The sequence below is a fragment of the Mycobacterium sp. 852002-10029_SCH5224772 genome, assembly GCF_001667315.1.
Classification (GTDB): Bacteria; Actinomycetota; Actinomycetes; order Mycobacteriales; family Mycobacteriaceae; genus Mycobacterium.
In genome coordinates, this window is sequence record NZ_LZHT01000034.1 from 1 (window position 1) to 56,720 (window position 56,720).

Below are 56,720 nucleotides of genomic sequence, written 5' to 3' on the forward strand. Positions count from 1 at the left end.
CAACGCAACCACGACGCCCTGCTGGCCGGGCTGCGCGCCCTGCTGGCCTCCGGCGAGTTGGGCTGCCACAACGGCCTCCCGGTGTCGGTCGTGGTCACCACCACCCTGCAGGATCTGGAAGCCGGCGCGGGCAAAGGCGTCACCGGTGGCGGGTCGTTGGTGCCGATGTCGGATCTGATCCGCATGGCCAGCCACGCCCATCACTACCTGGCGATCTTCGACCACGGCAAGGCCCTGGCGTTACACCACACCAAACGGCTGGCCTCACCCGCGCAACGAATCATGTTGTACGCCAAAGACCGCGGGTGTACGAAACCGGGCTGCGACGCACCGGCTTACCATAGCCAGGTCCACCACGTCACTGGCTGGACCAGCACCCACCGCACCGACATCGAAAACCTCACCTTGGCCTGCGGCCCCGACAACCGACTAGTCGAAAAGGGTTGGACCACCCGCAGAAACGCCCGAGGCGACACCGAATGGCTCCCACCACCCCACCTCGACCAGGGCCAACCCCGCACCAACGCCTACCACCACCCCGAACGAATCCTGAATTACGACGAAGACGACGACCCCGTTTGAGGCTAAGGCAGCACGTCTTCCAGTAGCTCCCCCACGCGATGGCGTTCCCACGCGCTTAGCAGGTTCGACAGCATCTGCAGCGGCGCGCGCACGCTTTCGTCGTCTCTGATGCGCGGATCCTTGCGGGTGCGCGGCACGGTAGCGAATCGCTTGCGGATCAATGCCGGCACGTCCAGCAGCCAGACGACCCCCATCGCGGCCGCATACAGCAGCATGTGCCGGCGCAACCGGGCCGGGTCGAGAAGCGCACCGCCGCAGCGCTCGTATTCCGTGACGAACAGGCGCAGTAGCTCGTCGAGATGTGCGTCCCACATGTCGGTTTCCGCGCCGGACAAGGCTCCCCACAGGGCCATGCCCAGGTTCATCTGGCCGACACATCCCCAGTCCATCAGGCCGCAGTGCAAGGTGCCGCCGGTGTCGCGCCAGAACCACGCGTTGTCGATGTTGGCGTTCCAGTGGCACAGCGCGACATAGTCGGAGTCGTCGGCCAGTTGGCCTGCGATCGCCAGCTCGTGCAGGGCCACGCGGGGCACGTCGTCACGCAGGCGGGCCAGGAATTCCGCTGAGCAGACATTCGCCGGCAGCAGCCCGGGATGGGTCTGCGCGAATTCGGCGAGCTCGCTCACCCGCCGGTGCAGCTTCTCCTCGGACAGTGGCGCCCGCTCCCCGACCGTCGCCGCCTGCACATCCAACGGAAAGTGAGCCGTCAGTTTTGTGGGCAGCCGGCCGGAGCGGTGCGTGCCGGCGAGGCGCGCGAGCGCGGTCAGCAACGCGCGGTAGTGCTCGAGGGGTGCTGGCATTTCGTAGTCGAGGCACTTGTGGTACTGGCGCTCGATCCCGTTGCTGCCGAAGCTGATTCGCTCGGTGATCAACAGGCCTGTGCCGGTGGGGCGGTGGTAGTCGCCGAACTGCGGACACGGTACGGCGATGGGGAATTCCGGGGCCAGCGACAGCGCGGCGAAGCGGACCTCGGGTTCCATCTGTGTCTTGCCCCGGTCGCGCACCGGATTGTCGAGATCTCGGGAGAACTTCACGAACAGGTCGGTGTGCAGATCGGCTGCGGGACGGTCGTATTCGACCGACAGCGCCACTTTGCGTCCGGTGCTGCCACCGCTGATCTCGCGGTAATCGCTGATGCGAGCGACGCTGTTGTCGCCGAGCATGCCCGAGGCCCGAAAAGCCCTCGTGAGGAACGAGGCTCCACCGTTGAGCAGGGTCGCGGGATCGGCCGGGATCGGCAATCCATGCTGGTCGCCGACCACCCAATGCGACGTCACACCGCTACCAGGTCTGCTCGGCGGCGCGCACCAGCATGTGGTTGACTGCAACCCTTCGGTCGCGGGTGACCATGAACAGGACCGCCTCGGCGATATCCTCGGGCCGCAGCATGACCATGCCGGATGTCTGTTTTTCGAAGGCTTCCCGCGATGATTCGGACAGGTGGCTGAAGATTTCGGTATCGACCGTTCCGGGGCCGACCACGCCGACCCGCACCCGCCTGCCCAGCACCTCTTGCCGGATGCCTTCGCTGAACGCGTTCACCCCGAACTTGGTGAGCGAATAGACGGCCGTGTTCGGCCGGGCCACCCACCCGGCGGTGGAGCTGATGGTGACCAGGTCCGCAACACCCCGTGGCGAGTCGGCGGCGGCATCGATCAGGTGCGGCAGGGCCGCACGGGTCGCGTAGAGGACGCCCTGCACGTTGACGGCCAACATGTTGTCCCAGTCCTGCAGCGGCGCTTCGGTCGCGGGCGCCGACTGCATCAGGCCGGCGTTGTTCACCAGAGTGTCGAGGCGTCCGAACTCCGCGACGGTGCGCCGCACGGCGGCCGCCACCTGCTCGGCGTCGGTGACGTCGGCGGTGACGACGAGTGCTGTGCCGCCGGCGGATTCGATCTCGGTTTTCAGCTCGGTCAGTCGCTCGGCCCGGCGTGCCAACACAGCGACTGCCGCGCCTTGGGCGGCAAGTGCTTTCGCTGTCGCCGCTCCGATGCCACTGCTGGCGCCCGTCACCAGTGCCGCGGTCTGTGTCAGAATCATTACTCGCCCAACGTCGGTGGTGCAGCCGGTATTTCGTGGAGGACGTAATCGGTGTCCTCTCCCAAGTCGGGAGCCCCCTTCTCGATCCGGGCGGACCCGCGCGCCATTCGCCACGACGGTCCCAACACCGGTCGCTGGCCTTCGCGATGATCCGAAACGAAACGATACAGCTCGCGGTCCCAGAGTCGTTGATCACCAATCACATCGATCGCGGTGGCGCTCTTGGTCGCCGGCACCCCCGCCGCCCGCAGCCGGTGAGCGAGTTCCTCGGCATCGAGATCGCGGGTCAGTCCGGCGAGGTCGGTGTCGAGCGCGTCGATATGCCGATGTCGCCCGTCGGATGCGGCATACCGGGGATCGTCGGCTAGTGACGTGGCGCCGAGCACGCCGCACAGCCGCCGCCATTCGGCGTCGCTCGCGACGGCCACGCTGACCCAGGAGCCATCCGAGCACGGATAGCAACCATGTGGGCACATGTCGGGATGGTGGTTGCCAGCGGGCCCGAGGCGCCGCCCGGTGAGACTGTGTTCGAGCAGGCAGTCCCCGATCATCGAGGAGAGGGTTTCGACGGCCGACACGTCGACGAATTGCCCCGCGCCGCTGAGCTCGCGGTGCAGCAGCGCCGCCACGGCGGCGAATGCGGCGGCGGCGCCGACCGTGGAATCCCCGTAACGCATGCTGGTTCCGAGCGGGGGCCCGCCGGGGTAGCCGACCAGCGGCGCCAGGCCGGCCAGTGCGGCGAAACAGGGTGCGTAGCCGGTTTGATGGCCCAGCGGCCCGTCGTTACCCCACATCTTGATCGACACCGAGATGATGTCGGATTTGATTTCGGTGAGCCGCTCGTACCCGAGGCCTTGGCGCTCCATCGCGCCCGGGCGCAGGTTGTTGATGACGATATCGCTGCGGGCGATCAGCTCACGCAGTTGCGCCATGCCCTCAGCCGACTTGATATCGATGTCCACGCTCAAGATCTCGGGGTTGATGCTCAGGAAGAACGGTGCGTGATTGATGTCGGTGCCGCCGTAGGCGCGCATCTCCTCGGGCAGCGCCGCGGTTTCGACCTTGATCACCTCGGCGCCCAACAGCGCCAGCAGTTTACCGGCGTACGGGCCGGCCCACACCTTGGTGAGCTCGACGACGCGAACCCCCTCCAGAGGGCCGCCGCGCGGTGCCTTGGGCGGCTTCAGCTGCGCCGAGCGCACCGTCGGTGGCGCGTGGGGAGTGCCGAGACCGCCCAGGACCGACGCGCTGTGTTGACCGAGAGCAGGTGCCGCGGAGTTGATTTCGGCCGGGGACGCGCTGAGCAGGTAGGGCACCGTGGGATACGCCGCGTCACCCAACACGGGATGGCTGACGTCGGAAAAGAAGCCGCGGTGGCGGTACTGGGGCGAGCGGTGCAGGTCTGCGGCGTCGTTGACCGGCACCAGCGGCACGCCCAGGCGCTGAGCCTCGTCGGCCGCCGTCTCCTTGGACAGCTCGCGGACCCACGCCGCGAACCCCCGCTGGAACGCGGCGACCTTGTCCGGGGTGACGGAGAATTCCAGCCAGTCGTCTTCGAACTCGTCGAGCCAACCCGGGCGACCCATGAGCTCCTTGACGCCGAGCCAGTGGGCGCGGCTGGTCACATACAGATAGACGAAGCCGTCGGCGCAGGCGAAAAACGACGCCGGTCCCTGCTGGTCGTAGTCGTCGCGGGTGCCGACGGCGGGGACTTCGCCGGTGACTAAACGCCCCAGAATGCAATCGGCGCGCGAGACCAGGACCGCCTGCTGCGAGACGTCGATATCTTCGCCATGGCCGGTGTGCAGACGCCCGAACAACGCCGCCGCGATGCACAGCGCCGCCTCCAGCCCCGCCTCGTAGTCGGCCAGGAATCGGCCGGGCCCCTGCAGCGGCGGCTTGCCGGGGTCCGGATGGCTGGGTGTGTGATATCCCCAGCCGCTGGCGTGGAACACGTTGATGCTCTTCGCATTCGCGTACTCGGCCGGGGCGTCACGGCCGAACGGCGTGATCGAACAGAACACCACGCCGGGGTGCCGCTGCGCCCCATCGGTGGCGCCGTCATCGATGACCGCGTCGGCGCCGGCGATGAGCTTGTCCAGGACATCGCAATCCGAGGCGGCGTCGAGAACGACGGACCGCTTGTTCGTATTGAGGTAGGCGAACAACGCACTGCCCTCGCAGCCGTCGGCAAGACGGGGCGCCATGGCCCGGGTCGGGCTACCGCGCCCCGCCGCCTCGATCTTGATCACCTCGGCGCCGAAGTCGGCCAGCAGCTTTCCGCAGTACTCGCCCGCGACCGACCCCGCCAGCTCAACGACCCTGAAGGCCGTCAGCGCCGACATGCGCGCCCTCGCAATGCGGTCAGGGCTTCGCGCGGCCGGAGCGACTCAGGCGCCACTCCGGTGGGAAGTTCATGTCGTTGTCCTTGACCACGTTGTTGAGGCCCTTCTCGAAGGTGCCCGCGGTCAGGTCGACCTCCTGCGCGTCGTTGGCGATCATCGGCAGCATGCCCTCGACCATGCCGGTCAGCAAACTGCCGAAGTACTCACCCTTGTGCTGCTTGTAGAGCTCGAGGAACGTCTTCTGCACGGCGACGGTGTCGGTCGGGCGGGCCTTCGAGCACGCCAGCGCGTACTTCAAGGTCTCGTCTTCCAGCTTGTCGCGGGGCACCACGCTGTTGACGAACCCGCACTCGTACATCTCCTTGGCGCTGAACGGCCGTCCGGTGAACAGCATTTCGGAGAACTTGCGCAGGCCCATCGTCTCGGCCCACCACCACAGGCGGGGTCCCCAGCCCACGTAGCGGAATGCCGGGTGGCCGAACAGAGCGTCGTCGGAGGAGATCACCAGGTCGGCGTCGCCCGCCTGGTAGAAGTGCCAGCCGTAGCAGTAGCCCTTGGCCTCGATGATGCTGATCTTCCGAAGTTCTTGCAGCGGCCGGTTTCCCGCCTTGGCCTTGGCGTAGAAGTCGGTGACCGTGGACAGATAGCGGTAGGAGCCGCCGGGCGGGTACTTGACGTCGTCGTCGTTTATCGCGAGCTCGTGCAACAGTGGCATGCCCGGGTTCTCCAGCATCCCGCGCTGTTCGGGCAGGTCCCCGCCGCTACCGAAGTCCTCACCCTCACCACGGATCACGACGACCTTGACGTCGTCGTCCACGTTGCACTTGTGGATCAGATCGGCATAGTTCTGCCGCATCCCCAGCGTGGTGGAGTTCTGCGCGTCGGGACGGTCGAAGGTGATGTAAGCGATCCGGTTCTTCTTGTCCTTCTCGAACTTGATGTACTGCTCGGCTTCTTTCTTCATTTCTTCGTAGTCGTATTCAGGCATAGTCTTCTTCCTTCGGTCGAATTTGATTAGCGCCTACTTGAGCAGAGCGCCCGCGTCGACGGGCAGTGAAACGCCGGTGACATAACGAGATTCGTCAGAGGCGAGGAACAGGACGGCGTTGCTGATGTCGACCGCTTCCACCCAGGGCACCGGCATGGTATGCGTCATCTGTGAGAACGGCGCGAAATCCTCCGGCCCGGGGTTTTCCAGGTCCGGACGAAACAGTCGGAACGTCACCTCGTTGATGGTCATCGGCGTGTTGACCTGGCTGGGGTGTACCGAGTTGACCCGAATATGGTGCTCGCCCAGCTCGACGGCGAATGCTCGCATCAAGCCCAAAACGCCGTGTTTAGCCGCGATGTAGTGGCCGGTGTGGGCCATGGCCTTGTGTGATCCGACAGAGCCGGTCAGCACGATGGAGCCACCGCGGGCACCGGCGATGATATGTGGCACACCGGCTTTCACCGTGTGCCACACGCCGGAGAGGTTCACGTCGATCATGTCCTGCCAGATGTTCTCGCGGATCTTGTGCAGCTTGTTACCGAAGGTGCCGATGCCCGCGTTGGCGACGATGATGTCGAGGCGGCCGAGTTGTTCCACCCCGCTGTCCACTGCGGCCTTCAGCGCGTCGTAGTCGCGGACGTCGACCTGCGCGGTCACGATGCGACGGCCGACGCCCTTGACCAGATCGACGGTCTCGTCGAGGTCTTCCGGCGTTGAGTGCGGATACGCCAGGTTCTCGATCGGCCCGCAGACGTCGATCGCGATGATGTCGGCGCCCTCTTGCGCCAGGCGCACCGCGTGGCTGCGGCCCTGCCCGCGCGCGGCGCCGCTGATGAAAGCTACCTTCCCTGCTACCCGCCCATTCACCCGACTTGTCATCGTGACACCAGCGCCGGCATGCATTCCCAGCCCCGCACCGTGGAGGTCGGGCTGAGGGTGGCGCTGCTCAGGTCGACCTCCCACTCGGGGAATCGCTTGAGGATCTCCTCCAGCGCGACGCGGCCCTCCAGGCGCGCCAGCGCCGAGCCCAGGCAGAAGTGCGTGCCCATGCTGAAGGTGAGGTGCGGGCGGACCGTGCGATGGATGTTGAATTCGCCTGCGTCGGGCCCGAACTGGGCCTCGTCGCGGCACGCCGATCCGATGAGCATCATCATCACGCTGCCTTCGGGCACCGTTTGGTCGTGCACGGTGACATCGCGGGTCACATACCGGGACACGTGCGGGGCCGGGGGCTCGTAGCGCAACAGCTCCTCGATGGCCTGCGGGACGAGCGCGGGGTTCTCGACGAGGTCGCGGCGCTGGTCGGGGTGCTCGGCGAGAACCTTTCCGGACCAACCGATCAGCCGTGTCGTCGTCTCGTTGCCCGCCCCGGCGACGACGTTGAGGTAGACGAGAATCTCCTCGCGGGACAGCCGCCGGGTTGTGCCGGTTTCGTCGACGAACTCGACGTTGAGAAGTTCGGTCATGATGTCGTCGGACGGGTGCTCCGCGCGCCAGTCGATGTAGGCCTCGAACTGCTCGCCGACGGACAGGCCGTGCTGGGCCGCGTCCATGGGCTTGCCGGCCTCGGTGCGCAGCTGGGCGTTGCCGCGGTCGCGGATGTACTCCTGGTCGTCTTCGGGGATGCCGAGCAACATGCTGATGACCTTCATCGGCATCTGCGCGCCCAGGTCGGTGACGAAGTCGAAGTGGCCTGACCCCACCAGCGGATCCAGGAGTTGAGCGCAGAAGTCGCGGATCATCGGCTCGAGCGCGGCGATCCTGCGCGGGGTGAACATCCGCGACAGCAGTTTGCGGTGCACGTCGTGAATAGGCGGGTCTTCGAAGATCAACATGCCCGACGGGATTTCGAGGTTGGCTTTGATCAGCTCCAGGATCGCGCCGCGCGCGGAGCTGTACGTCTCGTGGTCCACGAGCGCCTTGCTGACGTCGGCGTAGCGACTCACCGCATAGAAGTCGAATTCGGCGTTGTAGTACAACGGCGCCTCGTCGCGCAACCGCGCGAACATCGGATACGGATCGGCGATCAGCCCGACATCGTATGGATCGAAACGAACATGGCTGTCGGTGCTCGTCGTCACGAAACCCCTCCTACCGCTGCAGTTTTAGCTACCCGCATCACCGGCACCAGGGCTCGCGCTGCCAGCGTTGCAGCGCTGGATTCGGTCCGGGGCAATTTACACACTCCGCTTAATTGCGTCGCTCTGACACGTGCGCGAGTTCGGCTGAAAACGACGCATGAACGTGAGCTCACTCTATTCTTGTAGAGAACCATACCGGGGGTGCTCTGGCAAGGGCCAGAGGCGCGCGGGCCGCATCCGGACGGGGCTCTCATCGGGACCCGGCCGCCCCCGGGCGCAGCACCCGCAGGCCGCCCGCCTGGGTGAGCCGCCCCTTGCCCGAGCTCTTCAATATCCCGGCCGCGATCGCCGACAAGACCCCGTCGAGCTGTTCGGCGCTGTCGACGATTCGGTCGCCGTGGGCGAACCGCTGCAGCAGCCCGTTGATGAACGTCAGCGTGACGTTGCTCAGGTCCTCGACGACCGCCGGGTCCAGGTCCGCACCGTGCGGCATGAGCTGCACGAGGATTTCCCGGTGCAACTTGGTGAACTCGTCGGTGGCCTGCTGCAGGATCGCGGCCAGCGCGGGGTCGCGCGTGGCCTGCATGGTCAGCTCGTATCGAGCCCTGGTGCGGTACAGCTGCGGGTCGCTGCCGGCTTGGATGACGACCTGCGACAACCGTGAGGGCGCGGGCGCCTCACCGCCGGCATCGGAGCTGTCCGCGATCGCCTGCAGTTCGGCGAGGTCGAGCTCGGCCGACCGCTCCGCGACGGCCCGCAGCAGCGCCGACCGAGTGCGGAAATAGAACGATGTCGTGCCGTCCGGGACGCCCGCCTTGCGATCCACCTTCAAATGGCTCAGCCCCTTGGCCCCGTCATCGGCCAACAATCGAATCGCCGCATCGCATAGATCGCGGCGGCGCTCGGCGGGATTAGGCTTTCGTCGTTTATCCATTGCTGTTCAGGTTCGAGACACTACTCTATATTCGTAGTGTCAGTAAAGGATGGCGTCCTTCGAGCGCGTCGGCGCACCGCACGCGGACCGGCCATCCGGCGCGACGGACACCCGGGGATCGCCCCGGCACGGCACCAAAGAAACTGCGGTGCAAGAGTTCCGAGGACTCAACGGATACGTGAGTAGAGTGTGTTTCGATGAGTCCCCGTCGAGTCCGCGTAAGCAATGCCGTTGCCTGGCTTGGGTCCATCGGTCTGCTTGCCGCGCTGATGTGTGGCTGCCATGCGGCGCACAAGCCCGCGCCGTCCAGCCCGCCGACCACCAAGGCGCCCAGCACTTCCGCCGCGCCGGCCGCGCCGCCGCCGATCATCAAGATTGCGCCGCTGCCCGTCCGGCCCGTGACAAAGTCGCATCCCACGACGCCCGCCACCACGTGCCCGGAGATGGGTCCGAACGTCCCGGTGGCCCCGACCGACGTCCTCGACACCTGTGACCTCGGCCGGGCCAACGTGTACACACTGGGTCCCGAAACCCTGCAGCTCGGGCTGATACACGTGGAGCCACCCAAGGCCCTGACGGCAGACTTTTACGAGGTGACCCTGGTGCTCGACTCGCCGTCGGCGGATGCGTGGGCGACGTTCACCGCCGCGCACATGAAAGACCATGTGGCCTTTACCCGGGACAACCTGGTGCTGGAAGCGCCGATCATCGAGCAACAGGTCACCTCGGGACGGATCGTGCTGACCACCCAAACAGCCGAGCGGGCCGCGCAATTGGCCCAACTGGCGGGTCACCCCGCATGACGCTGACGGGGCGTCCCGACCGCCTCGCGATCGGTATGCTCAGCGTATTCGGCCTTCCTTCAATCGAATTCGTGGATCTGGTCGCGGACTCGGATGTCGTCACATTTCAGCAGCTCGCCTTCTCTCCAGCTTCGGCCCGGCCGCACCGGTCTCCGTGGCGGCGCTACCTGTTGCACCCTTATGGATGACCCCTGCCGCCGGAGCGTCGTGCGGTTTAGAGTCAGGGTATGGGGCAGGTAACGGAGCGCTGGCGCGCCGCTCGGGTGGCATCCGCGCTGTATAACACGGCTGTAATGCATGACGGCGTCGCTGCGGTGGGTGCAAAAGCGCTGTGGGGATTGGCGTTACACGACCTCCTGGACTTGGTTCAACGTGTCGGTGATGCTCCCGCCGGCGCCAACATCCTTGACATCCCGTGCGGTGGAGGTTTTGCCTTTCGCGGCTTGCGCCCCAGGCAGGATTGCCGCTATGTGGCCGCCGACATTTCGTCGGACATGCTGAGGCGGGCACGCAGCCGCGCAACCCAGTTCGGTGTGGCCGACTTGATGGAGTTCACCGAGGCAGATATCACGGATTTGCCCTTCCCAGACAACACCTTTGACCTAGCTTTGACATTCAACGGTCTGCATTGCCTTCCTGACCCGCACGCCGCGGTAGTCGAGCTTGCCCGAGTGCTCAAGCCGGGTGGGATTCTTCGCGGGAGCACGTGTGTACGTGGTCGCGGCTGGCGCCAGGATCGTTTTGTGACGGCGTTGCAGGCGGCCGGCTTTTTTGGGAACACGCCCCGGGCCGGTGACGTGCAGCGCTGGCTCAGGGATGCGGGACTCGAAGTCTTGGTCGCACGGCACAGTGGTTCGGTCGAGCTATTTGAGGCGCTTCGACCCAGCACGTGATCGAGAAGCGGTGGCGGCGGCAGTCCTGGCGCGGTCGCGGCGATTTTCCAGCAGGGTGACTCCCACGGGTGGCTAGAGTTCGGTGTCGAACACGGAAACGGGTTCGAGGAGCACGCCGGTCTCCTCCACGTAGCGATCCCACAGCGCCACCAGCTCGGCCAGCTTGTCGGGATGCGACGCGGCCAGGTCGTCGATTTCACCCGGGTCGGAAGCCAAATCGTAGAGCTGCCACTCGCCCGGACCGTACGGTGCCGGCAGGTGCAGCGCCTTCCAGTCGCCCTGCCGGATGGCGCGGCGGCCGAACAGCTCCCAGCCAGTGCCGGTGTCCGCGTCGTGCACGGTCTCCGCGGCGCCGGTCAGATACTCCACCAGCGAGCGGCCGCGCATCGCGGCCACCTCCCGTCCGCGGTAGGACGTGCCCGGGTGCGCGGCGCCGGCCAGCTCCAGCAGGGTGGGGGCGATGTCCATGACGGTGCTGAACGCGGTGCCGATCTGCTGTTGCCTCGCGAAGCCCGGCCAGCTGACGAAACCCGTCACGCGGATCCCGCCCTGGGTGGTGAAGGCCTTGTGCAGGCGCGACGGCGCGGTGGCGGCTTGTGCCCAGCGCGGGCCGTACCAGATGAAGGACGTGGGCCGGCCGAGGTTGTCGAGGCTGTTGTCGCAATGCTTTTCGATCTGCGCGGCGATTTCCGGGCCGCGCAGCGGCATCGCCTCCACGATCGCGCCCTCGGCGCCGTTGTCGGACAGAAAGATGACGACGGTGTCGTCGAGTTCGCCGCTGGCCGACAGGTAGTCGATCACCCGGCCGACGTTGTGGTCCATCCGGTCCACCATCCCGGCGTAGACCTCCATGCTGCGGGCCGAGTGCGCGCGCTGCTCGTCGGTCATGTCGGCCCACTCCGGTGCCCCGTCGGCCACCACCGGGTGCGCGTTGACGTCGGGCGGGCACAGGCCGAGCCGCTTGAGCGCCGCCAGTCGCTCCGCACGCAGCGCGTCGGGTCCGTCGTCGTAGCGGCCGCGGTACTTTGCCACGGATTCGTCGGGGGCCTGTAACGGCCAGTGGGGCGCCTGGAACGGCAGATAGGCGAAGAACGGGCGGTCGTCGCCGGGCGCGCGTTCTTCCAGGTACCGCAGCAAGGTGTCGGTGTAGGAGTCCGACGAGTAGAAGTCGTCGCCGACGGTGACGAATCGGTCATCTTCGGTGTAAAGCGTTGGCACGGGCGAGAACCCGCGCGCCCCCGCGCCCCCGTAGTGGCTGGCACCGGCGGGCAGCAGCGCGAACGAGCGCTCGAAGCCGCGCGCCCACGGTGACGTCTCGATCGTGGCCCCCAGATGCCATTTGCCCGACATGAGCGTCAAATATCCGGCGTCGCGCAGGAGTTCGGGCAACGCGACGACCCGATCGTTCAGATAGCCCTCGTAGCCGGGCGCGCCGCGGAATCCCGGGGACGCGACCTCGAGCATCGTGCCGATGCCGGCGATGTGGTGGTCGGTACCGGTCAACAGCATCGCCCGGGTCGGTGAGCAGGCCGGCGCCGAATGGAAATCGGTGAGCCGGATCCCGGCGTAGGCCAGCCGATCGAGGTTGGGCGTCTCGATCTCGCCGCCGAACGCGCCGATGTCGGAAAACCCGAGGTCGTCTGCAACGATCACGAGGAAGTTGGGGCGCTTCACGCTCAAGCATCCTGCCAGGTCCCTCGGCACGGTGGAATGCTGCCGCACCGGCCGAGCGCCGATATTGTCAGGGCATGGAGATGTTGGCGCAGTTCGGGATGTCCATTCCGCTGGTTGCGGCGCCCATGTCGGGCGGCCCGACCACACCGGCCATGGTGTCGGCCGCCGCCCGCGCGGGCGCTCTGGGCATGCTGGCCGCCGGCTACAAGACCGTGGAGGCCATCGAGGCCGAGATCAAAACCGTTCGCGCCGAAGGGATCCCATTCGGCATCAATGTGTTCGCACCGAACCCGGTGCCGGTCGACCCGCAGCGCTACCGGGCCTACGCCGCGATCATTCAGGCCGACGCCGACCGGTTCGGCCTGACGCTGCCGTCCGAGCCCATAGAGGACAACGACAGATTCGACGAGAAGATCGAACTGCTGCTCGACGATCCGGTTCCGATGGTGTCGTTCACGTTCGGGATTCCGCCGCGCGACGTGATCGCGGCGCTGCAACGAGCCAAGAGCGTGGTGGTCCAGACGGTCACGACGGCCGAGGAGGCGGCGCAGGCACACGACGCCGGGGTCGACATGCTCGCCGTGCAGGCGGCGGCCGCTGGCGGGCACTCCGGCACCCTGTCACCGTTGCGGCCGTTGACGCCGGTCGGAATCGTCGACCTCGTCAAGCAGGTCGTCGCGACGGTTCCCCTGCCGGTGCTGGCCACCGGCGGGCTCGCCACGACGGCCGCGGTGGCCGAGGTGATCCGGGCGGGCGCGGCCGCGGCCGCCGTCGGCACCGTGCTGCTGCGCGCCACCGAAAGCGGCGCGTCGGCCACTCATCAGGCCGCCCTGGCCGATCCCGCGTACACCGAGACGGTGCTGACCCGGGCCTTCACCGGCCGCCCGGCCCGCGGCCTGCGCAACGCGTTCATCGACGCCCACGAAGCCGAGGCACCAACGGGGTATCCCGCCATCCACTACCTGACCAGCCCGTTACGCAAGGCGGCAGCGGCGGCGGGAAAGCCGGACTACGTACACCTGTGGGCGGGCACCGGATATCGGCACGCCACCGCCGAGCCCGCGACCGACATTCTGCGTCGACTGGCATCCGACCTGTGACAGTTCAGTATTCGAAGCGGTTGAGCACGTCGTAGCCGCGCCCGCCCGTCATCCACGTCAGCGTGTAGATCATCCGCACCACAGTCGACGGGATGTGCTCGTAGCCGGCCAGCGCGGGCGTCTGCTCGAGGAACCGCAGCCGGGGATGCCAGTCCGCAAGCGTGCGTGCGTCCCGGATTCCCCAGGCGATGATGCCTCTGGTGAAGACCTTGGACAGCAGCGGCGCCAGGGCGGACAGCGTATCGAAATGCATTTCGCCGCCGGGGAATCGGTCGATCAAACGCGCCAGCAGCTGCCGGACTTGCTCCTCGCGCAAGTACATCAGCAGGCCCTCGGCGACCACCAGGGTGGGGCGCCCGGTGGGGACGTCGTCCAGCCACCGCAGTTCGGTCACCGACGAGCCGATCATCCGGTAGCGCTCGGTGTCGTCGTAGAGCTGCCGCCGCAGCCCGATGACACTGGGCTGATCGACGTCGACCCACGAAACCGAGGGCGGCACGGCAAGTCTGAAGGCCCTGCCATCGAGGCCGCAACCCAGGTGCAGGACGACGGCGTCGGGATGACGGGCGAGGAAATCGGCGCACCAGTCGTCGAACTTCTTGGCGCGCAAGGCGACCAGGTATTGGTTGGTGGCGGGCAGCGTGCTCCGACGCATGCGCGAGAAGTCGTAGTTGATCCGGTCCACGGCATCCGCGGCCACCTTGTCCCCCAGAATCGGCCGCTGCGAACGGCTTTCGCATGCGCGCAGATACAATGTGACGAGGTTCGTCCATTCCACGGAGCCCCAGGCAACCGAGGTGAAGTCGATTTTGTCCGCTGCGGTCATGGCTGTCTCCTTTTCGCCCGGTATTCGGTCCACATTTCCAGGAGCTGATCGCGGTAGGCCCGCGTGCAGAATTCGCAGAAATCGCGGAAGTCCTCGACGCGCCGGCGTTGTTCGGCACGGTCCTCACCCAGCACGGACAGCGCGAACTCGGCGGGCTCGATCCCCCGCCGCATCAGCGACAGCTGGGTTTCCAGCACGCTGGTGAACCCGCCCGGCGTGACCCGGTAGAGGTGTTGACGGTTCGGGCTCGGCAACCGCTCCACCATGCCGCCTTCCAGCAGCTGGCGGGCAACGGTGCTGACCGACGCCTTGCTCACCGACAGCGCAGCGGCCAGCTCGGTCAGCGACTGCTGTGGCGGATCGCAGATCAGCAGCCACCCATAGAGCCGGCCCATCGTGCGGGTGGCGCCCAGGAGCTCGAAGAACAGCCCGAGGCGGTCGACGAACTCGGCCTCTTCCGGCGACATGAGCCTCCATCAGATCGTTCAGTACATACTAAACGTAACGTACACCAAGTGAGCCACTCACGGAACCCGCGGAGATCAACGATGCCGGCGCAACCTGGCAGGGTCAGAACGCGTCGGGGTCCTGCTGCACCGCGTCCGGCACCGGGTGCCGATACAAGCGGGATGCGTTCTCCCAGCTGAATTTACGGATGACGTCGGGCGGCAGATCACCGATCTGTTCGTGGATGGTTTGTTGGGTGTGCGGCCACGTCGAATCGCAATGGGGGTAGTCGGCTTCCAGCATGATGTTCTCGACGCCTATCCGGTCGCGCTGCACGAACGACGACTTGTCTTCGACCGCGCAGAACCAGAAGTTGCGGATCAGCACCTCCGCGGGGGTCAGTCGCTCACCGAGCGCTTCCCAGGTGCCATACATCGCGTGGTAGCTGAGCATGTGGTCGAGCCGGTCGAGCAACCCCGCCACCCAACCGATTCCGCCTTCGGACAGGCAGATCTTCAGCTCGGGAAACCTGCTGGGCAGCCCGGAATACAACCAGTCGACCGCCGCGGAAATGGCATAGGCGAAAAACAGCACCCCCTGCACGTCCGGTGGCGCGTCCGCGGTGGTGGACGGCGACGACCCCGACGATCCGATGTGCAGGTTCACCACGGTGCCGGTCTCGGCGCACGCGGCCATCATCGGATCCCAGTGGTCGGTGTGAATGCTCGGCAGCCCCAGCATCGCCGGGTTCTCGCTGAACGTCATGGCGTGAAAGCCACGTTCGGCGTTCTCGTAGATCATCTTCGCGCCGAGCTCGGGATCGAGCAGCCACGGCAACTGGCATCCGATGATGCGGTCGGGATACGTGCCCGCCCAGACGTCGAAATGCCAGTCGTTCCAAGCCCGGACGGACGCCAGCGCCAGGTCGCGATCGTTGGTCACTTGCTGCAGCCGCTGTCCGGCGAAGCCCGGCAGAAACGAGGGGAAGTTAAGCGAGGCGTAGATTCCGTTGAGGTCCATATCCTTGACGCGCTCATGGATGTCCCAAGCGCCCCTGCGCATCTCGTCGAATCGGACCGGCTCGAAACCGTACTCCGCCACCGGCCGGCCGACCACCGCGTTGAACCCGACGTTGGGTAGCTCTTGGCCGTCGTACACCCAGGTCTGTCCCCCGGTGTCGGTGTCCACGACTTTGGGCGCCCGGTCTCCGAACCTGCGGGGCAGGCGGCCGGTGAAGGTGTCCGGGGGTTCGACGATGTGATCGTCGACCGAGATCACGGTGTAGCGGCGCGGCGCCCGGGGCGGATCGGGCAGCAAGGTGACCGAACGCTGCGCGCCGGTCTTCGCGGTGGTGAATCTCAGGTCGGTGGCCAGCTCGTCGATCGATTTCACGCGTCAATCTCCTTGTGGCTCAAGTCAGCACATCGGGATCGGCCTTGATCGTCATGCGCGCCGCCCCGGCCCAGTACACGTCGGCGGCCCGTTCGATCAGCGAGCGTTGCATGCCGGCCATGTCCGACCACTGCATGGCCACCGGCTCCTTGCCGGTGAGCATCACGTCGTAGGCCAGCTTGCAGACTCGTTCGATCGAGGCCGCGCGGTAGACGGCTTCGGGGAGGTTACGCCCCGTCGCGATGACGCCGTGGTTGGCCAGAATCGTCAGGTTGGCGCCACCGATGCGGGCCGCGAGGTCCGCGGCGCGGGCGGGGCTGTCGACCTCGCCGTCGTAGGCGTCGAGAAGGCACAGGTCGTCGAGGAACAGCGAACCGGTTTGGTGCACCAACTCCGGCAGCCTGCCCAGCGCGGCGAGCACGCAGACGTAGTACGGGTGGTTGTGGATGACCACCCGGGCGTCTTCACGGGCGCGGTGCAGTTCGGTGTGGATGTGGATGGCCGGCGTGACGTCCCAGCGGCCGCTGACCACGCGCGCGTCGGGATCCACCACACAGATATCGGAGGCGGTGAGCTCCTGCCACCACAGACCCCATGGATTGACAAGCATGTCCGTCTGGCCGTCGCGCTGCCAGGTGATGTGTCCGGCCATGTTCTCGGCGAACCCGATGCCGGCGAGGTGACGGAACGCGATCGCCAGCGCCTGCTCGTGGGAGAGCTCGACGCCGATCGGCGGAACCACCGACGGTGCCCAGACTTCCAGCCCGCCTCGGCGTGCGTTAGGAGCGTTCATGACCAGCCTCCATCCTGGCACCAATATCCTCGCGAAGTCGGCCTTTGGCTATCTTTCCGCCCGACGAGCGGGGCAGTTCGTCGAGGACGATGAGTCGCTCGGGCAGCAGTTCCTTGGAAACTCCCAGTGCCAGCAGGTGTTCGACGAGCGCGGCAAGGTCGATGGTGGCGGAGTCGGTGAGTTCGGCGTAGAGGCAGACCCTTTCGCCGAACACCGGGTCGGGCATCGCGACCGCCGCCGCCACCCCGATGGCCGGATGGGTGGTGACGGCGTCTTCGACCTGGCTCGCGCTGATGTTCTTGCCGCCGCGCACGATGAAATCGGAGGTGCGCCCGGTGACCCGCAGATAGCCGTCCTGGTCGATTTCACAGATGTCGCCCATGCGCATCCACCCGTCGCGGGTGAACAACGTGTCGTGGTCGGTGCCGCCGAGATAACCGAGGCTGGTCGCCGGGCCCCGGCACGCGGGCTGGCCCCGCCCCGTTGCGGTGACCTCGCGGTCCCCGTCGAACAGCCGGACCGACATCTCGGGGATGATGCGACCGCCGGTGCGCAGCCGGCGTTCGCGCGAGTCGTCGACGGTGGTGGCGCTGAGCATCCCGGTTTCGTTCGAGCCGAAGAACTGCAGGATCTTGGCGCCGGTGAGCTCCTCGAACTCCGCCGCGGGCCGATACGGCAACGCCTCCCCGCCGGTATAGACGACGCGCAGCGAACTTAGGTCGTGTTCGCGGCTGGACGGGTCCGCCATCAGCATGGTCAATTGCGTGCTGACGCAGCACAATACGCTGACCTTGTGCTGGGAAATCGCCTCACACGTGGCTCGGGTGGTGAACCGGTCCAGGATCACCGCGGTGGTGCCAAGGTAGATCGGCGTGGTGTGGCTGGTCCAGAGCCCGAACCCGAACGGCGTGGGTATCACCGGCAGGAAGACGTCGTCCGGCGTCAGCTGCCCATTGGCGACGGCCTTCTGGTGGAAGTAATACCAACGGTTCTGGGAGTGCACGACGCACTTGGGCAGCCCGGTGGTCCCGGACGTGGAATTGATCAGGAAGACCTCGTCGGGGCCCAGCTGGGAGTCGCTCGGGAGCGCCTTGGGTTTGGTGTCGACATCCAGGCGAAGCGTCCGGCTCAGGAGCAGCGCAGGCAGCCCGAGTTCGTCGGCCACATCCGCCGCGGCCACACGGTGGGATTCATCGCTGATCAGTACCTTCGGCCGGGCGCTGCGCAGTATCGCCGTGGCCTCGCGGGTCCCGGCCCGCGCGCCGACACCGACGACCACCGCCCCGCAGCGTTCGATCGCCACGAACAGGACGTGGATGGCCGCCGAATCACGGTGCCATACCGCCACCCTATCCCCGCGCACGACGCCGAAGCCCGCGAGCGCTTCGGCTAAACGAGTTGCCGCGTGGTCGAATTCATGCCAGGTCAGCGATGGGCCGGCATGGTCGATATAGGCGGGACGGTCTGGTGCTTGCTCGGCGTTACGACCCACCGCGTCCGACAGCGTCGTATCGCACCACCAGCCCGCGGCGCGAAACCGAGCCGGGTCCTCATCGGAGAATGCCGGCGACGACGCGATATCCAGCCCACCGGCGCTCATTCGGTAAATGATAAGAAAGCGTCCGCGAACACCGGCGTTAGGGATTCGGCGCGGCGCGCACCGCCCGTTCATCGGCGCCCGGACGGCACACTCCAAGAATCCGTCAAGACGATCCAAAGAGGGTTATGTCGGCCGCGGCATTGGGATCGGCAGCGGCGCGGGTGGTTTGAGTCGGCTGCTGGCCCCCGTGGCCCACCTCCGACAGCGAATATCGTGCGCAGCGCCTAGACATCGCCTCCGGCGGGGACCGCCGCCCCGGCGCTTGTGTTCTCCAACGCGGCGACGAGGTGGGCGAGATCGCGGCGCCGCGATCCGGCGGGCCACACAACCCAGGTACGACGTACCAGCGGTCGTCCGGCAAGGGGCAGCCAGCGAACCGAGTCCGGAAGCGGTTCCAATCGCCCGGCCGGCGCCAGCGCGAATTTCCCACCCGCACTCACCGTGGCCAGCTTTACTTCCGGCAACAAATCCTGGTCGTACGACGCGGGCGGGCCGGGCTCAATTCCGTGGCTGCGCAGCACGGCCGTCAATTCGTCGTACCAGGCCGGGCTGCCAGCGCGAGGAAACCCAAGCCACTGCGGACCCGACAGTCGGTCCAGCCGCACCGCCCCGTCGACGAGGTCCATCGCGTCGGCCTGCTCGACCGCGAGCAGCACACCGAGCGGTTCTTCGATCACCATCGAGACGTCGAGCCGTCCACCGAGCGGACGTTCCCGCACCAAGCCCACGTCCAACTCCCCGGCGTACAGCGCTTCGGTCTGCTGGGCCGTCGACAGATGGCGAACCTTTACCACGGTCAACGGGAAGGCCGTCGACAGCGACGCGAGTGCCCCCGAGAGCGGCTGTGCCGGCAACTCGAGAGGAACGCCGACCCGTAGTGACCGGCCGACCTGCGCCGAGTGCTTCGCCATCGCGGTGATCGCTTGGTCGTAGCGAGCGATCACCGCGCGCGCCTCGCCCAGCAGCGTCATACCCGCCGGTGTGGCCGCCACGCCGGCGCTACTGCGAGTCAACAGCTGCACGTCAAGCTCCTTCTCGAGGGCCTGGATCGTCTGTGACAGCGACGGCTGGCTGATGTGCAGACGACGCGCCGCCGCAGAGAGCGCCCCGTCCTCCACCACCGCGACGAAGGCTCGCAAGTCCCAGATCTCCATGCAGTACTCCAACACGCCGTCGACCCACGGGTGTTCCATCGCAGTATCCGATGATGTCCATCGCGCATCGGAATGGGCGATGTTTGACGCCGGCGCCCCGTCGTCCGGTTGTATTGAGGGATGCCTGACAAGGAGCCGGCCACATGAACGCCGCGGAAGTCACCCGGTTGCTCGAAGGTTATCGATCCTCGGGGCGCACCTTCAGCGCCGACGGCATCTCATCGTTCGTGATCGAGGCGGGCCCGCACGACGCCCCGCCGGTCGTGTGCGTGCACGGCGTTCCGGCATCGGCATACCTCTATCGCAAGGTGGTGCCGGAACTGGGGATCCGAGGCTTGCGCGGCATCGCCGTCGACCTGCCCGGGTTGGGATTCGCCGACCGGCCCGCCGCCGCCGACTACACCTGGACCGGGCTCGGCCGGTGGCTGCTCTCGGCGATCGACGCCTTGCAACTCGATCGCTTCCACCTTGTGGTGCATGACATCGGCGGCCCCGTCGGATTCGAGGTGGCCAACGCCGTGCCCGAGCGGGTGCTGTCGTTGACGCTCCTGAACACCATCATCGAAGTGGAATCATTCCATCGGCCCTGGCCCATGGAACCTTTCGCGCATCGCGGCATCGGGGAAGCCTGGTTGGCCTCGATGCGGGTACCGGGCGCCTTCCTGGCGATCATGCGACTAGTCGGGGTGAGTCGGCGCGTCCCGGCCGCCGAACTCGCGTGTTGGCTGCCGCTGCTGTTCGGTGACGACGGCGGGCGAGCGTTCCTGAAAATCATGCGCGGCTTCGAACTGACCGCCGCCAAGCAGCAGCACTACCTCGCGGCGCTGCGCCAAACGCGGTACCCCGTACAAATCATCTGGGGTGAGCGCGATGCGATGCTCCCCTGGCGGCGTTACGGCGTCCAGGCCCAGCGCGCCGCCGGCGTGGGGGATCCGATTCTGTTGCCGGCCAAGCATTTTCTTCAGGAGGACCACCCCGAGGAGATCGCCGCGGCGGTTCATCGCCTGACGACGCGGACCGCGTAGATCGCGGCGCTGATCCCAAACATCGCCGCGGTCAACAGCAGCCAGCGAATCAGGAACGGGTCCTGGGTCTGACCGGTCGCGGCCCAGTATGTGGTGGCGCCCTGCTTGATGATGCCCGGAAGGAACACCACCAGCGTCAGGCCCGCCCCCAGCGCGGGCACCCGGATGTGATTGACCACAGGCACGCGCGGCGGCGCCAGCCGAAGGGTCCCCGACAGTATCCGGTCAAGAAACGCGTAGACCGGGAACAACACCAGGTCGTGGGCGACGATGGCCGCGGCGAACCACACGATGATCGACTGCCACCACACGTGCGGGCTCCACAGCGCGACCGGTTTGAAGGTGGCCACCACGTAGCCCAACAACGCGAACCCGGCGATCAGGGTTAGCAGATGCAATGGGCCCGACCCATAAAGCCGTACGAAAGCCGCTCGCGCGCTACGCATTTGCGGCCTGTCGGAAGTCGATGGACTCCACCCACTTGGTGTTGTGCACCCCGGGCAGTGCCGGCACGATGATGCGCGCGGGGTAGCCGTGGTCCGGGGACAGGTCGGTGCCGTTGACCCGCAACGCCAACAGCGCATCGGGGTGCAGCACCTGGTTCCCCTGCAGTGTCGCGCGGCCGAACGGACCCGAACGTTCCAACGACGAGACGTGCGCCGACTCCGGTGCGGGAACGCCGGCCAATCGAGCTAGGTCCGCCAGCCGCACACCGGTCCAGGTTTGGGTGGTCGACCAGCCTTCCACGCAGGCGATCGGCAGCACCGCGGTGTGCTGTGGCATCGCCATGAGCGCGGCGCGCTCCAGTGCCACGGGGCGGGGACCGCCGCTCAGGGTAAGCCGCCAGCGCTCGCCGGTGTTGTCGGCGGAAATCCCGGCCACCTCCGCGGTCCTATTGATCTCGAAGTCGTTGGGTCCGGCCCCGCGCGTGCGCCCCCGCGGCAACAGCAGGGCTGTGGGTCGCGTGTAGCCGCCCAGGGTCTGGCCCGCGGTGATGACGGCCATGAACAGGGCACCGCCGCCCACCAGCGCCAGGGCGCCGCGGCGGCTCAACGTCGCCGGGCGCGGGTCCGCGGCGACCAGCCCGTCCGGCTCCCACCGCTCCGCTGTGGTGTCGGCGCGCCCGGTGCGCAGGACCTCGCGCGGCGCGATCGAGCGCAGGCCAGACCACATGGTCGGGAGCTTGATCGCGATATGCACGACGAACCCGGCGATGAACACCCAGGTGCCGAAGTAGTGCGCGGTGTAGAAGCTGAAACCGAAGATGTAGTCGTACTGGATGTTCAGCACGCCCGTGACGATTTCGAACAGAATGCCCCCGACCAGCATCAGCAGCGAAACCCGTTCCAGCAATTGGGCAATGGACCGGGCAGGCGGCCACACAAACAGCCTCGGTATCACCGACCACAGTTTGGCGAGTACCACCGGGATCAGGACCAGGCCGAGCCCGACGTGCAATCCCTGGGTCAGTCGATACAGCCAGGACGGGTTGGTGGGCCAATCGAACGTCGGGAGCTTCAGCCACCCCACGCCGCCGGGGATGGCCTGGCCTAACCGCGGCCCGTAAGCGATGTAGGACAGCAGGCCGGTGATGATGACGATCGGCAGCGTCACCAGGAGCACCGATCCGAACACGGATGTCAGCCACGGCCCCCGCAGGGGGCTGCGCCACCGTTGCGCTCGCCCGACACCCGGGGGTGGGTGCTCGTCCAGCAGGCGCCACAGCCGCGCGGGGAACCCGTAACCGAGGGAATCAGTCGTCGGTTCGCTGTCTTCGGCATCGGATCTGCGGATGCGGTGCATCATCGATGATCATCCATGACCGGCCGGGAAAAATGGTTCGATCCGGCGCCTGTTCTTCAGACAGCGGCGCCACCTCCGTCGACGTACAACGTCGATCCCGTCACATAGCTGGCCCGCGGCGACGCCAGGAACAGCACCGCCTGCGCGATCTCGGCCGGGCGCGCGGTGCGGCGCAGCGGAAGATTGGTCGCGATGTCCTCGATGGACTCTCCCCACTCCGCCAGCACGCCCGCGGTGCGCGTCGGGCCCGGTGAAACGCTGTTCACCCGGACACCGTGCGGTCCGAATTCGGCGGACCACGTTCGCGTCAGTGACGTCAACGCGGCCTTTGTCGCGCCGTACACCGATGCCCCCGGAATCCCTTTTCCCGCTGCCAACGATGTGACGTTGACGATGCTGCCGCGGCCGCGGGCGATCATGCCCCGGACGAGTTGGGCGACCAAGAAGTAAGCGCCCCGAACGTTGGTGTCGAACATGGTCTCGAACGACGTCAGATTTTGCTCCACGGTGGGAGCGACCGGAAAGGCGCCGGCGTTGTTGACCAGAATGTCGACCGCGCCGGCTTGGCTCACCAGCTCGGCGATCGAGTCCATGTCACCGAGATCGGCCCGGACAAACCTGATGTTGCCTTTGATTTCGGCAGCCGCCCGGGCACCGCGCTCGGGGTCGCGGCCCGAGATCACGACCTCGGCGCCCTCGCTTGCCAGCAGGCGTGCCGATTCCAGGCCAATGCCGGCCGTACCGCCGGTCACCAGCGCGATCTGGGATTCGAGTTCCATGACGCCAGTCAAGCCGACCGTCGGTCACCGCGAGGCGCCCAGCCCATTGCGATCGCCGATGCCCTCGATAGAAAATCCCGATGAGATCACCGGTCGAGGTGAGTACCGTCAGTCTTTGCCCCGCGGCGGCGGCTGCACCGAGACACCGGTGGACTCGTGTTCGGGACCCGCGGCCGGGTGTTCGGCGGGGACACGTTCGCGGAACCGGGCACCCTCGCTGGGTCGCTGCGCTTGCGGCCGGCCGTCCGGGCTCCGGTATGGTCCCGGTTTCCGGCGGGGCTTTCCGCCGGGAAATGCCAGCCGAACGATGGTGCGCTGCACCATCAGCCACTGCTTGGAGAACCGGCCGGAGTTGTACGGCAGCTCGTAGCGCTCGCAGATGTCTTTGACCTGGGGCGCGATCTCCGAGTACCGGCTACTCGGCATGTCTGGATAGAGATGATGTTCCACCTGATAACCAAGGTTGCCGCTGATGATGTGGAACAGCGGGCCGCCGTCGATGTTCGCGGCCCCGACCAACTGGCGCAGATACCAACCCCCGCGGGTCTCGTCCTCAACGTCTTCCTCGCTGAAGGTGTAGGTCTGGTCGGGAAAATGACCGCAGAAGATGATCGCGTTCGACCACACGTTGCGGATGACGTTGGCCACCGCGTCGGCGCCCATGGTTCGTAGATAGGTGCTTTCCACTCCCGGCATCACCTTGTCGAGGAAGGCGGCCGTGGCACCCACGCGGCCCTTGCCCGACACCCTGCGAAGCGCCCTGCCCAGACGCGACCGCGCCGGCTGGTCGATTCTGCCGTGCGCGGCCAACTGGACGAGCGCGAAGGCGCCGGCGCTGATCAGTGGCCAGCCGAGATAGTCCTTGAAGATCTGCGCGCGCACTTTGCCCCCGATGCCTCGCAGATCCTTGCGCACCTCCGACCATGGCTTCTGGCGGGTGCGGATGGCGTCGATGTCCATGTCGTGAATGGCCACGCCCCACTCGAACAGCAGCATGAGCAAGACGTTGTACAGCGGCTGAAAGAGAAAGCGCGGTTGCCATTTCTGATTCGGGTCGATCCGCAGGAGCTCGTAGCCGAGATCTTTGTCCTTGCCCAAGATATTCGTGTAGGTGTGGTGAATGTAGTTGTGTGAATGCTTCCAGGCTTCGGCGGTCGACGCGGTATCCCAGTCCCACACCGAGGAATGGATATCGGGATCGTTCATCCAATCCCACTGCCCGTGCATCACATTGTGGCCGATCTCCATGTTCTCCAGGATCTTGGCCATTCCCAGACAGGCCGTGCCCAGGACCCAGGCGGTTTTCGAGCGCGATGCGAGCAACAGCACGCGGCCGACCACGACGATCTGGCGCTGGACCGAGATCACCGTCTTGATGTAATGCCGGTCCCGTTCACCGAGATCGGCGAATACCTCGTCATGAATCGCGTCCAGTTCTTTCGCGAGCTTTTCCAGCTCTTGCTCGCTCAGGCGGGCAAGAAGCTCGCCCCCAGTGGTTTTCGCGGCGGTCGTCATAAGCCGCTCCTTTCGATCACAGTTCGAGCTCAACATCGCCTTCGGCGGTGTTGATGCAGATCCGTATGTCTTGTTCGGTGGGTTCGATCACTTCACCTGAGCGCAGGTCACGCAGCTTGCCCGACTTCAGCGTCCCGACGCAGGTATGACAAATTCCGATTCGACAGCCGTAGGCGAGGTTGAGACCGGCCTTCTCCCCCGCCTCCAAAATCGATGTGCCCCCGTCACATTCGACGTCCTTCTCGCTGTCCAGGAAACACACTGTGCCGCCCTCACCGGCGTTGGCGTCGCCGCCGATCTTGGGCTGGAAGCGCTCAAAGTGCAGGCGGTCGCGGTCCCCGTTGCTTTCCCAGTGCTCGATCAGCGCGTCGAGCATGTCGCCGGGACCCGAGCAAAAAGCCTCGCGCTCGCGCCAGTCCGGGCACACCTCGTCCAGGTCGCCTGGCTCCAGCCGGCCGCGTTCGGCGGTGAGACGCAAGTCCAGCCGCATCCCTTGGTGGCGGCGCTCGAACTCTTCGAGGACCGACAAGAACATGACCTGCTCACGGGTGCGCGCACAGTGGATGACCACGACATCGCCGAAATCATCCCCGTGATCGATCCTGCGCAACATGCTGATGATCGGCGTGATGCCGCTGCCCGCGCTGATGAACAGCATCTTGGCCGGCAGCGGTTCGGGCAAGGTGAATACGCCTTCGATCTCGCCGAGCCGCACCAGATCGCCGGGTTGGATCTTCTGCACCAGATATGGCGACACCACCCCGCCGTCCACCTTCTTGGGCGTCACGCTGATCAACCCGTCCTCGGGCGCAGGATCCGACGTCAGCGAATACGCGCGCCAGTGGTAGACGCCGTCGACGACCACGCCGAGCCGAACGTATTGACCGGGCTTGTGGCCCGGCCATTCGTAGCCGGGCCGGATCAGAACGCTCGCGGCTTCCGAGCCCTGGGGCTCGATGCGTTCGACCTTTCCGCGCAGTTCCCTGGTGGTCCAGAGCGGATTGATCATCTCCAGGTAGTCGTCGGGCTGTAGTGGACTGAACAGCCGCCGCACCGCGCGCAGGAACAACCGACGCCCGCGGGGGACGTTGGGCTGTGCGCCGCGTTCAGCCATGCCGTCAGAGTACACAGTTGTACACCGCTGCTAAACATCGATTTGAATTATGTTGCAACACAGGCGATACCATGCATCGAGGTCCGTGCTCAAATAGAAGTAACCGTTTACTGACGGATGTCTATTAATTGTGGGCGGTTGCGACGGATACCTGTGCCGTGTTCCCCGGTAGCCCGCACCCAAACCTTTGTTCAGAGGCTTCGCGTCGACCACCCACCGGGCGCCGCGCCGCTGCCGCGCCTAGTGTCGGTGGGTGTGCTGATCGGGTTCCTCCTCGCGCTGGGCTGCTCGGTCTGCTACGGCACGGCGACGGTGCTGCAGGCGGCCGGGACACGATCGGTGGAAGCGGGCAGCGGCTCGGGTGTCGACACCGTGTTGCTGCTGCGAGCCATCCGGCAATGGCGCTACCTGATCGGTGTCGGCCTCGACATCGTGGGGTTTGCGCTTCAAGTGGCCGCGCTGCGTCTGGTTCCGATTTACGTCGTCGCAGCAGCGCTGGCGGCCTCGATCGCGGTCACCGGCGTCGTGGCCGCATGGGTTTTGTCGGCGCGGCTGTCAGCGGCCGAATGGACGGCCGTCGGCGTGGTCTGCGTCAGCCTCGTCGCGCTCGCCGTGGCCGCCGGACCCGGCCACTTTCGACATGCTCCGACCGGCCTCGGCTGGGCGCTGCTGGGCGTGGTGGCTGCGATATTCATCGCCGGCGCCGCAGCCGGCCGCCTGCCCGACCGCGCGCGTGCGCTCGCACTGGGTCTTGGCGCCGGGAGCGGCTTCGGCGTCGTGGAGGTCGGTGTGCGCCTGATCGACGCGATCGATCCCACCCGGCGCTCCTTCTATATCAATCCCGCCTTGTACGCGGCCGCGGCCGGCGGCGCCGCGGGGTTTCTCCTGCTCACTTCCGCCCTACATCGTGGCTCGGTGACCACCGCCGTCGCGGGGATGGTGGTCGGCGAAACCCTCGCGCCGGCGTTCGTCGGTGTGGTGTGGCTAGGTGACGCCGCGCGCGACGGGCTTGGCTGGCTGGTGGTCGCGGGGTTCGCCGTCGCGGTGTCCGCGACGCTGGTACTGGCCCGGTTCGGCGAAGCGCCCGCACCGACCGAAGCGGCCTGAAACGGGCACTTAGTTCATGACCCGGCGGCGGTGGATGCCCCACGGCCATCGGCATTTTCGTTCGCCGGAGCGTAGGTCGTGCCGCGGGTGGGGCGCGCCCACAGCACCCCGTCCTGTGCGCTCACCCCCGCGGCGATGAGCGCGCGCTTGAGGATCTTGTTGGTGGCGGTCGCGGGCAGTTGGTCGTTGATGCGCACGTAGCGCGGCCACGCCTTCGGCGACAGATCCGGCTGCGACGCGAGGAATTTCTCGAAGTCGTCCGGCGTCAGGTCCGCCCCGGCGCGCAGCACCACGGCGGCCATCACCTGGTCGCCGACCTGGTCGTCGGGCACGGCGTAGACGGCGACCTGGCTGACTGCGGGCAGCCGCGCCAGGATCCGCTCGATCGGCGCGGCGGCCAGGTTCTCCCCGTCCACCCGCATCCAATCGGAGGTTCGCCCGGCCAGGTAGATCCACCCGTCGGCATCGCGGTAGGCCAGATCTCCCGACCAGTACATCCCGTGCCGCATGCGCTCGGCCGTGGCGTCGGGGTCGTTGTAGTAGCCGGCGAAGGGCCCAGCTCCCTGGGTGTTGACGAGCTCTCCGACGGCCTCATCGAAGTTGGTCAGCGCCCCGTGTGCGTCGAACGTGGCGACGTCACATTCGGTCAGCGTCGCCGAGTTGTAGATGCTCACCCCGGGGTACGGCTTGCCGATGGAACCGGGCGGGGTGCCGTCTTCACGGACGACGATGACCGCGAACTCGCTGGATCCGAAGCTGTCCACCACGCGGCAACCGAAACGCCGTGCGAATTCGGCGATATCGCGATCGGTCGCCTCGTTGCCGAAGGCCACGCGCAACGTGTTCTCGGCGTCGTCGGGACGCTCGGGGGTGGACAGGATCAACGCCAGGGGCTTGCCGACGTAGTTCAGGTAGGTCACGTTGTGGCGGCGGACGTCGTCCAGGAAGCGGGACGGCGAAAATTTCGCGGGGACCATGGTGGCCCCGCTGCCGACGGCGACCGCCCACCCTGCGGCGACGCCGTTGGAGTGAAACAGCGGCATCGCCAGATAGCAGACATCGGCGGCGGTGACGTCGTACTGGAAGATCAGGCTGGCGCCGCACATGATCGCCATGCCGTGCGCAAACCGGGCCACCTTCGGGTCACCGCTTGTCCCCGAGGTGAAGATCATCATGAACGTATCTCCGGCGGCGACCTCGCGGTGCGGTGCCAGCGGTGGCGCCGCGGCCACCGCATCAGCGTAGCGCGCGCCGCCCACGTCAAGAACGCGAAGGCCCTGGAGATCCAGGCCCTCCAGCAAGGGCATGTGTTCGTCGTCGACGAGCAGAATTTGGCAGTCGGAGCGGTGGATGTCGGCAAGCAGAGCGGGTCCTCGTCGGGTCGTGTTCAGGCCGCACAGCACGTAGCCGCCGAGCGCGGCCGCGGCCATCGCACGCAGCATGGCCGGTGAATTGCCCAGGGCGGCACCGACATGCAGCGGCCGGGTGCGATCGGCGCACGCGATCAGCGCCGCCGCCTCGGCCTCGGCTTCGGCGAGGTGCTCACGCCAGGTCCACGTCTTTTCGCCGTGCGCGATCGCTGGGGTGTCCTCGTGCATGCGCTGCCGCAAGAGCTGCTGAACCGTCTCCAGCACTGTCTCACTTCCTCTTGCTGTCATCGGGTGTGCACCTCCGACGCCGCCGACGCTGACGCCGCTGCCGGGATCATGCCGGCCGGTACTTCAGTAACGTGATTCCACGGTGCAGATCGTCGAACACGGGCTCCACCCGCATCCCGATCCGGATGTCGCCGGGATCGACGTCGACCAGCTCGGTGCTGAACTTCGGGCCGGCATCCCACTGCACCACCGCGAGCAGCTGCGGCAACGCGTCGGCCCAGGGCGGACCGGTGGGCCGGCGCGCGATGGTGAAGGTGTACAACGTTGCGGCGCCGTCGATTTCACGCCATTGCAAGTCGTCGGCCAGCGTGCCCGGGGCGAGGGTCCGCGGGTAGAACACGTAGCGCTGCAGTGACGGCGAGTACTGCACCAGGATCCGGTGCTGCGCCAGGCCGTCCCAGAAGGGTTGCGAGACGGGTGTGGGCTCGGGGACAGGATGGGTCATCGCTAATCCCCCCGCATGAGCAGGGCGACTTGCTCGCTCATGATGCCCCCGTTGCCGGTGACGAACGCGGTGTGGCAATCGGGCACCTGCGCGTCGCCGGCGCGTCCCATGATCTGCCGCGCGCCGTCGACGACGTGATGCATGCCGCCGGCCATGCCGGCCTGGCCGAAGGACAGTTGGCCGCCCGCGGTGTTGAGCGGGAAATCACCGCGATGGGTCAGGTCGTGTTCGCTAATCCACGACACGCCTTTGCCTTTCGCGCAGAATCCGGCGTCCTCCAGGCTCATCAGCACGGTGATCGTGTAGCAGTCGTAGATCGAGGCGACGTCGACATCGGACCGGCTCAGCCCGGCCATCGCGAAGGCCCGCTCCGCGGCGCGTGCGATCGGGGTGGACAGCAGGTCGTCGGCGTAGGTCGGGGTCTTGAAGGCGATGTGTTCGCCGAACCCCTTGATCCAGGCCGGGCGGTGGCGGCCGCTTCGCGCGATGTCGGCGTTGGCGATCAACACCGCGGCTCCCCCGTGCACGCGCATCACCGTTTCCAGCATGTGGATGGGGTCGGCGATCATCGGGCTGTCCAGCACGTCGTTCACGGTGATGGGGGTTCCGTGAAAGACCGCTCCGGGGTGGGCGCACGCGTTGGCGCGCTGGTCGACGGCGATCTTGGCGACCGCGGCGGGGTCGTAGCCGAATTCGGCCGCGTACCGCTGGGCGATCTGCGCGTAGGGCGCGTTCTGGCCCACGTTGCCGTAGGGGATTTCGAATTCCGCCTGCGGCGAGCCGTAGTTGTTGGAGGACGCCCCATACCAATTCGGCTCGGGCGCGGGTCGCCGCTCGGACTGCGGTACCGATGTAGATCCGGGTACCACGGCCAGCGCCGCCTCGCAGATGCCGAGTTCGACCGCCGCCGCGGCCCGCCACACCATGCCGGCGGCCGTGGCTCCGCCCAAATCGACCCGTTCACCGAAATCCAGCGCCAAGCCCAGGTATTCGCACAGGGTGGCCGGTGCGAACATGGCCGACTCGGCGACGCCGTGGGTCAGCAGGCCGTTGACGCAGCCAGGATCGACGCCGGCGTCCTCGATCACCAGCTTCGCCAACAGCGCGTACTGGTCGAGGGTGAACAGCGGCGGCCGGGTGGGACGCCGTTCGGCCGGCAACTCGGCGATGCCGACGATCGCGGCCTCGCCGCGCAGCCCGCTCATGCCCGGGTCCCCCGCCGCGGCAGCTCCACCGTGGCGGTGCCGGGCATCAGCACCGTGTCGTCGCGACGCCCGGCGATGTCCAGATCCACTTGCCCGTATCCCCCAACACCATCGTCGCCCAGGCGCTTTCCGGTGATCACGGCACCGAAACTGAGCGGCTCACCCGGATAGGCGATCGCCCGGTTTTGCACCGAGAACGTCACGAGCCGGCCCCGCCCGCCGATCCAGTCCCCGAGGGCTCGGGCCAGCAGCGCCGCCTGCAGCGGGCCGTGCACCAGCACGTTGTCGTAACCCTCGGTGTCGCGAGCCCACTGTTTGTCGTAGTGGATGCGGTGGCCGTTGTACGTGGCGGCGCTGAAGAAGAACATCTGGGTCTCGTCGACGGTGACCGTCAGCGTGGGGATGTGGTCGCCCACGGCGACGTCGTCATAGAACACCTGCGCCGCGGTCATCGGCACCACTGCTCCTCATCGCTTCGCTCTGCATCGTCGTCGGCGCGGGTCATAAGCACCACTCCTCCTCATCGCTTCGCTCTGCATCGTCGTCGGCGCGGGTCATGGGCGGGCGATCATCGACGTTGACGCTTCGGCCAGCAGGTCGCGGTCCTGGTTGCGGTACACCGTGTGCCAGGTGACGAGCACGAATCTGCCGGAACGGCCCTGCTTTTCGACGATCGACTCGATGGTGCGGACCATCTGGATTTTGTCACGGTGGTAGGCCGGCAGGTGAAACGTGAAGCTCTCCCCGCCGGCCATCCGCTTGGGGGCGCGGGGAAACGCGAGGCTGCCGGAGACCGCTCCGGAGGATCCGTCGGGGCGCAGCGAGTCGAGCCGCGATACCCCGAGGATCGCGTACTGCAGAAACAGCGGAGGGCAGATGATGTCACGAAAGCCGTTGGCGCGGGCGTACTCCGGGTCGAAATACAGCGGGTTGTCCTCGCCCACCGCGACCGCCCATCGTTGCCAATCGCGCCGGTTCACCTCGCCGGTCGCCGACGCGGCGACCGTGCCCACCCGCGACGCCGACTCGGCGTCGATCAAGCTGTCCTCACTCACCGGCGCTCCCTTCGTCCATGCTCTCCTGAAGCCACGATGCGGCGACGTCGGCGCCGCCGCCGAGCGTCGAACCGAACCGGGCCCGTTCGGTCCACAAATGCAGGTCGGTCTCGGTGACATAACCCATGCCGCCGTGCAGTTGGTGGGCGTCCAGCGTGATCAGCCTCGCCGCGGTGGCGGCGTGCATGCGCGCGATGGCGGTTTCCCTGTTCGCGGCGCGGCCGCGCCCCAGCCAAAACACCGCCGCGTGCCCGGCCAATCTGGCGGCCGACAGCGCGATGTGCATGTTGGCGATCAGATGCTGGGCGGCCTGAAACGACGCGATGGGCCGGCCGAATTGATGACGCAGCGTGGTGTAGTCGACGGTGCGGTCCAGCACGGCCTGCCCGACGCCGACCAGGTCGAGTGATCCGAGCGCCACCGCGGTGTTGGCCAGCCGGCGCAATCCCGCCGCGGTGACACCGTCGAGCACGGCTTCGTCGGCCACGACGACGTCGTCGAAGCGCACGGCGAACGCCCGGTGCCCGCCGGCGATGTCGAGTGGCTCGACGGTCACACCGTCGGCATGAACGTCGACGACGAAGGCCAGGGTGCGTTCGGCTACGTCCCGCGAAGAGGCGGCCGACACCACGATCAGATCGGCGACGTCGGCGTCGGCGACGTAGTCCGCGGTTCCGTTGAGTCGCCACCGTTCCGGGGCGAGATGGGCCCGCAGCGGCGGAGTGACGAGCGCGGCGTCGCGGGCGTTCCACAGCGCGGTGGTGGCGCGCACGCTCCCGGACGCGAGCGCCGGCAGCCAGGCGGCCTTGGCGTCCGCGGAGCCGAGCCACTCGACGGCGAGGGCGGCGTGCACGCTGCTGTGCACCGTCGTGGGACACAGCGCGCGACCGGCTTCGGTGTAAAACACGGCGAGGTCGTCGAGTGAGCCGCCGGCCCCGCCGTACTCCTCGGCGATGGCGAGGCCGAAGACGCCCGCGTCGGCCAGCGCCTTCCACAGCGCCGGGGTGCGGCGGTCCGCGCCCGGTTCGCCGAGGGCGCGCACCAGACTGACCGGGTTCTCGGCGGCCAGCAAGGCGCGTAACGCCGACGCGAACTCGCGCTGTTCGGCGGTGGGGATCGTCTTCATCGGTGGTGTGCGCGGCTCGGAATCAGCGTCCATAGGAGGGCATTGCGTGCCCGCGCTGGGCGATGATGTCGCGAAGCACCTCGTTGGTACCCCCGCCGAAGCGCATCAGCGGGGCGGCCCGATAGAGCCGCTCGAATTTGCCGGCCAGCGGGGCCTGTGCGCTGCGATGCGCCAACAAGCCGTCCGGGCCGAGGAGATCAAGCGCCAGATCGGCGATGCGCTGCCGCAGCTCGCTGGTGAACACCTTTTCGACGCTCACTTCGACGGTCGGAATGACACCGCTGTCGAGGATCGAGGCCGCCTCGTAGCCCATCAGGATCGCCGCCGCGACGTCGGCTTCGGCCTGCGCCAGCCGACGCCGAAGCGACGGGTCTTCGGCGGGCACCGTCCCGTCCCGCCGGGGACTGCGCGAAAGCTCGTGCAATTCCTCGACGGCGCGGCGCAGGTCCCCGGCGTTGGTCAGCGCGCCGCGCTCGAGGTCGAGCGCGCCGGTGATGTAGGTCCAGCCGCGGTTGACTTCGCCGACCAGGTTGGTGACCGGCACCCGCACGTCATGGAAGTGCACCTCGTTGGTGCGGTAGCCCGACCATGCGTAGAGCGGGCGGATTTCGATACCTGGGCTGTCGATCGGCACGATGATGACCGAGATGCCGCGGTGGCGGGCCTCGGTCGGATCGGTACGGACGCAGAGCCATTCGTGCGTAGCCCGTTGCGCGCCGCTGTTCCAGATCTTGGTGCCGTTGATCACCCATTCCTCGCCGTCACGGGTTGCGCTGGTCCGCAGGTTCGCCAGGTCGGTCCCGGCCTCGGGCTCGGAATAGCCCACCGCACAGATCATTTCGCCTCTGGCGATCGGGGGCAGCCATTCGCTCTTGTTCCGCTCGGTGCCGTGCCGCATGATCATCGGCGCCACCGACGTGACGGTGAGGTCGGGGCCGGGCACACCCCAGTATTCGAACTCGCTCATCAACAGATGCAGGTGAACGGCGCCGAGGCCCCTTTCACCGGCAAGCCCGCCGTACTCGCGTGGCCAGTTCAACCCGAACCAGCCCTTGGCGCCGATCGCCCGACGAAACCGCGCCACCTCGCCGTCCGGAAACTCCAAATCGTGCGCGGCGAGCTCGGCGCGCAGGGCGGGGGTGACGTTGTCGTGCAGAAATTCGCGGACCTCGGCCAGCCAGGCGCGCTGCCCGGCGTCGAGTTCGAAATCCATTCCGGCGCCTATGCCTTTCTCGGAGTCCCCGGCCAAGCCTTACATCGAGCAGCGTCAGCGTAACGCCGGCGCGAGATCGCGCGAGGCATTCTCCAGCGCGTCCGCCACGAGTGGCCGGGGCCCGGACTGTAAAACGGCTGTCAAACTCCCGTTAAATCCGGTCGACGCTCTGGCGGATCCGCCGAAGTGCTGCGAAGATTTTCAGATCGTTTGGTCGACGCGGACCAGGGATTCTGCCCCAGCCCGAGGGAGAAATCATGCCCACCGTTGAGATGCGCCTCCGCGAAGATTTGCGCAACTACGCCGTCGAATTGAGGCAACTGGCGTACACCCTTCCCCTAGGCGTAGGCGAGCACAATCTTTTGCAATTGTCCGATCGCATGCGCGCCGCGGCCGACGAAATGGTCCGCAAGGGCGCCTGACGCCGCACCCCGGCCGCGAGCGATCAGCCGCCCTTGAGGCGAATCTTGAAGCGCACAAAACCCAGATAGACCGCGCTGATGAGCACCAGCATGCCGACGTCGAACCACCAGGCCGCCGGCGTGTGCTGCCAGTGCGAATCCTTCGGGGTCAGCGGGCCCGGCACCAGTCTGGTCAGGTCGGCCGTGGACGCCGACGCCGCGAATCCCCATCGGGCGGGCGTGGCCCACGCCATCTGATCCAGCCCCACCCGGCCGGTCACCGGGATCATCCCGCCGGAGAACACCAGCTGCGACATCACCGCCACCACCAGCAGGGGCATGATCTGCTCGTTGGACTTGGCGACGGCCGAGAGCGCCAACCCCAGCATGGCGGAGGCGACACACGTCAGCGCGACGTCGACGAACAACTCCAGACCGGGCTTGCCCAGCGCCACCGCCCCCTGGGTCGGCGCGCCCTTGCCCAGCACCGCGATAACGCTCACGATCGCCGACTGCACGATCGCGAAGACCGTGTAGACGCAGACCTTCGCCAACAGATACGCCGACGTGGACAGGCCGACCGCCTGCTCGCGCAGGAAGATCGCGCGCTCCCCGATGAGGTCGCGGATGGTGAGCGCGGTGCCCATGAACACCGCGCCGACATTCAGCAGCACCAGGATCTGCCCCGGCTCGTTGGGTGCCGCTCCCATCGGGTTCGGGATGCCGAAGCCGACATCGCCGGGCACCGACATCGACAGCGACCCCATGATGAATGGCAGCAACGCCAGGAACACGAAATAGCCGCGGTCCGAGATGATCAACCGCATCTGACGCCTGGCGATCGTGGAGAACTGCCGGAACAGGCTGGTGTGTGCCGGATCGCCGAGTTCGGCGGGTTTCTCCGCCGGCGGCGGCGCCGGGGGCGGGCCCGTCCGGGCCAGGTAGCGCGCCCGCGATCCGTCGGGATCGCTGGCGACGGTGCTGAAGATGTCGGCCCAGTTGGTGGTGCCCATGGCGGCACCGATCTGGTTGGGCGGCCCGCAGAACGCCGTCTTGCCGCCGGGTGCGAGCAGTAGAACCTGATCGCAGACGTCCAGGTAGGTCAGCGAGTGGGTGACCACGAGCACCACCCGGCCGGCGTCGGCCAGCTGTCGCAGCATGGTCATCACCTGCCGGTCCAGCGCCGGGTCCAGGCCGGACGTCGGCTCGTCGAGGATCAGCAGCGACGGTCCGGTGAGCAACTCCAGCGCCACCGACGCGCGCTTGCGCTGGCCGCCGGACAGCTTGTCGACCCGCGTGTGCAGGTGCTGGGTCATCTCGAGTTCCTCGAGCACCCGGGCCACCACCTGGGCGCGGTCGTCCTTCGTGGTGTCCGGGGGCAGGCGCAGCTCGGCGGCGTACATCAGCGCCTGCTGCACGGTCAGCTGACCGTGCACCACGTCGTCCTGCGGCACCATCCCGATTCGGCTGCGCAACGAGGCGTACTCGGCGTGCACGTTGTGGCCCTCGAACGACACCGTGCCCGTGGTGGGGTGCGTGTACCCCGCGACCAGCCGGGCGAACGTCGATTTGCCGGCTCCGGACGGTCCGATGATCGCCGTCAGCGTCCCGGGCAGGGCGGTCAGCGAGATGTTGTCCAGCAGCGTCTTGTTGTTCTCGATCGTCCAGGTCACCCCGCGCGCGTCGAGGCCGCCGGTACGCGTCGCCGTCGCCGTCTGGTCGCGGCGGGCCAGGGCGCCGCCGGCGAAGACGAGGTCGATGTTGCCGATCGTGACGACGTCGCCGTCGCGCAGCGCGGCCGAATCGACCCGGACGCCGTTGACGAATGTGCCGTTGATGCTGCGGTTGTCATGGATCACGGTGCCGTCGGCTGTCGGGATCAGCGTGGCGTGGTGGCGTGATGCCAGGACCTCGGGGATGACGATGTCGTTGTCGTTGGCGCGGCCGATCGTGACCGCCCCCGGTGTCGACTCCAGTCCGGCCTTGCCGGGCCGCAGGATCTTCATCATCGACGTCGCGATGAGCGACGAGTCGCCGCCGATGCGGCCGGTTTGCGACGCCGCCGGCTGCGCGGTGGTGGGCGGGGCCGCGTGCATCGACGGCGCCCGGTAGATCTGCGGCGCGGGCTGCGGTGCGCTGGGCGGCGCGGCCAGCGGGCCGCTGGTCGGATAGCGGGGTTGCGGGCCGGACGGATAGCTCGGGGTCGCCCCGCTGGGTGGCTGACTCGGGACGGGTCCGCTCGACGGGGGGCTCGGCTGCGCGGCGGTGGGCGGATGCACCGGGTGCCGAAACGAGGCCGACACCGGCGGCTGAGGCTGGGCGGAACGCTGCGTGCTGGTCGGCGGGCCCTGCGGCGCCCCCACCATGGACCCGCTGGGCACGCTGACGATAGGCACCGACGTCGTCAGCGGCGGCCGCCCGGCCGAACCCTGGTGGCGGCCGACTTCGAAGCTCAGCGCCGGGCCGTCCGGATTACCGACGTTGACGCGCAGGCCATCCTGGATGTCGATGACCGGGACGCGGCGGCTGTTCACGTAAAGGCCGTTGAGGCTGCCGTTGTCGAGGGCGATCCACCGGCCCTGGTCGTACCTCACGATGAGGTGGGTGCGGGAGATCAGGGGGTGGGCGACCCGGACGTCGGCCCGAAGGTCACGCCCGATCACCACGTCGTTGCCTGCCGCGAAAGTGCGCTCGGATCCGTCATACCGCACGGTCAACGCAGGCGGGGCTGGTGGGCTCATCAGGACCAACTGTAACGGCAGCGCGGCGACTCAGGCGCGGCGTGCATCCCCGGGTATCGCATTGGGCCGGCAACCAACGGCGGCAAAAAACCGAGGTCGGCGGGAATGAATGGAGCGCGCGTCCCCCGAATCACCCTGCAATGCAATTACTTTCGATCGCTTCAGCCTGCGGCCGCGGCGCCGCGCAGGCTGCGCACGCTCCGGGCCTTGCTGCGGGCCTTGTTCCCCAGCGGGGTGACGTCTTTGACGAAATCCCCCAGATATTTGATGGCCCGCCTGCCCTCCGGCAAGATGTCGGCGGCCAACGGGAAGTCGTGGATTTGCCCGTCCCACAGGTGCAGATCGCACCGGATCCCGCTGGCTTCCAGGCGCTTTGCCATCAGCTCGGCGTCGGCGAGCAACAATTCGTCCGAGCTCGCGTGGATTGTGACCGGCGGCAACGCGGACAGGTCGGCATCCACCGGTGAGGCGACCGTGGATTCGCCCCGGCCTTCCACGACCTGTGCTTCGCCGAGGAACCGAGCGAACATCGAGAACGCCCGGCGGGTGAACATCGAGCACTTGCGCGCGTTGCGGTGCTTGAGCTTTCGCACCGGGTCCGCGTCGGTGAACGGTGAGATGGTCGCCACCCCGGCCGGCTCCATCACGTCCTCACTGATCGCCAACAACGTGGTCATAAAGGCCAGGTACCCGCCGGCCGAGTCGCCGGCCACGACAACCCGGTCGCCGTCGTAGCCGCGATCCTGCAGCCACCGCAGGCCGCTGATCCCATCGTCGATGGCATCGCTGATCTGATGCGCGGGCAACTTCCGGTACGCAACGGTGAGCACGGCGGCGTCGGCCTCTTTGGACAAGCGGGTCACCATCGAGCGATGCGTGTTGAGGCCGCACGTGAGGAACGCGCCGCCGTGCAGATACAGGATCGCCCGCTCCCCCGAGACGCCTGGGGCGCGAATCCACTCCGCGGCACAGTGCTCGAGCCGCACCGATTCGGTGTTCGCCGCCGATCCGACACGTGGAAACAATCCCGCAAGGCTGTCGACGTACTCGAAGGGCCAATGCAGGTTCGGCGTCACCGCCCAGGCCCGGACCGCGTTCTTCACGATCAGGCGGCTGGCGAGGGACACAGCAACCGACTGCGGGCTATGGCGATGATGGATGCGCCGCGTCGTCGCCGCGCTCGGCAATATGCGGACCGGATCGATTGTGCTCACCATGTGTCATCAACTCCTAAGTGGACACCGGGTACCCCCGGTACCGGTCGATCCAGCACGCAGCAAATATGGCGTACGTCACGTTTGCTGGCCCCCGAGATGGGTAACACTTGCTCACTGCGATCGCGGTGGCCGCGCGGCCTGATATCGGCGGGACCGGCTGTGGCCCGGCTCGCCGGGTGGCCCAAGATATGAGCGATGACACACGCAGAGCACCCCGACCCGTTGCTGGCCGACCGGGTGGCGGTCGTGACGGGCGGCGGCGGCGGCATTGGCGCGGCCACCGCGCGGCTCTTCGCCCGCCACGGTGCGCACGTCGTCATCGCCGATATCGACGGCGAGCTCGCCCAGACGACCGCGGCCGCGATCACGGCATCGGGTGGATCCGCGCGGGCGGTCGTCACCGATGTCCGAGTCGCCGCTGAGGTCGCCCGCCTGGCCCGCACCGTGCTGGACGGATATGGCCGGGTCGACGTGCTGGTCAACAACGTGGGCCACTGGTTGCGCCACCCCGGAAACTTCGTCGACACCGACCCGCAGCTCTGGGATGAGCTGTACCAAATCAACCTGCACCACGTTTTCCTGCTCACCCAGGCGTTCCTGCCCGCCATGGTGGACCGGCACGCCGGGGCGATTGTGAACGTCTCGTCGGTCGAGGGGCTGCGCGGCTACCCGGAGGATCCGGTGTATGCCGCCTTCAAGGCCGCGCTGATCGGATTCACCCGCAGCCTCGCGGTCCAAGTGGGCAACCACGGCGTGCGGGTCAACGCGATCGCCCCCGACGTCACCGAATCCCTGCAAGTGCCCTACTCGCAATGGCTTTCGCCCGAGGAGCAGACGCAATGGCCGCAGTGGGTGCCGGTCGGGCGGATGGGCGTGCCCGAGGATCAGGCCCGGGTGGTCTTGTTTCTAGCCTCGGACCTGTCGTCGTTCGTCACGGGGCACACCATTGCGACCGACGGCGGAACCGGCGCGGCCGGCGGGTGGTTCCGCTCGTCACGCCGGCCGGGCCGCGAGTGGACGAATCGGCCAGTCGACCCCTGAGGGTGTTTGGTAAACCGCGGCCGCCCTCAAAGCGCTTGTGCGGGTTGGAATCTGGCTTGATCATTGACAGTCGTCACATCATCCGGGCACGGTCTTGCTTAATTGCTTTGCCGTTCAGGGTATTTGGAATGCCCTGACGATACCGGCACGGGGATGATTCTGGCGTGTCGGCTACGCTGTTGACCCGATATCGCTGCGCTCCGGTGCGCCGGCGAGAGGAGCCGTAACAGTGGAAATGTGGGAGCTGGTGGCCCGTGAGCAAATCCGCGACACCTTGGCACGCTACAACTGGTCCGGCGACGCGGGTGCGCTCGACGGCCTCGTGGAGACGTTCTGCCCGGACGGTGTCCTCGAGATACGCGGGTCAGACCCATTGCGCGGGCGATCGGCGATCGCGGAGTTCCTGGGCGGTGTCACCGCAAAGGTGGCCGTCGACGTCGGCCTCGGCGTCAAACCGATTGTGCGCCATAACGTCGCGAATGTGTTGTTCACCGAACTGGCGCCCGGCCAGGCGCGCGTCAAATCGTACTTCACCGTCGTCACCCACATCGGGCTCGACCATTGCGGCCGCTACCGGGACATCCTGGTGCCCGAGGATGGCACCTGGCTGATCAAGCACCGCCAGGTGTCGACCGACTGGGCAGCGCCGGATTCGGCGATGGCCCGGTAGCCCTGCGGGACCGCCCCGTGACGGCCCCGTCAAAACCCATGGCCGCGTGGGCTTTTCGTCTCGCACCGGGGCAGCGATCGCGTCGCCAGTGGGAACCGGTGGGTCGCGGCGAGCGACCACGAGGTGGCGATTTCGTTCAATGTACCGGCGAAATGTTTGCCGCAAGCCCCCCAGCGGCTACAGACAAGTGTCACACCAACAGGTTGCGGTCACCCCACCGGTGCGTCCACTCAAGAGTCCCGGGGATGACCAATGGTCAAGTGACCAGCGGTCAGGGCCGCGCACAGGAAACGAGCAAATATGCAACGACTCAGCGGTCTCGACGCGTTCTTTTTGTACCTCGAGTCACCGACGCAGCCGGTGAATGTTTGCTGCGTTCTGGAGCTCGACCCCACGACCATGCCCGGCGGCTATAGCTTCACGCGTTTTCGTGCGGCCCTGGCGGCGCGGCTGGACGCCGTGCCGGAATTCCGCCTCAAGCTGGCCGACAACCAACTGAACTTCGACCATCCGGTGTGGGTGGACGACGACCGATTCGATCTCACTCGTCACGTTCATCGCGTCGCCCTGCCATCGCCCGGCGGACCCCAGGAATTAGCGGAATTCTGCGGCCACGTCGCCGGGCTGGCACTCGACCGCGATCGTCCGCTGTGGGAAATGTGGGTGATCGAAGGCCTGCGCGGCGGCGAGGCGCTGTCCGTCGTCCTCAAAGTCCATCACGCGGTGATCGATGGCGTGGGCGGGGCCAAGCTGCTCTCACAGTTGTGCGGCGCCGAGCCCGAAAGCCCGCCGCCGGAACCGGCCGCCCGCACCGGCGCGGAGAATCCACTACGGATCGCCGCCGGCGGGCTGATCGGGGCGGCGTTGCGGCCGTGGCGCCTGGCCAGGGTCGTGCCGGCAACGGCGCTGACACTGGCGCAGACGCTGCTGCGCGCGCGCGGCGGCGGCCATACGATGGCGGCCCCGTTCGCGGCCCCGCCCACGGCATTCAACGGCCGTTTCACCCGGCGCCGCAACGTCGCATTGACCAGCGTGGACCTCGGCGACGTCAAAACCGTCAAACGACGGTTCGGCGTAACCGTCAACGACGTGGTGACCGCGATGTGCGCCGGAGCGTTACGGCAGTTCTTGTCCGACCGCGATGCCCTGCCGGACATCCCGATGGTCGCCAGCGTGCCGGTGTCCGTGCACGGCAAGTCCGGTCGGCCGGGCCGCAACCAGACCAGCTGGATGCTGTGCCGGCTCGAAACCCACATCGACGACCCCGTCGAACGCCTTACCCGCATCACCGACGGGAACACCGCGGCCAAGGAGCACGCCGCCGCGATGGGCGCGACCCTGCTGCATGACTGGACCCAAGTGACCGGCCAGACCATCTTCGGCGCCGCGATGAAACTGCTGCCCCGCATCCGGCTGCCCGAGAGACCACCGCACAACCTGGTGATGTCGAACGTGGCCGGGCCCCGAGACCAGCTCTACTTCCTGGGTTGCCGGCTCGACGCGATGTATCCGCTCGGTCCGATCATCGCCGGCGCCGCGCTGAACATCACCGTGATGTCACTGGGCGGCCGGCTCGGCGTCGGCATCGTTTCCTGCCCCGACCTCGTCCCCGACCTGTGGGACCTGGCCGACGGATTCCCCGTCGCCCTCAAGGAGCTGATGAACTCCAGCCCACCGGTTCGCGGGCGAACCTGACGGCGACCCGTTCAGCGGAACCCCGTCTGCTCTCGGCGCCGCGGCATGGCAGGGTGACATCCGTGGCAGACACTTCTGGACAGACTCTCGCGGAGCAAGACCTGCGTGAAATCAGCACGGAAAAAGGCGCTTTGCGCTATTACGACACCGGGGGCCCCGACTCCGGCCCGGTGCTGCTGTTCCTGCACGGCTCGGGGCCCGGCGTCACGGGGTGGCGCAACTTTCGCGGGGTGCTGCCGACCTTCGCCGAGCGGTTCCGCTGCCTGATCCTGGAATTTCCCGGGTTCGGGGTCAGCGACGACTTCGGCGGCCACCCGATGGTCACCGCGTTCGGCACCGTCTCGCCATTCTTGGATGAGCTCGGGGTCGACAAGGTGCACATCGTCGGGAACTCGATGGGCGGCGGTGTGGGCATCAACTTCGCCACCCACAATCCCGATCGCGTCGGTCGGCTGGTGACCATCGGCGGAATCGGCACCAACATCTTCAGCCCCAGCCCCAGCGAGGGCATCCGGCTGCTGCAGGAATTCGTCGAGGACCCGACGCGGCAGCGCCTCGTGGACTGGCTCAAATCGATGGTCTACGACCAAGGGCTGGTCACCGAGCAGCTGATCGAGGAGCGCTGGCAGCTGGCCACCGACCCCGACACCCTGGCCGCGGCGCGACGGATGTACGGCAAGGCGGCGTTCGGCGCGATGAATGCCGCGCTGAACGCCTCTGACCGGCCGCTGCCGTGGGCGGTCATGCACAAGCTCACCGCGCCCACCCTGCTGACCTGGGGTCGAGACGACAGGGTGAGCCCGCCCGATATGGCCCTCATCCCGATGCGCACCATTCCCAACGCGGAACTGCACATCTTCCCCAACTCGGGGCACTGGGCGATGATCGAGGCCAAGGAGGCGTTCGAAAGCACCGTGCTGGCGTTTCTCTCGCGCGGCTAACGGGTCGCCGCTCTCAATCAATAGCGGGCGCCCGCAAGGCCTTTCGTCAACAGTGCGTGCGCGTCGGGGTTACCGTCGAGCACCCGGCTGGTGCGCGCGCCGATCCGCCACTGACCGTCAATCCGCTGCAGTGCGAAATGGTTTGCGGTGCAGCGCCATACGCGGTAGCCCTCCTTTTCGCAGGCGAGGCGGACCAGGACGACGGACTCGCACACCGCCACCGCCTCATCACCGTCGACCGTCACCACGCAGGGCCCCAGAAAGTGGCAGCACCCCTTGGCCACCAGCTTCTGGTGAGCATCCGAGCCGATCATCGCGTGCACTGCGGCCCGGCCGTCCATGCGCCAGCCGTCGACGTCGTAGCTGCCCTCACTTGCCCACAGGCCGGCGGTGGCGTCGGCATCGCCGGCATCGACCGCCGGACCGTAGGACGCAATCAACCGGGCGATGTCGCGTTCGTCCTCGAGCCGGCGCAGCCGGACCAGCAGTTCGTCGACGGCGGTCATGGTGTTCTCCTCATCGCTGGGTGGCGCCCGCGTCGACGGGCAGGGTGATCGCGGTGATGTAGCGCGCCTCGTCGGAGGCCAGAAACAGCGCGGCGTTGGCGACGTCGACCGCGTCGATCCACGGCACCGCAAGCATGTTCATCGAGCGGGCGGCGTCGGCGAATTCGGCTCGCGTGGGCGGCCGGTCCAGATCGGGCCGGAAGGCACTGCTGACGACGTCGTTCTGGATCATCGGTGTGTCGACGTTGGTGGGGTTGATGCAGTTGACCCGAACGTGGTGTGGTGCAAGCTCACTGGCCAGCGAGCGCATCAGGCCGACCGTGCCGTGCTTGGCGGCCGTGTAATGCGCGACGCCGACCAGCCCGCGCAGTCCGGCGATGGAGCTCGTCAAAACCATCGCTCCTGCGCCGCGCGCAATGAGGTGGGGCCCGCCGGCGCGGCAGGTGTGCCACACCCCGGTGAGGTTGACGTCCAGCATGGTGCGCCAGGCGGTTTCGTCCAGCTCGACCGCCATGCCGCGCGATGTGATCCCCGCGGTCGCGCACACCACGTCCAGTCCGCCGAACCGTGCCGCTCCGCGGTCGGTGGCGGCCTGCATGCCGGCGAGATCACGGACGTCGACGATTTCGGCGTGCACCCGTCCACCGGCCTCGCCGACCAACGTCGCGGTGGTGTCGAGGTCGTCCGGCGTGCTGTGCGGGATGATCACCGTGTCGATCGGGCCGCACGCGTCCAGTGCCACGATGTCGGCGCCCTCCTGAGCGAACCGCACCGCCTGCGCGCGACCGATCCCCCGCGCCGCGCCGGTGATCAGGGCGACCTTGCCCGCCAGCCGCCCGGTTCGCGCGCCGCTCACGTGGTCTTCTGGGTCAGACCGGCATCGACGACGAGCTGGGTGCCGGTGATGTAGCGGGCCTCGTCGGAGGCCAGGAACAGCACGGCGTTGGCGATGTCGACGGGCTCGACCCACGGCACCGGAAGCAGGTTACGGGCCCGCAGCACCTCGGCGGCGTCGGCCTCCGTGGGGTTTTCCAGGTCCGGCCGTAGCCGCCGAAAGGTGGCCTCGTTGAGCACCATTGGGGTCGCGACCGGTCCTGGGTGCACGGTATTGACCCGGATGCCGCGCGGCCCCAGTTCGTTGGCCAGCGTGCGCGCCAGCCCCACCACCGCGTGCTTGCTGGCGGTGTAGTGGGCGGTGTTGGGCAGGCCGCGGATCCCGCTCGTGGAGCTGATGATGACGACCGAGCCGCCGGTGTCGCCGTCGCGGTCACGCATGTGCGGCACGCCCGCCCGCACGGTATGCCAGACGCCGGTGAGATTGATGTCCAGCGTGCGCTGCCACACCTGCGGGTCCAGTTCCCACGACGGCGCACCCGGCAGGTGGACGCCGGCGTTGGCGACGATGACGTCGAGGCGGCCCAGCTCGGCGACGCCGGCATCGATGGCGGCGGTCACGGCCCCCAGATCTGTGACATCGGCCAGCCCGGTTACGCAACGCCGGCCGCGATCGGCGACGTTCTCTGCGGTGTCGCGCAATTCGTCGGCCGCCGCGGGCGAGTCGAGCGCGATCACATCGGCGCCCTCGTCGGCGAAGCGCTGACAATGCACCCGCCCGGTTCCTTTGGCGGCCCCGGTGACGACGACGACCTTGTCCAGCAGCCCGGTCATCGTTCGATGAGATCGAAGCCCCGGTAGCCGTCGTCGGCGACCTCGGCGCAGATGTCGTTGTAGGTCGCGAAGCCCCCGACGAACAGCATGAAACCCCGTGGCTTTCCCGGCACGTTCGCGCCCATGTACCAGGAGTTCGCCTTGGTGAACAGCGTCGTCTCGGCCCGGCGGGCACATTCGACGCCCCAGGCGTCCACGCTGTCGACGGTGGCTTCGATTGCGGCGTAACCGTGGTCGTCGAGGAACGCGATGGCATCGTCGATCCAGTTCACCTGGGCTTCGGCGTGCAGCACCATGTTCGCCAGCACGGCGGGGGCTCCCGGGCCCGAGATCAAGAACAGATTCGGGAAGCCGTCGACGCCCAGTCCCAGATATGTGCGGGGCCCGTGCGCCCAGTCGTCGCGCAGGGCGGTGCCCCGGCGTCCGACGATATCGATCCGGCCCAGAGCTCCGGTCATCGCGTCGAAACCCGTTGCCAACACGATCATGTCGACGTCGTAGCGAGCTTCGGTGGTGTTGATCCCGGTGGCGTCGACGGATTCGATCGGGGTGGCGCGCACGCTGATCAGCGACACGTTCGGGCGGTTGAAGGTCTGAAAGTAGTTGCTGTCGGTGCAGATTCGCTTGGTACCGATCGGGTGGTCGTTGGGAATCAGCAAGTCGGCGACGGCCGGATCGTCGATGATCGCGCGGACTTTCGCTTCGTAGAATCTGCGGGCTTCTTCGTTGGCCTCCAGATCGGTCATCTGGTCCGGGAACGTTTTCGAGAACAGCACACCGCCCAGCTGCCAACGCTTTTCGAAGGCCGCGCGCCGCTCCTCGGGCGTGAACTGCATGGTTGGCTTCGGGGCGGTGATGTGCGGTGAGCCGCCGCCACTGCGCCACGACAGCGCGCGTCGCTGCGCGTAGCCGGCCTTGAGATCGCGGAGCTCGTCGGGCGACAGCGGTCTGTTACCCGCCGGGACGCTGTAATTGGGTGTGCGCTGAAAGACGTAGAGGTGCGCGGCCCGTTCGGCGATGACCGGGATCGATTGAATGCCGGAGGATCCGGTGCCGATGACGGCCACCCGCTTACCGGTGAAGTCGACGGGATCGTGCGGCCATTGCGCGGTGTGGTAGATCTCGCCCGCAAAGGTGTCGAGGCCGTCGAAGTCCGGGGTCAGCGCGGCCGACAACGGCCCGGTTGCCATGACACAGAACCGCGCCGAGATCGTCTGCCCGGTATCGGTGGTGACCGTCCAGCGCAGCGTCGTCTCGTCGAGCGCCGCGGAGACCACGCGGGTGCTCAGCGCAATGTCGCGGCGCAAATCGAGTTTGTCGGCGACCCAGTTCAGATACGCGAGGATCTCGGCCTGGGTGGCGTAGCGCTCGGTCCAGTTCCATTCCTGCTGTAGTTCGTCGGCGAACGAATAGCAGTAGTCGACGCTCTCGACGTCGCAGCGCGCGCCGGGATACCGGTTGTAGTACCAGGTGCCGCCGATTTCGGGGGCGGCTTCCAGCACTCGCACCGTCAGGCCCCGGTCGCGCAGCTTGTGCAGGGCGTACAGGCCGGCGAACCCCGCGCCGACCACGACGACATCGAGAGCCTGTTGGCCGGGATCGTTCACAGCATTCACGGTAAGCCCTGCGACGGCGCGGACCGCTCCCGCTCCCGGTCACCGGACGCTGGCGGCGAGTTTTCCCGACCACCGGGCACGCGGGCGCACTGTGTCGCCGTCATCACCCACGATCGGCGCATGCCCCAAGTCGCGCACGTCGAAGTCGAATTGGACGGTCAACGGCATCGTTTGCGCTGGCCCCACGGTCAAACACTGGTCGAGACATTGCTCGAGGCGGGGATCGCCGTGCCCCACTCGTGCCGGGAAGGCCGCTGCGGCTCGTGCGTGGCGACCGTGGTCGCGGGCCACGTCGACATGGCCCCCTGCGAGGTGTTGGACGCCGGCGATCTCGAGGAGGGCCTGATTCTGGCCTGTCAGGCGAGGCCGGCCGGCACCGAAGTTCACGTCGAATTTTGACGCCCACGGTGTCCGCTCATCGGGATTTCCTTTGGGACGGGCCGGGACTGCGGTAGACCATTACTAGGCACCCACAGGTTAGGACGAAAACATGAGCGAGCGGGTAATCGACCGGGTAGTGGCGATAGCCGATCAGTTGCGCGATCAGGCCGCGGAAGCCGAACAACTCGGCCGGCTCACCGACGACACCGTCAAGCTGATGAAGGGCGCCGGCCTGATCCGGCTGCTGCAGACCAAGCAATATCAGGGCTTCGAGGTCCATCCGCGTGAGTTCGCGGAGACGACGATGGCCACCGCGGCGCTGGATCCGGCGGCCGGGTGGATCGTCGGCGTGGTGGGGGTGCATCCCTACCAGCTCGCCTATGCGGACCCGAAGGTCGCCGCGGAGATCTGGGCCGACGACGTCGACACCTGGATGGCCTCCCCGTATGCGCCGCAGGGCGTGGCCAAACCCGTCGACGGCGGCTACCTGTTCAACGGCCGCTGGCAGTTCAGTTCGGGCACCGACCATTGCGACTGGATCATCCTGGGGGCCATGCTCGGCGACGACAAGGGCATTCCGTTGATGCCGCCCCAGATGCTGCACATGATCCTGCCGCGCAAGGACTACGAGATCGTCGAGGACTCGTGGAATGTGGTGGGGCTGCGCGGAACCGGCTCCAAGGACGTCATCGTCAAAGACGCGTTCGTCCCGAGCTACCGGACGATGGACGCGGCGAAGGTGATGGACGGCACCGCCCAGCGCGAGGCCGGCATGACCGAGCCGCTGTACCTGATGCCGTGGTCGACGATGTTCCCGCTCGGCATTTCGGCGGCCACCATCGGCATCGCCGAGGGCGCGCTGGCCGCGCACCTGGATTACCAACGGGGCCGGGTGGGTGCCACCGGGACCGCGATCAAGGATGATCCCTACGTGATGCACGCGATCGGCGAGGCCGCCGCCGACATCAACGCGGCCCGCCAGGAGCTACTGGCCAACGCCGACCGCATCTACGACATGGTCGCGGCCGGCAAAGAGGTGTCGTTCGCCGACCGCGCTGCCGGGCGCCGCACCCAGGTTCGCGCGGTGTGGCGCGCGGTCTCGGCTGTCGACGAGATCTTCGCCCGCTCCGGCGGCAACGCGGCCCGGATGGACAAACCGCTGCAACGGTATTGGCGTGACGTGCACGTCGGTCAGATGCACGCCATCCACGTGCCCGGCACCACCTATCACGCGGCGGCGCTGAGTTCGATCGGCATCGACCCGCCCGACGGCCCGCTGCGGGCCCTGATCTGAGCCGGAGAACTCCAGACGTGAGCGACCTGAAAAGCCTGGGCTACATCACCATTTCGACCAACGACATCGACCGTTGGCGGCAGTTCGCCTTCGGGGTGCTGGGTTTCGCCGAGGGTAAGGGCCCCGACCCGTCGGCGCTGTATCTGCGGATGGACGAGCGCGCGGCCCGTCTCATCGTGGTGCCCGGCGAGACCGACCGGGTGCTGACCATTGGCTGGGAAGTGCGCGACCACTCGGCATTGCGGCGCGTGCAGGCCGCCCTCGACGGCGCCGGCGTGGCATACAAGCAGCTCTCCACCGACGAGGCCGAGGCCCGCCGCGTCGAAGAGGTGATCACGTTCGAGGACCCCGCCGGCACCACGCTCGAGGTGTTCCACGGCGCGGTGCTCGACCACAGCCCCGTCGTCACGCCGTTCGGCGCGCGATTCGTCACCGGCGACCAGGGCCTGGGCCACGTGGTGGTGCCCGCCACCGATCCCAACGGGCTGTTCGATTTCTACACCGAGGTGCTGGGTTTCCGCGCCCGCGGCGCTTTCCGGGTGCCGCTGCCCAAAGAGTTTGGCCCGGTGCGGGTTCGGTTCCTGGGCATCAACGAGCGCCACCACAGCCTGGCGATCGTCCCCGCCGCACACCAGCGCGACCCGCGCCTGGTCCACATCATGGTCGAGGTCGACACCCTCGACGCCGTCGGGCAGGCGCTGGACCGGGTCAACGCCGAGGGGTTCCAACTCTCGTCCACCCTCGGTCGGCACACCAACGACAAGATGGTCTCGTTCTATGTCCGCGCCCCCGGCGACTGGGACATCGAATTCGGCACCGACGGGATGCGGGTCGACGAAACCTATTACACCGCAGAGGAAATCACCGCCGACAGCTACTGGGGCCACCAGTGGGTCGGCGAGATGCCCGCGGCGATGCGCCTGTGACGCCCGAATCGGACGTGACGCCGGTGGCGGCGTCCTCGATCACTTCGTGGGACGCCGAGGCCGACGTCGTCATCGCCGGCTATGGGATCGCGGGCGCCGCGGCGGCCGTGGAAGCGGCCCGGTCCGGCGCCGACGTCCTGGTGCTGGAGCGCACCGGCTCCTGGGGCGGCGCAGCATCGATGGCCGGCGGATTCATCTACCTCGGCGGTGGCACGGCACTGCAAAACGCTTGCGGTTTCAGCGATTCCGTCGACAACATGGCGGCATTCCTCAATGTGGCGATGGGGCCCGGGGCCGACGAGAACAGGATCGCCGACTACTGCGCCGGCAGCGTCGCCCACTTCGACTGGCTGGTCGGCTGCGGCGTGCCGTTCAAGGCTGAGTTCTTCGCCGAGCCCGGGTGGGAGCCCATGGGCGATCAGGGGCTGATGTACAGCGGCGGCGAAAACTCTTACCCGTTCAACACGATCGCCTCCCCCGCCCCGCGCGGGCACGTCCCGCAGATGCAGAACAAGAAGCAGGGCGAGGCCAGCGCCGGCTACATGCTGATGAAGCCGCTCGTCGAAACCGCCACCGCCGCCGGCGCCCGAGCGCTCTACGACGTGCGGGTGCAGCGGCTGATCACCGAATCCGGCGGCCGGGTGGTGGGCATCTGCGCCCGGCAATACGGAAACGACATAGCGGTCCGGGCCCGCCACGGAGTCGTGCTCGCCACGGGCAGCTTCGCCTACAACGACGCGATGGTGGCGCGTTACGCGCCGCGCATCGCGGGGCGGCCGGCCGCGTCGATCGAGCAGCACGACGGGCAGGCCATCCGGATGGCGCAGGCGCTGGGCGCCGATCTGGCGCACATGGACGCCACCGAGGTCGCGATCTTCGTCGACCCCCAGCAGCTGGTGCGCGGCATCCTGGTCAATGGCCGGGGTCAGCGCTACGTCGCCGAGGACACCTACCCGGGCCGGATCGGGCAGCTCACCCTGTACCAGCAGGACAACGTCGCGTATCTGATCATCGACGGTGACGCGCAGGAGGAGGCGGAGGCCTCGTGGTCGCCGAAGCTGATGCTGCGACCGGCGACCTGGGTGGCCGACAGCGTCGCCGACCTGGAACGCGACATGGGCCTGCCACCCGGTTCGCTGCAGGCCACCGTGGCCGCCTACAACGAAGGCGCCGCGCGCGGCGAGGATCCGCTGCTGCACAAGAAGCCCGAGTGGATCAAGCCGATCGGCTCCCCGGTCGGCGCGATCGACCTGCGGGAAAACACCGGCGGCTTCACCCTGGGCGGGCTCGCCACCACGCTGGACGCCGAGGTGCTGCACGTCAGCGGCGCGCCCATCCCCGGGCTCTTCGCCGCCGGCCGCTGCACCGCCGGGCTGGCCGCGTGGGGTTACGCCAGCGGCGTCTCGCTGGGTGACGGCAGCTTCTACGGCCGCCGCGCCGGGCGCTCGGCGGCCAAGGGCTGAGCTTCTCTCGCGAGCAGACGTAAAGCACCCGCACGCACGACGTGTCGGGTGCTTTTGCGTCTGCTCGGCAATGTTGGCGTGCTATGTGACAGCGGCCACAGTCATGTGCTAGAACTATATTCCTAATAGGAATATGCCAGCCAGGAGGACTTATGCCGGCGCCTGTCGAAACCCCCACCGCGGTCATCGACCGCATCTCGCTGGTCCTGGACGCATTCGACGGCCCCGGACGGCTGACGCTGGCCCAGATCGTGCGGCGCACCGGCCTGCCGCGCTCCTCGGCGCACCGGATGCTCGAGCGCCTGGTTCAGCTGCGCTGGCTGCGCCGCAGTGGCCGCGACTACGAGCTTGGCATGCGACTCGTCGAGCTGGGTTCGCTTGCCGTGCACCAGGATCGGCTGGTGCGCGCGGCCGCCCCCCTGCTTGGCGAATTGCACCGCGCCACCGGGCTTGTCGTGCACCTCGCGGTCCTGGACGGTGCCGACGTCGTCTACCTCGACAAGGTCGGCGACCACAGGATCCCCACGCGCGTGGGCGCTCGTCAGCCCGCCCACTGTACGGCCGTCGGCAAGGCGATCCTGGCCTACTGCGACGGTGAGCCCGAACTCGACCTGCGGGTGCGTCAGACGAAGTACTCGATCTCCAGCGGCACCCAACTCGCCGTCGAACTGGCGAAGGTGCGCGCCCATGGCGTCGCCTTCGAGCGTGAGGAGTCGCTGCTCGGATTCGGTTGCGTCGCAGCGCCGATCGGCGGCACCGGTGAGACCCAGAAAGTCATGGCCGCGGTGTCGGTATGCGGCCCGATGAATCGCATGATGTTCGATCAACGCCTGGCCGCCCCGGTGCGCATGACGGCGATGGGCATCTGGCGCAACGTCGAAGACGGACCGCAGCGGGTGGCGCCGACGCTGCAGCCGTTGCGTCCGTTGCGGCCGGCGCGGCCCGCGCTGCAGTACGCGTGAGCCTCGACCCGCAGATCGCTGCGATCATCGAGCAATTGGATGGCGGGTTCCCACCGGTTCAGGAGATGAGCGGCGCCGAGGCACGAGCGCTCATCCGATCCAGGTTGGTGCCGCCGGCGCAGCCCGAACCCATCGCCGAGGTCGACGATCGCTCGGTCGAGGGTCAGGGCGCTCCGATCCCCGTCCGCGTATACCGGCCTGAGGCCGTGGGGCCGCTCCCCCTGCTGGTGTACGCCCACGGCGGCGGGTTCGTATTCTGCGATCTGGACAGCCACGACGAGCTATGCCGTAACATCGCCAACCTTGTTCCCGCCGTTGTTGTTTCGGTCGACTATCGGTTGGCTCCGGAGAACTCCTGGCCGGCCGCCGCCGAGGACGTGTACGCCGTGACGTGCTGGGCCTACGACAACGCCGCAGCTCTCGGGGCCGATCCCAGGCGTCTGGTGGTGGGCGGCGACAGCGCCGGAGGCAACCTGGCCGCGGTGACCGCGGTGATGGCCCGCGACCGCGGCGGCCCGACGCCGGCCGCCCAACTGCTGCTCTACCCGGTGATCGCGGCCGACTTCGACACCGAGTCCTACCGGCTCTTCGGGCAGGGCTACTACAACCCGAAGCCGGCGCTGCAGTGGTATTGGGATTGCTACGTGCCATCGTTCGAGGACCGCGCGCACCCGTACGCCACACCGCTGAACGCCGACCTACGCGGGCTGCCGCCCGCCGTGGTGGTGGTCGCCGGCCACGATCCACTGCGCGACGAGGGATTAGCCTTCGGCGCTGCGCTCGAGGCGGCCGGCGTGCCCACCGCGCAACTCCGTTACGACGGCGGCATCCACGGGTTCATGACGATGCCGATGCTCGACATCGCGCACCGGGCGCGCACAGCGGCGAGCGCGGCCCTGGCCGATCTACTGCAACGGTAATTCGTTGGTGCGCAGTGCTTCTGCCGCACCGTAGCGCTGGTCCGGATCCAGCACGCAGTGGGTCCGCCCGAAGACGGTGACCATGCACTTGTTGTTGTGAGTGCACCGACTGCGTGTTGCGGGATCGGCGATCATCCTGGAGACCAGGTCCGGTTCGCGCAGCAGTGCCCGCCCCATCGCGACAAAATCGAAGCCTTCGCGCATACCGGTCTCCACGTGCTCGCGGTTGGTGATGCCGCCCAACAGGATCAGCTTGGTGTTGCGCATGACCGGGACGAACTGGCGGGCATTCTCCAGCATGTAGAGGTCGTGGTAGGGGTAGTCGCCCATCGCCCATTTCCCGATGAGGCGGATCCCGGTGCGCATGGGCTGCGGCATGACCTGCGCGAATTCCTTGACCGGGACATCACCACGGAACAGGTACATAGGCTTGAACACCGAAGAGCCCTGGGTCAATTCGATCGCATCCAGCACAGCGTCGGCGTCGAGCAGCGCGGCGGTACGCAACGCCTCGTCAACCCAGATGCTACCGGGTACTCCGTCGTCCATATCGAGCTTGGCGGTCACCGCGACGCGGTCACCGACCTCGTCGCGCACGCGCCGGGCGATCTCGCGGCAGAACCGTGACCGGTTGTCGATGTCACCGCCGTATTCATCCTTGCGCCGGTTGATCAAGGGACTCAAAAACGAGCTCGGCAGGTACAGGTGACCGAAATGCAGTTCGACCGCGTCGAAGCCCGTGTCGGCGGCCACCCGGGCGGCCGCGCCGAATTGGTCGATCACCCGGGCGATCTCGGCGCGGGTGATCTCGCGGCAGTAACCCATGGAAGCGGGGTTGATGAACCTGCTCGGCGCCACCGGAGTGACTCCGGTCAGCTTCTTCTGCGCCACCACGCCCGCGTGACCCAGCTGGGCCGCGATCGCCGCACCCTCGCGGTGGACCGCGTCGGTCAGCTTCCGGAGCCCCGGAACGGCCGCCTCGCTCATCACGATCTGCCCGGGCGCGCTGGCTCCCTCGGGCGACACGCAGCAGTAGGCGACGGTCGTCATGCCGACGCCACCCCGGGCAAAGGCGCGATGGAAGTCGATCAGATCTTCGGTAACCAGGCCACGCGGCGATCGGCCTTCCGACGTCGCGGCCTTGATCACCCGGTTACGCAATGTCACCGGCCCCAGGACAGCGGGGGCGAACGGGTCGGACGGCGCTGCGCTCATGCGGCGACCCTTGTCCCGCATCCGGAGATCGTCAACGGTAGGTTCCCGGTGGTCGGGAGCCGCCGCCGCCGCGTCCCCGGCCTGTCCTACGGTCGGCTCATGGCCGACGGCGAAGTCTTCGTGATCGACCGGGTGGTGACGCGACCCGGATGTGCTCGCCGATTCGTCGACGCCTACCTCGCCGAATACGCCCCAGGAGCGCGGGCACGGGGTATGACGCTGCGCGACATTCTGGTGAGCCCACCGATCTGGTTCGACGACGACACCAACGTCATCACGGCGACCTGGACCCTGCCCGGTGCACAAGCGTGGTGGGAGATGACCTGGAAAGGCCGGCCGGATCCGGCGCTGGGCGAATGGTGGTCGCGGACCGACGAATTGGTGACCGAGCGGTCGCGGTCTTTTGCCGCGGCGGCCGATGACGTAGACGGACTGTGCGATGTATAACCTCACGCGACTCGTCGACGTCGCCGGGGTCGACCACGACCGGATTCTCGACGAGTTGCGCAGGGCCGCCGGTGCGGCGGCGCCGCTGCGCCAGGTGGTGCAACCGACCCTGCCCGGCTCGCGCAACGGGGGCGATATTCTGGTGCATCTGCGGTTCGCCACCAAGGCCCAATGTGACCGAGCGACAGATGATCTCGCCGCGGTACTCGTCGACCCCTCGGTGGGCAGGGTCAATGGCGTGGGCTATGCGGGCGCCCCCGTTCGCACCGGCGACAAACCTGGCACGGTCTACCGGGCGCTGCTGTTGCGTGTGCAGCCAGGCACACCCGAGGACACCCTCACCCGGTTCGAGCGCGAGCTGTCTTCGATGCCGCGGTATCTACCGACGATCCGGGCCTGGCAGCTGAGCCGGGTGTCGGCGGCGGTCGGAACCTCCTCGTGGACGCACGTATTCGAGCAGGAGTTCGCCGACGTCGAGGCGCTGATGGGGCCCTACCTGATGCACCCTGTCCACTGGGCGGTGGTGGACCGCTGGTTCGACCCGGAGACCACGGACGTGATCATCCGCGACCGGGTGTGCCACAGCTTCTGCGCCATCGCCGACCCGGTGCTGGTCTAGACGCCGGCGGGCAGAACGTTCGGATTGGCAGTCGCCGGCGGCTCTAACGGGGGCAGCAATTCGGTACCGTCCAGGCTATGCACCGGTAGCTGCTGCGACCACGGGTAATGCAGGCTGAAGGCGACCAATCCCGTGCGCTCCTCGGCGGGTACATGACACATCGCCAGCACGGTCTCGGCCAGGTACTCGACCGGTTCGGTCGGGAACGAATCCGGGATCAGCTGCGCGGCACCGGGTGTGCGGACCGCCGTTGACGGGCCGACGCAATTCACCGCGATGTTGGCGTCCAGCAGCTCGGCGGCCACGCCCTGGGTGAACCGGTGCAGGGCGGCTTTCAGGGACGCATAGATCACGTCGCCGGATGTCTTGTTGTATTCCCGGTACGGCCGGACCGGGGCCACGCCCGTGACGGAACCGATGTTGACAATCCAGCCCGCCCCCCGGTCACGCATGTGCGGCACGGCCGATTTCGTCAGCACGAACGGAACCCGCAGGTAGTGCTCCACGGTGCGGTCGAATGTTTCCAAACTCATGTCCTCGACCAACGAGTAGTCGGCGAAACCGGCATTGTTGACCAGGATGTCGATGCGTCCGGTGCGGGCCAGGACCGCATCGACCAGACTGTCACGCTGCCGCGCATCCTCCAGGTCGCTCGCAATACCGAACGCCGAACCACCGGCGGCCTCGATCAGCTCCACCGTTTCGCCGATGGTGCCGGGCAGGGCGGTGGTCGTTCCGGCCCGCGCCGATAACGAGGGTGTGTGCGATCGCGCCGTGACCGCCACCGTGGCGCCCTCGGCCGCCAGTCGCTGCGCAATGGCACGGCCGATACCGCGGCTGCTACCGGTAACCAAAGCTGTTTTGCCCGAGAGTAACCGGCTCATCGAAGCTTCAGATCCTCTTCGACCGGGGCGCGATGGTCGCGCCAAAAGTCGACCAGGCGGTACGGGAAGGCGATCACGATCCGGCCGCCCGAGCGATAGTAGGTGTGCGCCGATGGGGTGTGGCGCCATACGGTGCCGGCCATGGTCGCATCGATGCGGTCGACGTAGTCCTCGTAGGCGCGCTGCGTCACCTCCATGCTGGCGGCCTTGCGCAGCGCCATCAACTGCAGGCATTCCATCACGTAGTGCACCATCACTTCGACACCGAAGTTGTGCCCCGCGCCGTGTCCCGGACTGTAATTCGGGGCAGAGGAAATGAACAGGTTCGGGAATCCCGGCACCATCCCGCCGCGGTAGGCCCGGGGGGAGTCGCCCCATTCCTCGGCCAATTTCTTGCCGCCGCGGCCCCGAATGTCCACGGTGGAAAGGAAATCCAGGTAATAGCCCGTCGCGTAGACTATGACGTCGAGGTCGATCTGCCTGCCGTCCTCCGTCACGATTCCGGCCTCGTTGACCAAGGCCGGCTCACTGGCCTCGACGTCGACGTGCTCACGGGCCAGCGCGGCGTAGTAGCCGCCGGGATCGCGGATGATCCGCTTGCCGTAGGGAGCGAAGTCGGGCGTGATCTTGCGGGCGAGTTCGCTGCCCGCACCGAACACGCGATCGATGTAATCGAGGCACATCTGCAGCAGCACGTCGTTGGCCGGCGAGATCGACAGATGCTCGGCCGCCCACTGCTCGTCGTGCAGGATCACCGGATAGTTGTTGTCCGATGTCCCCCAATAGGACTTGAGTCGAACCCAATTGGCGTAGTACGGCAGCCGGGTGCCCAGCCAGCGCCGGTAGGCGGGAACATCGTCGGATGCCCGCCGTCGCGGCGCGACCCAGTGCGGCTGGCGTTGGAAAACGGTCAAGTGCGCGACCTGGTCGACGCACGCGTCGACGATCTGGACCGCGGTGCAGCCGGCTCCGATGATCGCGACCCGCCTGCCCGTGAGGTCCAGCGTCCGATCCCACCGCGCGGAATGGAGGGAAGTCCCCGAGAACGTCTCGCGGCCAGGCAGATCCGGCCAACGCGGCCGGTTGAGATATCCGGCGGCCGGGATCACCACATTCGCGTAACTGACGTCGCGCGTTCCGTCGGGGGCGACCGAGTGGATCTGCCACTGCTGGCGCTGCTCCTCCCACCACAAGGCTTCCACCTCGGTACCGAACCGCGTGTGCCTGCGCAGACCGTTCTTGTCCGCCACCGACACCAGGTATGCCTGGTACTCCGCACCCTGCGGGTAGTAGCTCGACCAGTCGCCGTTGATGTCGCGTGACAACGAGTAGTACGCCGACGGCGTGTCCACCCCGATGCCGGGATAGGTGGTGGTGTACCAGGTGCCGCCGACCTCGTCGTTTCGCTCGACG

General features: G+C 67.3%; 54 protein-coding genes (1 of these 54 running past the window's edge). 19 read left to right on the top strand and 35 right to left on the bottom strand.

Translation table 11 applies throughout. The features are described 5' to 3' along the window. Positions 1 to 582, top strand: a 582-nt coding sequence (locus A5775_RS07600) for an HNH endonuclease signature motif containing protein (protein WP_156660608.1), incomplete at its 5' end; no start/stop codon positions are given. A 2-nt stretch (positions 583 to 584) separates the two neighbouring features. On the opposite strand, the gene A5775_RS07605 is transcribed toward A5775_RS07600, so the two are convergent. The 7 genes from A5775_RS07605 to A5775_RS07635 all read right to left on the bottom strand — a co-directional run bounded on the left by A5775_RS07605 (position 585) and on the right by A5775_RS07635 (position 8,973). Next, a complete protein-coding gene (locus A5775_RS07605) occupies positions 585 to 1,844 on the bottom strand; it encodes a hypothetical protein (RefSeq protein ID WP_082952916.1) in 1,260 nt (419 codons plus the stop codon). Positions 1,845 to 1,863: 19 nt separating this feature from the next. Then, positions 1,864 to 2,622 carry an SDR family NAD(P)-dependent oxidoreductase gene (locus A5775_RS07610; RefSeq protein WP_067250112.1) on the bottom strand — a complete coding sequence of 253 codons (759 nt, stop codon included), beginning with the start codon at positions 2,620 to 2,622 and terminating at the stop codon, positions 1,864 to 1,866. After that, positions 2,622 to 4,967 (bottom strand): CaiB/BaiF CoA-transferase family protein, encoded by a 2,346-nt coding sequence (locus A5775_RS07615; protein WP_067250115.1) that lies wholly within the window; start codon positions 4,965 to 4,967, stop codon positions 2,622 to 2,624. The genes A5775_RS07610 and A5775_RS07615 overlap by 1 nt, the downstream gene beginning before the upstream one ends. A 19-nt stretch (positions 4,968 to 4,986) precedes the next feature. Beyond that, positions 4,987 to 5,955 (bottom strand): enoyl-CoA hydratase/isomerase family protein, encoded by a 969-nt coding sequence (locus tag A5775_RS07620; protein ID WP_067250119.1) that lies wholly within the window; start codon positions 5,953 to 5,955, stop codon positions 4,987 to 4,989. Positions 5,956 to 5,988: 33 nt separating this feature from the next. Next, positions 5,989 to 6,825 (bottom strand): mycofactocin-coupled SDR family oxidoreductase, encoded by an 837-nt coding sequence (locus A5775_RS07625; RefSeq protein WP_082952917.1) that lies wholly within the window; start codon positions 6,823 to 6,825, stop codon positions 5,989 to 5,991. A gap of 8 nt (positions 6,826 to 6,833) precedes the next feature. Beyond that, positions 6,834 to 8,039: a cytochrome P450 gene (locus A5775_RS07630; RefSeq protein ID WP_067250126.1), complete on the bottom strand. Its 1,206-nt coding sequence runs from the start codon at positions 8,037 to 8,039 to the stop codon at positions 6,834 to 6,836. 250 nt (positions 8,040 to 8,289) lie between these two features. Then, complete coding sequence (locus tag A5775_RS07635; RefSeq protein WP_067250129.1) at positions 8,290 to 8,973, bottom strand: TetR/AcrR family transcriptional regulator; 684 nt, start codon at positions 8,971 to 8,973, stop codon at positions 8,290 to 8,292. Between the two features lie 197 nt (positions 8,974 to 9,170). On the opposite strand from A5775_RS07635, the gene A5775_RS07640 reads away from it, so the two are divergent. Together A5775_RS07640 and A5775_RS07650 are read left to right on the top strand one after the other, a co-directional pair. Continuing rightward, positions 9,171 to 9,776 carry a preprotein translocase subunit SecD gene (locus A5775_RS07640; RefSeq protein WP_067250132.1) on the top strand — a complete coding sequence of 202 codons (606 nt, stop codon included), beginning with the start codon at positions 9,171 to 9,173 and terminating at the stop codon, positions 9,774 to 9,776. A gap of 227 nt (positions 9,777 to 10,003) precedes the next feature. Further along, a complete protein-coding gene (locus A5775_RS07650; RefSeq protein WP_067250139.1) occupies positions 10,004 to 10,669 on the top strand; it encodes a class I SAM-dependent methyltransferase in 666 nt (221 codons plus the stop codon). Positions 10,670 to 10,741: 72 nt separating this feature from the next. Here A5775_RS07650 and A5775_RS07655 read toward each other — a convergent pair whose 3' ends face one another. Next, complete coding sequence (locus A5775_RS07655) at positions 10,742 to 12,343, bottom strand: arylsulfatase (RefSeq protein ID WP_067250142.1); 1,602 nt, start codon at positions 12,341 to 12,343, stop codon at positions 10,742 to 10,744. A 74-nt stretch (positions 12,344 to 12,417) separates the two neighbouring features. On the opposite strand from A5775_RS07655, the gene A5775_RS07660 reads away from it, so the two are divergent. Then, positions 12,418 to 13,443 carry a nitronate monooxygenase family protein gene (locus A5775_RS07660; RefSeq protein ID WP_067250146.1) on the top strand — a complete coding sequence of 342 codons (1,026 nt, stop codon included), beginning with the start codon at positions 12,418 to 12,420 and terminating at the stop codon, positions 13,441 to 13,443. Between the two features lie 4 nt (positions 13,444 to 13,447). On the opposite strand, the gene A5775_RS07665 is transcribed toward A5775_RS07660, so the two are convergent. From A5775_RS07665 to A5775_RS07690, 6 genes are all read right to left on the bottom strand, one after another. Continuing rightward, positions 13,448 to 14,269, bottom strand: coding sequence for a class I SAM-dependent methyltransferase (locus tag A5775_RS07665; protein ID WP_067250148.1), 822 nt, complete (start codon positions 14,267 to 14,269; stop codon positions 13,448 to 13,450). After that, on the bottom strand, positions 14,266 to 14,736 hold the full coding sequence (locus A5775_RS07670) for a GbsR/MarR family transcriptional regulator (protein ID WP_067250151.1): 471 nt from the start codon (positions 14,734 to 14,736) through the stop codon (positions 14,266 to 14,268). The genes A5775_RS07665 and A5775_RS07670 overlap by 4 nt, the downstream gene beginning before the upstream one ends. Before the next feature lie 103 nt (positions 14,737 to 14,839). Beyond that, entirely contained in the window at positions 14,840 to 16,108 is a 1,269-nt protein-coding gene (locus A5775_RS07675) for an amidohydrolase family protein (RefSeq protein ID WP_067250154.1), read from the bottom strand. 19 nt (positions 16,109 to 16,127) lie between these two features. Next, positions 16,128 to 16,901, bottom strand: a complete 774-nt coding sequence (locus A5775_RS07680; protein ID WP_067250157.1) for a class II aldolase/adducin family protein — start codon at positions 16,899 to 16,901, stop codon at positions 16,128 to 16,130. Further along, entirely contained in the window at positions 16,888 to 18,501 is a 1,614-nt protein-coding gene (locus A5775_RS07685; protein ID WP_067250160.1) for a class I adenylate-forming enzyme family protein, read from the bottom strand. The genes A5775_RS07680 and A5775_RS07685 overlap by 14 nt, the downstream gene beginning before the upstream one ends. Before the next feature lie 224 nt (positions 18,502 to 18,725). Further along, positions 18,726 to 19,694 (bottom strand): LysR family transcriptional regulator, encoded by a 969-nt coding sequence (locus tag A5775_RS07690; RefSeq protein WP_082952918.1) that lies wholly within the window; start codon positions 19,692 to 19,694, stop codon positions 18,726 to 18,728. Positions 19,695 to 19,798: 104 nt separating this feature from the next. Between A5775_RS07690 and A5775_RS07695 the strand changes: the two genes are divergently transcribed. Further along, positions 19,799 to 20,680, top strand: coding sequence for an alpha/beta fold hydrolase (locus A5775_RS07695; protein ID WP_067250165.1), 882 nt, complete (start codon positions 19,799 to 19,801; stop codon positions 20,678 to 20,680). On the opposite strand, the gene A5775_RS07700 is transcribed toward A5775_RS07695, so the two are convergent. The 5 genes from A5775_RS07700 to A5775_RS07720 form a co-directional block, all read right to left on the bottom strand. Further along, complete coding sequence (locus A5775_RS07700; RefSeq protein WP_067250169.1) at positions 20,653 to 21,126, bottom strand: hypothetical protein; 474 nt, start codon at positions 21,124 to 21,126, stop codon at positions 20,653 to 20,655. The genes A5775_RS07695 and A5775_RS07700 overlap by 28 nt on opposite strands. Continuing rightward, positions 21,119 to 22,483: a molybdopterin-dependent oxidoreductase gene (locus A5775_RS07705; RefSeq protein ID WP_082952920.1), complete on the bottom strand. Its 1,365-nt coding sequence runs from the start codon at positions 22,481 to 22,483 to the stop codon at positions 21,119 to 21,121. Before A5775_RS07705 ends, A5775_RS07700 begins: the two co-directional genes overlap by 8 nt. Positions 22,484 to 22,539: 56 nt before the next feature. Then, positions 22,540 to 23,262, bottom strand: a complete 723-nt coding sequence (locus tag A5775_RS07710) for an SDR family NAD(P)-dependent oxidoreductase (protein ID WP_067250173.1) — start codon at positions 23,260 to 23,262, stop codon at positions 22,540 to 22,542. A gap of 108 nt (positions 23,263 to 23,370) precedes the next feature. Further along, complete coding sequence (locus A5775_RS07715; protein ID WP_067250175.1) at positions 23,371 to 24,777, bottom strand: acyl-CoA desaturase; 1,407 nt, start codon at positions 24,775 to 24,777, stop codon at positions 23,371 to 23,373. Between the two features lie 16 nt (positions 24,778 to 24,793). Further along, positions 24,794 to 25,891, bottom strand: coding sequence for a ferredoxin reductase (locus tag A5775_RS07720; protein WP_067250274.1), 1,098 nt, complete (start codon positions 25,889 to 25,891; stop codon positions 24,794 to 24,796). A 243-nt stretch (positions 25,892 to 26,134) separates the two neighbouring features. Here A5775_RS07720 and A5775_RS07725 point away from each other — a divergent pair, with 243 nt between their 5' ends. Beyond that, positions 26,135 to 26,998: a DMT family transporter gene (locus A5775_RS07725; RefSeq protein WP_067250177.1), complete on the top strand. Its 864-nt coding sequence runs from the start codon at positions 26,135 to 26,137 to the stop codon at positions 26,996 to 26,998. Between the two features lie 14 nt (positions 26,999 to 27,012). Here A5775_RS07725 and fadD1 read toward each other — a convergent pair whose 3' ends face one another. From fadD1 to A5775_RS07760, 7 genes are all read right to left on the bottom strand, one after another. Then, complete coding sequence (fadD1, locus tag A5775_RS07730; RefSeq protein WP_067250180.1) at positions 27,013 to 28,632, bottom strand: fatty-acid--CoA ligase FadD1; 1,620 nt, start codon at positions 28,630 to 28,632, stop codon at positions 27,013 to 27,015. Between the two features lie 70 nt (positions 28,633 to 28,702). Further along, entirely contained in the window at positions 28,703 to 29,101 is a 399-nt protein-coding gene (locus tag A5775_RS07735) for a Zn-ribbon domain-containing OB-fold protein (RefSeq protein ID WP_067250184.1), read from the bottom strand. Positions 29,102 to 29,103: 2 nt separating this feature from the next. Then, complete coding sequence (locus tag A5775_RS07740; RefSeq protein WP_067250187.1) at positions 29,104 to 30,306, bottom strand: thiolase family protein; 1,203 nt, start codon at positions 30,304 to 30,306, stop codon at positions 29,104 to 29,106. Beyond that, the gene (locus A5775_RS07745; protein ID WP_067250277.1) at positions 30,303 to 30,758 is read right to left on the bottom strand and encodes a MaoC/PaaZ C-terminal domain-containing protein; all 456 of its coding nucleotides are present in this window, start codon (positions 30,756 to 30,758) and stop codon (positions 30,303 to 30,305) included. The genes A5775_RS07740 and A5775_RS07745 overlap by 4 nt, the downstream gene beginning before the upstream one ends. A gap of 102 nt (positions 30,759 to 30,860) precedes the next feature. Then, on the bottom strand, positions 30,861 to 31,361 hold the full coding sequence (locus A5775_RS07750; protein WP_067250191.1) for a MaoC family dehydratase N-terminal domain-containing protein: 501 nt from the start codon (positions 31,359 to 31,361) through the stop codon (positions 30,861 to 30,863). After that, positions 31,354 to 32,487: an acyl-CoA dehydrogenase family protein gene (locus tag A5775_RS07755; protein WP_067250279.1), complete on the bottom strand. Its 1,134-nt coding sequence runs from the start codon at positions 32,485 to 32,487 to the stop codon at positions 31,354 to 31,356. Before A5775_RS07755 ends, A5775_RS07750 begins: the two co-directional genes overlap by 8 nt. Positions 32,488 to 32,509: 22 nt before the next feature. Continuing rightward, on the bottom strand, positions 32,510 to 33,700 hold the full coding sequence (locus tag A5775_RS07760) for an acyl-CoA dehydrogenase family protein (RefSeq protein WP_067250194.1): 1,191 nt from the start codon (positions 33,698 to 33,700) through the stop codon (positions 32,510 to 32,512). Between the two features lie 257 nt (positions 33,701 to 33,957). Here A5775_RS07760 and A5775_RS25625 point away from each other — a divergent pair, with 257 nt between their 5' ends. Then, positions 33,958 to 34,122, top strand: coding sequence for a hypothetical protein (locus A5775_RS25625; protein ID WP_197512414.1), 165 nt, complete (start codon positions 33,958 to 33,960; stop codon positions 34,120 to 34,122). Positions 34,123 to 34,145: 23 nt separating this feature from the next. On the opposite strand, the gene A5775_RS07765 is transcribed toward A5775_RS25625, so the two are convergent. Beyond that, positions 34,146 to 36,842, bottom strand: coding sequence for an ATP-binding cassette domain-containing protein (locus A5775_RS07765; protein WP_197512418.1), 2,697 nt, complete (start codon positions 36,840 to 36,842; stop codon positions 34,146 to 34,148). Between the two features lie 161 nt (positions 36,843 to 37,003). Continuing rightward, positions 37,004 to 38,059 (bottom strand): alpha/beta hydrolase, encoded by a 1,056-nt coding sequence (locus A5775_RS07770; RefSeq protein WP_197512420.1) that lies wholly within the window; start codon positions 38,057 to 38,059, stop codon positions 37,004 to 37,006. A 195-nt stretch (positions 38,060 to 38,254) separates the two neighbouring features. On the opposite strand from A5775_RS07770, the gene A5775_RS07775 reads away from it, so the two are divergent. From A5775_RS07775 to A5775_RS07790, 4 genes are all read left to right on the top strand, one after another. Next, positions 38,255 to 39,100 carry an SDR family NAD(P)-dependent oxidoreductase gene (locus tag A5775_RS07775; RefSeq protein ID WP_067250200.1) on the top strand — a complete coding sequence of 282 codons (846 nt, stop codon included), beginning with the start codon at positions 38,255 to 38,257 and terminating at the stop codon, positions 39,098 to 39,100. A 229-nt stretch (positions 39,101 to 39,329) separates the two neighbouring features. After that, positions 39,330 to 39,770 carry a nuclear transport factor 2 family protein gene (locus A5775_RS07780; RefSeq protein ID WP_067250204.1) on the top strand — a complete coding sequence of 147 codons (441 nt, stop codon included), beginning with the start codon at positions 39,330 to 39,332 and terminating at the stop codon, positions 39,768 to 39,770. Positions 39,771 to 40,070: 300 nt separating this feature from the next. Continuing rightward, the gene (locus A5775_RS07785; protein ID WP_067250208.1) at positions 40,071 to 41,465 is read left to right on the top strand and encodes a wax ester/triacylglycerol synthase family O-acyltransferase; all 1,395 of its coding nucleotides are present in this window, start codon (positions 40,071 to 40,073) and stop codon (positions 41,463 to 41,465) included. A 62-nt stretch (positions 41,466 to 41,527) separates the two neighbouring features. Next, positions 41,528 to 42,406 (top strand): alpha/beta fold hydrolase, encoded by an 879-nt coding sequence (locus A5775_RS07790; protein WP_067250211.1) that lies wholly within the window; start codon positions 41,528 to 41,530, stop codon positions 42,404 to 42,406. 17 nt (positions 42,407 to 42,423) lie between these two features. Here A5775_RS07790 and A5775_RS07795 read toward each other — a convergent pair whose 3' ends face one another. Genes A5775_RS07795 through A5775_RS07810 form a run of 4 tightly spaced genes read right to left on the bottom strand, consistent with a single transcriptional unit; the run spans position 42,424 to position 46,187 of the window. Next, positions 42,424 to 42,912: a nuclear transport factor 2 family protein gene (locus tag A5775_RS07795; protein WP_067250214.1), complete on the bottom strand. Its 489-nt coding sequence runs from the start codon at positions 42,910 to 42,912 to the stop codon at positions 42,424 to 42,426. A gap of 10 nt (positions 42,913 to 42,922) precedes the next feature. Next, positions 42,923 to 43,768, bottom strand: a complete 846-nt coding sequence (locus A5775_RS07800) for a mycofactocin-coupled SDR family oxidoreductase (RefSeq protein ID WP_067250217.1) — start codon at positions 43,766 to 43,768, stop codon at positions 42,923 to 42,925. Beyond that, a complete protein-coding gene (locus A5775_RS07805; protein ID WP_067250219.1) occupies positions 43,765 to 44,580 on the bottom strand; it encodes a mycofactocin-coupled SDR family oxidoreductase in 816 nt (271 codons plus the stop codon). Before A5775_RS07805 ends, A5775_RS07800 begins: the two co-directional genes overlap by 4 nt. Then, positions 44,577 to 46,187: an NAD(P)/FAD-dependent oxidoreductase gene (locus tag A5775_RS07810; protein ID WP_067250222.1), complete on the bottom strand. Its 1,611-nt coding sequence runs from the start codon at positions 46,185 to 46,187 to the stop codon at positions 44,577 to 44,579. The genes A5775_RS07805 and A5775_RS07810 overlap by 4 nt, the downstream gene beginning before the upstream one ends. Positions 46,188 to 46,316: 129 nt before the next feature. Here A5775_RS07810 and A5775_RS07815 point away from each other — a divergent pair, with 129 nt between their 5' ends. From A5775_RS07815 to A5775_RS07840, 6 genes are all read left to right on the top strand, one after another. Further along, complete coding sequence (locus tag A5775_RS07815; protein ID WP_067250285.1) at positions 46,317 to 46,595, top strand: 2Fe-2S iron-sulfur cluster binding domain-containing protein; 279 nt, start codon at positions 46,317 to 46,319, stop codon at positions 46,593 to 46,595. Between the two features lie 91 nt (positions 46,596 to 46,686). Then, positions 46,687 to 47,871, top strand: a complete 1,185-nt coding sequence (locus A5775_RS07820; protein ID WP_067250225.1) for an acyl-CoA dehydrogenase family protein — start codon at positions 46,687 to 46,689, stop codon at positions 47,869 to 47,871. A 17-nt stretch (positions 47,872 to 47,888) separates the two neighbouring features. Continuing rightward, on the top strand, positions 47,889 to 48,797 hold the full coding sequence (gene bphC / locus A5775_RS07825) for a biphenyl-2,3-diol 1,2-dioxygenase (RefSeq protein WP_067250227.1): 909 nt from the start codon (positions 47,889 to 47,891) through the stop codon (positions 48,795 to 48,797). Continuing rightward, complete coding sequence (locus A5775_RS07830) at positions 48,794 to 50,260, top strand: FAD-dependent oxidoreductase (RefSeq protein WP_156660610.1); 1,467 nt, start codon at positions 48,794 to 48,796, stop codon at positions 50,258 to 50,260. The genes bphC and A5775_RS07830 overlap by 4 nt, the downstream gene beginning before the upstream one ends. A 152-nt stretch (positions 50,261 to 50,412) precedes the next feature. Further along, on the top strand, positions 50,413 to 51,222 hold the full coding sequence (locus A5775_RS07835) for an IclR family transcriptional regulator (protein ID WP_067250233.1): 810 nt from the start codon (positions 50,413 to 50,415) through the stop codon (positions 51,220 to 51,222). Then, the gene (locus A5775_RS07840; protein ID WP_067250236.1) at positions 51,219 to 52,142 is read left to right on the top strand and encodes an alpha/beta hydrolase; all 924 of its coding nucleotides are present in this window, start codon (positions 51,219 to 51,221) and stop codon (positions 52,140 to 52,142) included. Before A5775_RS07835 ends, A5775_RS07840 begins: the two co-directional genes overlap by 4 nt. Here the strand turns inward: A5775_RS07840 and A5775_RS07845 are convergent. Continuing rightward, positions 52,128 to 53,357 (bottom strand): NADH:flavin oxidoreductase, encoded by a 1,230-nt coding sequence (locus tag A5775_RS07845; RefSeq protein ID WP_067250238.1) that lies wholly within the window; start codon positions 53,355 to 53,357, stop codon positions 52,128 to 52,130. The genes A5775_RS07840 and A5775_RS07845 overlap by 15 nt on opposite strands. A 99-nt stretch (positions 53,358 to 53,456) precedes the next feature. Between A5775_RS07845 and A5775_RS07850 the strand changes: the two genes are divergently transcribed. Continuing rightward, positions 53,457 to 53,804 (top strand): hypothetical protein, encoded by a 348-nt coding sequence (locus A5775_RS07850; RefSeq protein ID WP_067250288.1) that lies wholly within the window; start codon positions 53,457 to 53,459, stop codon positions 53,802 to 53,804. Next, positions 53,797 to 54,423 (top strand): Dabb family protein, encoded by a 627-nt coding sequence (locus A5775_RS07855; RefSeq protein WP_067250241.1) that lies wholly within the window; start codon positions 53,797 to 53,799, stop codon positions 54,421 to 54,423. The genes A5775_RS07850 and A5775_RS07855 overlap by 8 nt, the downstream gene beginning before the upstream one ends. Here the strand turns inward: A5775_RS07855 and A5775_RS07860 are convergent. Both A5775_RS07860 and A5775_RS07865 read right to left on the bottom strand, forming a co-directional pair. After that, positions 54,420 to 55,307 (bottom strand): SDR family oxidoreductase, encoded by an 888-nt coding sequence (locus A5775_RS07860; protein ID WP_067250243.1) that lies wholly within the window; start codon positions 55,305 to 55,307, stop codon positions 54,420 to 54,422. The genes A5775_RS07855 and A5775_RS07860 overlap by 4 nt on opposite strands. After that, on the bottom strand, positions 55,304 to 56,720 hold the 3' portion of the coding sequence (locus A5775_RS07865; RefSeq protein WP_067250246.1) for an NAD(P)/FAD-dependent oxidoreductase. The gene runs 521 nt beyond the window's last position; the window shows 1,417 of its 1,938 coding nt (coding positions 522–1,938); the start codon falls outside the window, past its right edge; it ends in the stop codon at positions 55,304 to 55,306. The genes A5775_RS07860 and A5775_RS07865 overlap by 4 nt, the downstream gene beginning before the upstream one ends.

Coding starts and splice junctions, on each gene's coding strand:
- A5775_RS07610 (WP_067250112.1), bottom strand. CDS start 2,622: ATGATTCTGACACAGACCGCGGCACTGGTGACGGGCGCCAGCAGTGGC.
- A5775_RS07615 (WP_067250115.1), bottom strand. CDS start 4,967: ATGTCGGCGCTGACGGCCTTCAGGGTCGTTGAGCTGGCGGGGTCGGTC.
- A5775_RS07620 (WP_067250119.1), bottom strand. CDS start 5,955: ATGCCTGAATACGACTACGAAGAAATGAAGAAAGAAGCCGAGCAGTAC.
- A5775_RS07635 (WP_067250129.1), bottom strand. CDS start 8,973: ATGGATAAACGACGAAAGCCTAATCCCGCCGAGCGCCGCCGCGATCTA.
- A5775_RS07640 (WP_067250132.1), top strand. CDS start 9,171: ATGAGTCCCCGTCGAGTCCGCGTAAGCAATGCCGTTGCCTGGCTTGGG.
- A5775_RS07650 (WP_067250139.1), top strand. CDS start 10,004: ATGGGGCAGGTAACGGAGCGCTGGCGCGCCGCTCGGGTGGCATCCGCG.
- A5775_RS07660 (WP_067250146.1), top strand. CDS start 12,418: ATGGAGATGTTGGCGCAGTTCGGGATGTCCATTCCGCTGGTTGCGGCG.
- A5775_RS07665 (WP_067250148.1), bottom strand. CDS start 14,269: ATGACCGCAGCGGACAAAATCGACTTCACCTCGGTTGCCTGGGGCTCC.
- A5775_RS07670 (WP_067250151.1), bottom strand. CDS start 14,736: ATGTCGCCGGAAGAGGCCGAGTTCGTCGACCGCCTCGGGCTGTTCTTC.
- A5775_RS07680 (WP_067250157.1), bottom strand. CDS start 16,901: ATGAACGCTCCTAACGCACGCCGAGGCGGGCTGGAAGTCTGGGCACCG.
- A5775_RS07685 (WP_067250160.1), bottom strand. CDS start 18,501: ATGAGCGCCGGTGGGCTGGATATCGCGTCGTCGCCGGCATTCTCCGAT.
- A5775_RS07690 (WP_082952918.1), bottom strand. CDS start 19,694: ATGGAACACCCGTGGGTCGACGGCGTGTTGGAGTACTGCATGGAGATC.
- A5775_RS07695 (WP_067250165.1), top strand. CDS start 19,799: ATGAACGCCGCGGAAGTCACCCGGTTGCTCGAAGGTTATCGATCCTCG.
- A5775_RS07700 (WP_067250169.1), bottom strand. CDS start 21,126: ATGCGTAGCGCGCGAGCGGCTTTCGTACGGCTTTATGGGTCGGGCCCA.
- A5775_RS07705 (WP_082952920.1), bottom strand. CDS start 22,483: ATGCACCGCATCCGCAGATCCGATGCCGAAGACAGCGAACCGACGACT.
- A5775_RS07710 (WP_067250173.1), bottom strand. CDS start 23,262: ATGGAACTCGAATCCCAGATCGCGCTGGTGACCGGCGGTACGGCCGGC.
- A5775_RS07715 (WP_067250175.1), bottom strand. CDS start 24,777: ATGACGACCGCCGCGAAAACCACTGGGGGCGAGCTTCTTGCCCGCCTG.
- A5775_RS07720 (WP_067250274.1), bottom strand. CDS start 25,891: ATGGCTGAACGCGGCGCACAGCCCAACGTCCCCCGCGGGCGTCGGTTG.
- A5775_RS07735 (WP_067250184.1), bottom strand. CDS start 29,101: ATGACCCATCCTGTCCCCGAGCCCACACCCGTCTCGCAACCCTTCTGG.
- A5775_RS07740 (WP_067250187.1), bottom strand. CDS start 30,306: ATGAGCGGGCTGCGCGGCGAGGCCGCGATCGTCGGCATCGCCGAGTTG.
- A5775_RS07745 (WP_067250277.1), bottom strand. CDS start 30,758: ATGACCGCGGCGCAGGTGTTCTATGACGACGTCGCCGTGGGCGACCAC.
- A5775_RS07755 (WP_067250279.1), bottom strand. CDS start 32,487: ATGAAGACGATCCCCACCGCCGAACAGCGCGAGTTCGCGTCGGCGTTA.
- A5775_RS07760 (WP_067250194.1), bottom strand. CDS start 33,700: ATGGATTTCGAACTCGACGCCGGGCAGCGCGCCTGGCTGGCCGAGGTC.
- A5775_RS25625 (WP_197512414.1), top strand. CDS start 33,958: ATGCCCACCGTTGAGATGCGCCTCCGCGAAGATTTGCGCAACTACGCC.
- A5775_RS07765 (WP_197512418.1), bottom strand. CDS start 36,842: ATGAGCCCACCAGCCCCGCCTGCGTTGACCGTGCGGTATGACGGATCC.
- A5775_RS07770 (WP_197512420.1), bottom strand. CDS start 38,059: ATGGTGAGCACAATCGATCCGGTCCGCATATTGCCGAGCGCGGCGACG.
- A5775_RS07775 (WP_067250200.1), top strand. CDS start 38,255: ATGACACACGCAGAGCACCCCGACCCGTTGCTGGCCGACCGGGTGGCG.
- A5775_RS07785 (WP_067250208.1), top strand. CDS start 40,071: ATGCAACGACTCAGCGGTCTCGACGCGTTCTTTTTGTACCTCGAGTCA.
- A5775_RS07795 (WP_067250214.1), bottom strand. CDS start 42,912: ATGACCGCCGTCGACGAACTGCTGGTCCGGCTGCGCCGGCTCGAGGAC.
- A5775_RS07805 (WP_067250219.1), bottom strand. CDS start 44,580: ATGACCGGGCTGCTGGACAAGGTCGTCGTCGTCACCGGGGCCGCCAAA.
- A5775_RS07815 (WP_067250285.1), top strand. CDS start 46,317: ATGCCCCAAGTCGCGCACGTCGAAGTCGAATTGGACGGTCAACGGCAT.
- A5775_RS07820 (WP_067250225.1), top strand. CDS start 46,687: ATGAGCGAGCGGGTAATCGACCGGGTAGTGGCGATAGCCGATCAGTTG.
- A5775_RS07835 (WP_067250233.1), top strand. CDS start 50,413: ATGCCGGCGCCTGTCGAAACCCCCACCGCGGTCATCGACCGCATCTCG.
- A5775_RS07845 (WP_067250238.1), bottom strand. CDS start 53,357: ATGAGCGCAGCGCCGTCCGACCCGTTCGCCCCCGCTGTCCTGGGGCCG.
- A5775_RS07850 (WP_067250288.1), top strand. CDS start 53,457: ATGGCCGACGGCGAAGTCTTCGTGATCGACCGGGTGGTGACGCGACCC.
- A5775_RS07855 (WP_067250241.1), top strand. CDS start 53,797: ATGTATAACCTCACGCGACTCGTCGACGTCGCCGGGGTCGACCACGAC.
- A5775_RS07860 (WP_067250243.1), bottom strand. CDS start 55,307: ATGAGCCGGTTACTCTCGGGCAAAACAGCTTTGGTTACCGGTAGCAGC.